The sequence below is a fragment of the Pullulanibacillus pueri genome (genome assembly GCF_014639255.1).
Taxonomy (GTDB): Bacteria; Bacillota; Bacilli; order Bacillales; family Sporolactobacillaceae; genus Pullulanibacillus; species Pullulanibacillus pueri.
In genome coordinates this window covers 1-57,671 of the sequence record NZ_BMFV01000017.1, presented here as the reverse complement: position 1 = coordinate 57,671, position 57,671 = coordinate 1, and the positions used below count along the sequence as shown (strand labels likewise).

The window sequence follows — 57,671 nt, the reverse complement described above, 5'->3', positions numbered from 1 at the left end:
ATTGTCGAAGGTGCTCCGGGAACAGGGAAAACAACTTTAGGCGTCCAATTTCTTAGGCATGGGGCATTAGAATGTGGAGAGCCTGGATTATATATTACCTTTGAGGAGTTCCCTCAGCAAATCTATCAGGACATGGAAGGCTTCGGTTGGGACCTTCGTCAACTTGAAAAACAAAATTTATTACGCGTTGTGAGTATTAAGCCTGAAATCCTTTTACAACAGATGAAAACGCCAGAGGGGCTGTTTGATCAGCTGATTCGTGAAATCAACTGTCAACGAGTTGTAGTGGATAGTATCAGTTTATTCCAATATATTTATAGCAATCAGAAGGAAAATAGAGAGGCATTGTATAATTTAAGAAATATTCTTAGAAAATTTGCGTTAACCTCTTTACTATTAAGCGAGCGTGCGGTCTCTAATGCTGAGGACACCTTTGAGCATTATGTGATGGATGGCGTTATTCGCTTATCTATAGAAGAACAAATGACGAAATTTCGTAAACGCATCCTTGAAGTGATCAAAATGAGAGGCAGAAAGATCATTGAGGGCGAACATATTTATAGAATAGGTGAACAAGGCATTCGGGTGATCCCGGCACTTTCTGTTGTGGAGGATGTGACAATCAGTGAACAGGATCAAGTGTCAACGGGGATAAGGGAACTCGATGGTTTACTTTCTGGGGGTATCCAAAGGGGCTCCACTTTCTTGTTTGATACCAACAGTAAAGCGAATTATAAGTATTTGATTGGTTCCATTATCACGAAGCGACTTTTAGAAGGCGATCGACTCGCTATCCTTCTTTCAAGCATCAATACGATGGAGGACCTTCAGCAATTGTATCAACTCTATGATGTTGATTTAGAAGAGAGATGCCAGAAGGAGCGGGTATATTTTATTGAGCATTTTAACCGTGCGATTCCTGAGGCATTTAAGAACGTCGTCCTAAATGTCAAAGGTCTCTCAAATGAGGATTATCGGAAGGTGTTAAGGGAAAGGCTAAATCCTATTATTACGAAAAGTCGTGAAAAAGGGGAGCACTGGGTGTTCTACTATGATTTAAGTACCATTTTTTCAATAAGAGGGGCTGAATTTGTCAAGCGCTTCTTTGCGGAGGAGGCTGCATGGGCAAGATCCAATGGAATTACCATTCTCGCCTTATGTAACTTTGCGGAAATTGGGCAGGAAACAGCCTCTTTTCTAGAACGGACATCAAATGGCGTGATTCGGACATGGGTGGATGGAAACTATCAGTACCTTCAATTAACAAAGTCACCTAATGGCAATGTATCAGTCCCCCATCTTGTAGAAACCATTTCAGATAAACCACTGATTCAGTTGGTTTAGGGAGGAGAAACCTATGAAAGATACAATGTTGTCGCTGCAGGTGGAGTGTACGTATTTTTTTGAGGAAAATCCTTATGCTATGGAAACGGTGCAAAGCTTGGCCAATCGCTTAGGGAGAGCCATTGAAACCCTTGAGCCCATCGTGAATCAATTAGTTTCTCTTTCAATTCTTTCAAAAATGGGATCAGGGGATGAAACCATTTATCGGTATAATCAACCCACTATGATGAACGAAAAGTTGGATGCGCCATGGGAAAATCTTTAAACCTTGTCCAGCAGATTCAAGATGTCTATGCCAATGATTGTCAATTAGGGATGGTCTTATTAGATCTCGAAGGTCAGCTAGTGACGCGCCCCTCGGGTAATAATCAATGGGTAAGAATGATTGAAGAAGTTAACCCACTGCTCCATGACTGGATGAAAAGAATGACTGAAACCGGTGTGGTCGATCTCTTTCCAGGTGCAAAGATTGTGCTCTCGCCTGTTAGCGTCTTGGGAGAGATCCGCTATTTTATTTGGGCGGGTTTTCTTATCGAAGAAGAATCGCGGACTATTTTTTACGACTATTTAGAGGGAAATGCGGATCAATGTGATTTATGGAAGGTGAGGCTAGAGGACATCCCTTCTGTTACAAATGAAACGAAGAAGCACGTGGTTGAAAAATTAAAAGGACTTTCTGAAGCTCTTAGCAAAATATTAGATGATGAACCCAAGCAAATGAAACAACAACAGAGGATCAACAGCGTGTATGAAATCTCCGAACTCATGAGCTCTGAACAGACACATACGCTTTCCCGTGTGCTTCAAGAATTTATGAAAGTGGATCAAGAGATTGATTTTGTTGGCTTTGCTCAGAAAACAGACAATGGAGATGGTGTTGTTTTACATTTTGATGGTCCTTCAGATCATAGTCCCTTAATAGGCGCGCGATTTTCAGTTGGAGAAGGGTTTTTGGGGCAAGTCATGGCCAGTGGCCTCTCTGGTTATTGGAAAAAAATTGCCCGTGATCCGAGAGGTACCATATTTATTAAAAATGATATCAAGCTTCGTTCATTAGTGTGTTACCCCGTCCAAAATGAAGAGACCTTATTAGGGGTCTTGTTCGCGGGCTCCTGCCGGAAGGATGACATCGATTCATTCACCCTAGACACAGGCAAGATTATAGCGAATTTGCTTCAGGTTTTCTTACTCCACCAATCGACAACACACACCTACCATCAACAATTACAAAAGTTAAATGCACTTATGGAAATCAGCCAGCTGATTACTCGGACGCAAGATGTTAAAAAAATCGCGTTTATGTTAGTTGATATGAGTGTGAATATCATGCAGGTGAAGTTTTCAGCGGTGACGCTATTTGATGAAGCACAGTCTGAAGAAGTTAGAATCGTGTCCAGAGGTCTCACAAAAGATCAAAGTGAGAAATACGGTAAACAGCTTTTGCAACAATTTCAAAAATGGAAGGTAGATAGGGAAGACTTCAAAAAAATGATGCCTATGTATCAGACGATAGAAGGCAGAGGTTCGGTTATAGAATGTCCGATGTATAGTCAAAAGCTTCATGGTGTCCTTAGTGTCGCTTTAGACCCTAAGAGTGAGGAGCAGGAGGCATTTCTCTATTCATTAGCGACGATTGGAGCGATTGCAATCAATCAGTCCAAACAAAGCCAAAATGGTATGAGAGAAAGTGTGACTCATCTTCATGACGCTATGGGCTTTTGGGATCCGCAATCCCATGCATTTACTCAAAAGTTAAGGGATTGGGTTCTGTTGTTTTCAGTGCACTTGAACCTACCAGATAGTGAAATGAAGATTATGGAATATGCGTGTTTACTTTCTCCCTACCCAGTCGATTTGATTGTCCGCACATTGCCACAAGAAGAACCGCTTCACCAAATGCTTCGAGATTTTGCCTTTTTGAAAGAATATAAGGCCAATAGTGATCCGAATCAGCCTCTCCTAGGAGTAGGAAGTCAAATTCTTTTTATTGTTTTTGATTATTTAAAGGGTGAAGAGAGAATATATGGTCATCCTTGTATTCAAGAGACCCTTACAAGGGATTTCCGCTCGTTTATTCTTAAGGAGCAAATCGTTGATCAAAAAGTGTCGGTGAAAGAGGAGCACTCCCTCCCGGTGGGAAAACTATCGAATCGAGAAAATGAGGTTTTGCTTTTATTAGTTCAAGGCTTGAATAATAAACAAATCGCAACCCATCTTTTTATTAGTGAACACACCGTAAAAAATCACATTACGAATATTTTTCAAAAGCTAGATGTAAAAGACCGAGCGGGCGTGATTGCATATTATTATAAATATAAAACGAAAAACTGATTGTAAATAGGACCTTTCTTTGCCATCGGGTGAAGGGGGTCTTTTTTAATAGGAAGATCATCCTATATTGGTTTGGGGCGAAAATAGGAGCGGTTGGGGATACTCCTTTAGGAAGTATACTGAGACAATACTTATAGAAACACCTATTGGGGGTGAAGTTTCCTATCATCAATATGGTTAAGTATCAACTGAAATGTGTCTGGTATTTTCAAGAAGCGCCTTTTGACTTTTTATGTCTTGAAGATTTGGGACAAAAGTTGGAGCTATGTGATCAAGAACTTCAAGCATGTATCCAACATTTAGTTAAATTATCAATTCTTAAACAAATAACGATTCAAGGTATACGGAAATATTATTACAATTGTCCAAATGACGTTCTTATTCAAGGGAGTTATTAATTAGGATACCCTTGAAGCTACATAGAGAAATGGAACAAGCGACTCATTGGTTTTTTATGCATACATATTAAGAGGATTTAAACACCAAGAGCATAGGAATTGGAGAGGAGCTATTTGACTTTCAAATCGAGAGAGTCGAGGCATTTATATAATGTTGTAAATCTTTGACCGGGGTGATTTAGTGATGAGAAGAATCAGTAGTTTATTTAATACCTCTTTTATCTTTTCTATAATGATTATCGCTATTGGTGCCGCTTATTCGGCACTTGTTCTTGGTGGGTTAGCGGTCAATCATTATCACCCTATCGTAAGTATTAACGTCGTTTTGACACTATTAACCATTGGTATCGGGATCGTGACATTAGGACTTATGATTTTTATTTTTGTTCTCTTTGGGTCCCACAGGCATAGGGAGACCTTCAGCTCATCTGTAAAACGCCAAAATGAGCAATATAGAACCTTGATCGATCAATCGAGCATGGGGATCTACGTCATTCAAGATGAAAACTATGTGTATGTTAACCGAAAAGTATTGGCGATGCTCGGTTATCAAAGAGAAGAATTGATTGGATCACGCTTTTTAGATTATGTTCATCCAGAGGATCAGCAATGGATGGTAGAAAAAAAAGATAACGCTGGTGCTTCAAAGAAAGCCCTTCGTCACTTTCGGATGATAAAAAAGGACCGGTCTCTTCTTTACGTCGAAAATTTTGGGTCAGATATAATGTATCAAGGCAAACGAGCAGCGATTGGAACGCTAGCCGATATCACAGAGAGAAAAAGGGCAGAAGATCAGATTCAACATCTGGCTTATCATGATAGTTTAACAGGGTTACCGAACCGCCAGTTTTTTTATACCTATTTTGTGAAGATGTTAGCTGAGGATGAGGTCAACTCGGTAGCGCTTCTTTCCATTGATCTAGATAAATTTAAATGGGTGAATGATGCGGTTGGACGTGAGGTAGGAGATCGTTTGCTTAAGGCGGCTTCAACAAGATTAAAGACTTGTGTATCAGAACAAGCGGTTGTTGGAAGGCATGGTGGGGATGAATTTTTAATCTCATTACCGCGAGTAGATAGAGAAGCAACAACCGTGATGGCTGAGGAGATTCTTCATCAATTTTCACGACCCTTTTACATCGACAATTACGAGCTTTACATCACACTGAGTATGGGGATTAGTCTTTATCCTAATGATGGTGAAAAGATTGATGATTTAATAAAAAAAGCAGATTCTGTCATGTACCAAGTGAAAAAGGCTGGGAGAAATAGCTATCAGTTTTATTGTTCAAAGCAAAAGGATCAAAGTTTTCGGCGTCTTGAATTAGAGACCCAGCTTCGGAAAGCCATAAGCCGAGATGAATTTGAACTTTATTATCAACCTAAACTAGAGCTTACGACAGGTAAAATCGTCGGTGCAGAGGCATTAATACGTTGGAATCACCCAGAGAAGGGTTTGGTTTCCCCAGGTGAATTTATATCGATAGCTGAGGAATCGGGACTTATCATCCCATTAGGGGAATGGGTATTACGGACAGCTTGTATGCAACTAAGGACTTGGCAAGAGAAGGGGATAGCGCCCTTTGAAGTCTCGGTCAATCTTTCTGTCAGGCAACTGTATCAACCGAATTTAGTGGAACGGGTGAGGATGATCTTAGAAGAAACCAGACTTGATCCGAAATATCTCGAGCTAGAAATTACTGAGAGTATGATGGCGGATAGTGACCATTGTCTAAAAGTACTCAATGAATTAAAGAGCCTCGGAGTGAAAATTAGCTTAGACGATTTTGGAACCGGGTTTAGTTCTCTTCATTATCTGAAGGAAGCGCCGATCGATACACTTAAAATTGATCAATCCTTTGTCCGGCATTGTACTGTGGATGGGAATGATGCCACTATTGTAAAAACGGTGATTGCTATGGCCCATCAATTAAATCTAGAGGTGATTGCTGAAGGGGTTGAAACGAAAGAACAACTGATTTTTCTCCAACGGCAATTATGCAATGTCGCTCAAGGCTTTTTATTTAGTCGGCCTCTACCTGTAAAGGTGTTTATAGAACAGTTCGATGAGATGGAAAAAGTCGTGTCCATTCATGGCCTGCCCGTGGGCATTCAAAATAATCAGTGGATGGAAAATGAGTTGGAGATGGTTCGCCAGGAGTTGTTGGATACGCTCAGGCTCCAACAAGGCATGACATTCAAGTTTATAAAAAAAGGGGATCGATTTATTTATACCCTTTGTGAGGGGACGCTCGTAAATAAATTAGGACTTGTTCAAGAGGAAGTGATTGGAAAGGAAATGGTCGATTTCCAGCCCTCAGAGGAAGCAGAAAGGAAAATGTGTTACTTTTGTCGGGCCTGGGCTGGTGAAAAAAATGTGTCTTATGAGGCGGAAATGAATGGAGTGACCTACTTGGCCTCTTTACAGCCCGTGATAAAGGGCGGGAAAGTGGTAGAGGTCATTGCATCATGTGTTGATATTACGGAACGAAAGAAGGCCGAAGAAGCCTTAAGAGAAAGTGAAGCTAGAAATCGACTGATTACGAACAATATCTCAGACCTTATCTTGATATTAAATCCAGACGGAAAGGTCACCTATGCCTCACCATCTAACCAGACAGTGTTAGGCTTTCCACCTACGACTTTTGAAGGTCAGTCATTTAAGGATATTATTATTTCGGAGGACAAGAGGAGGGTTCAAGAGACATTTGATCACATGATCCTAACTAAGACATCTGTCCAGGATGAGTTCCAATATCAATATGAGGGGGGCTGGCTGTATTTCGACTGTCGGTGGAATCCAGTTTTAGGAGATGATGGGGAAATCACTGCCATTGTTATGGTGGCGCGTGATATTACTGATAGAAAGAAGACAGCGGCCTTTGTGAGGAGAACAGAAAAGCTATTGGTTGTGGGACAATTGGCTGCCGGTGTTGCCCATGAAATTCGGAATCCCCTCACTTCCATTAAAGGTTTTGTTCAACTGCTTAGCAAGGAGCAGAAGCACACCCAATATACATCATTAATATTGTCGGAGATTATTAGGATTGAGGAGATCATCCGTGAGTTTATATTTCTTGCTCAACCACAGGTACCCAATATCAAACGCACAGACATTCAGGCGCTTTTACAACGTGTGGTTTTACTTTTTAGTTCCCAAGCCACATTAAAAAATGTCGAGATCATCCAAGAGTACAATTCGGATCAGATGTTTATTCAGTGTGACAGCCATCAAATCAAACAGGTTTTTATGAATATTTTACAGAACGCTTTGGAAGCTATGCCAGATGGTGGCATGATTAAAATTCAAGTGATGAGTACCGAAGCCAATACTCTCAAAATTAGATTTGTTGATCAAGGTTCAGGAATCTCAGATGAACGGTTAGAACGCATTGCAGTACCTTTTTATAGTACGAGGGAAAAAGGGACGGGCTTAGGATTGACGATGAGTCATAAAATTGTGCATGAGCATCGGGGCAGAATGAATATTGAAAGTAATCTTGATGAAGGGACGACTGTTGAAATTCTATTACCCATTGTTTCTGGAGAGGGTGACGGGCTAAAGAATAAAGAAAGTGGGACAGAAGTGGCATCACCTTCGAAAAGATGATGAATGAGGTGCAGTTGATATGTTTTTATCAGCAATTAAACAATATAAACATTTACAAGTAATCTTCGATAGTATTTCGGATATGATTTTTTTCGTTAATATTAGAAGTGACGGCATGTTTACTTATGCCAGTGCAAATGAAACAGCCGTTCGTGACCTCTGTCTTCCAAAGGATTTCATCGGTAAAACTGTCTATGACATTATGCCTGAACATAAGGCGCAAAAGATTGTAGCTCACTATCAAAACGCCATTGACGAAAGGAAGACGATATCCTATATTGACACTTTCATTACAGAGGGAAGCACACATTGGTATGAGTCTAAAGTCACACCTCTCTTCAATCAGAAGAATGAGTGTGAGCAGATCGTTGTGGTCACCCGTGATATTACGGAAAATAAAAGAAAGGAGCAGGCACTTCAGCGTGCGAAGAAAGAACTGGAACTTATTTTTATGCATGCAGCGGATGCTTTATTTACTTTCGATGAGATGGGTCGCTATTTAAATGTGAATCCAGGGTTCAGCATACTTTTCGGGTGGTCAAAAGAAGAAATAATGGAGCACCCGGATATTACGATTTTCACTGAAAAAAATCGAGAGGATTTCCAAACGATCGTAAAAACACTCAAAGAAGGAAATATCCTTAAAAACTTAGTGTGTGAGTGTATAACGAAGGAGGGCAATATGATATCGATTCTTGCCTCTTATTCGCCCATGATGGATAACGGGGTGATGGTTGGCGGGATCGCCATGTATAAGGATATTACTCAATATAAGATCATGGAAAAGCTTTTCAAAGAGAGTGAATTGCGTTTTAGACAGATTGCCGAACACTCTTCAGATCTTATTAGAGTGATTGATAAAGAAGGCAAGATTCAATATGCCTCACCCTCTCATGAAAAAATATTAGGTTTATCAGCTGACTTTTTCCTTAATAAATCAGCGCTCTCTTTTATTCATCCAGATGATATGAATATCGTGCAAGAAACCATCGAGATCATTAAAAGAACCAAGGCCAAGCGTTCAATTGAATTTCGACGGTTAAATAAAAAGGGGAAGCTCATTTGGATGGATTCAATTGGTACGCCGATCATCAATGCCAATGAAGAGGTCGATCAGATTTTGTTTATGTCTCGAGATATTGGCGCAAAAAAACGTCAGGAATCTAAATTAAAGCACTTGGCGTATTATGATTCATTGACCAATTTACCGAATCGACGCTTATTTGATATCCAATTGCAAGCGGCGATGAAGGCCTCACTACGACTCAAGACATTAATGGCTGTTTTTGTTCTTGATTGTGACCATTTTAAAGATGTGAATGATACATACGGTCATGGTGTAGGGGATCAAGTTATTCAGCACTTTGCAGAACGAATCAAAAACACTCTTCGTGAAGGTGATATGGTGTCACGCCTAGGTGGAGACGAGTTTCAAATGGTTCTGCCTGATCTAGAAAAAGAAGAAGATGCGGTTGCCATTGCTCAAGCAATCATTGATACGATGCAAATTCCTTTTCTTATTGATGAGCATCGCCTGAATCTAACGACAAGTATTGGTATAACGTTTTATCGTGGTGAAACAAGATCCAAGAAAGTGCTGATGGAAGAAGCGGATAAAGCCCTGTACCAAGCCAAAGCAGGTGGAAGGAATATGTTTTGTATCTACCAATTAAAAAAACAAGGGTCACGCTGGAAAAAATTCAAGAAAAAGTTCATAAGGGGGAGATGAACACGTCATAGGGAGGTTTTATCTCGGTGCAACCGTCCGTAAGACGCCCACTTCAAAGCCTGAAGTGACACAAAGCTGTTGATGTAGGAGTAACGGATGCTAACATCCGGATTGGTTCAACTAACCATTAGTGGGGAAGGGCAAAAACCCTCACTGATAGAAGTTTTACTTTACAGAGAAGGGGCAATGCTAATGAGATATAAAAGAGAAGAGGCCTTTCGCTATGCCTTCGACCCACCTCTAGAAGCCTATTTTTCTATCATTGAAGTGAATGGGCAAACGATTGACGTTCCGGAGGGTCCTGCGAGATTGCTTGATTTAAGCACTCATGGCTTGAAATTTTCAAGCGATTTAGATATACCCATGTCCGAAAACGATACGATCAGCGTTTCGGTCCGGTTCTCAATAAACGAGAGTGAATATAAGATCAATGGAGAAGTGGCCTGGAGAAAGCAAGAAAGTAAGCGGTGTTTTTTTTACGGCATTCATCTTTTTGCAGATGAAAGATTGCAACAAGCTTTGACACAGGAGCTCATTGTTTTTTCAAGGTCCGTAAATAGTTAAATGATAATTTCCAAAAATATTAATTTATATGGTAATAATATCATAGGTGTTTTTACTTAATTCCAGCGCAGAAAAGACGATATATAAATAGAAGATCATTTTATTTCCTTCGATAATGGCAAACTTACTGAAAGGTAAGGACGCAAAGCTACGGGTCTAAGGCTTTATTTTAAGCTATGATCGCCGGGTTACCGAAAAGGTTGGATACCATTATAGAGGTGCAACTGGCTTTTTGATGAGCTAGTGACTTTTATTTCCTTTGTCCACCAATCTTTTTGGTGGGCATTTTTATATGGAAAAAGAAAAAATGAGGGGGTCAAATCAATGACAGTAGAAATAAAGACAGGACAACTTGAAGAACATATTCGTGGAATTCTTAAATTAATAGGTGAAAATCCTGATCGTGAGGGATTACTGGATACACCTAAACGGGTGGCCAAAATGTATAATGAGGTCTTTTCGGGGGTTGGCGTCGATCCTGAAACAGCGTTAACCACCACTTTTGAGGAAAGCTATGATGGCTTAGTCGTTGTGAAGGATATTACTTACTATACTTTTTGTGAACACCATCTCATTCCTTTCTTTGGAAAAGCGCATATTGGCTATATTCCGAATGGTAGGGTTGTAGGATTAAGCAAATTTGCTCGTTTGGTTGAACTGGTTTCTAAGCGTCCACAAGTCCAAGAACGGATGACCCAGCACATTGCCGATGCCGTCATGAATGTTTTACAACCAGAAGGCGTGATCGTCAGTGTTGAGGGTCAACACCTTTGTATGTGTGCGAGAGGTGTAAAGAAGCCTGGAAGCTCTACGGTAACAACCGTTAAAAAAGGTGTCTTTAAAAATGATACAGCCTGGGTAGAAGAATTCGAGAATGCTTTGAAGAGGGACTAAGGGGGAACTTATATGCTTTATCTATCACGCAAAATGATGTTTTCCTCTGCACATTCTTATCGGATTGAGGCGTGGAGTGAAGAAAAGAATCAGGCCATCTTCGGACCATGTAGTAATCTTCATGGCCATGGTCATGACTATACATTGGAAGTGATGGTCAGGGGTGAATTAGATGCCGATTCAGGGATTGTCGTCAACATTACCGATATTGATAAAATCATGAAATCCTTTGTGAATGAAACCTTAGATGGGAAATTTTTAAACAAACAAGTCCCTTACTTTGAGACGCATATCCCCACCACCGAAAATTTAGTGTCCTATATTTGGGAGGGGCTAGAGCAACAATTCACTCATTGTGAGCTTTATAAAATTAGATTGCGAGAGAATGACTTTTTATTTTCAGAAAAGGAGAAAGATCAAATGGTTCAACTGACACGAAAATATCATTTCAGCACAGCTCATCGTTTGCATAGTCAGCAACTCAGTGAGGAAGAAAATTTAGCGATATTTGGCAAGTGTAATAATCCCTTTGGGCATGGTCACAATTATTATTTAGAAGTGACTGTTAGTGGCAAGGTAGATCCTATCACGGGGATGATTGCCGATCTAGCTGCTCTTGACAATGTGGTAGAGGAAGCTGTTTTGAAGAAATTTGATCACAAGCATTTAAACCTCGATACGGAGGAATTTAAGGCGTTAAACCCGACATCGGAAAATGTCACGGTTGTCATTTGGGACTTGCTTAAGGATAAGGTCGATCATCTGTATAAAATTGGTCTTTATGAGACAGAGAAAAATTACTTTGAGTACTACGGAGAATAAGGAGTCGTGAGCTATGAATATAGATGGAGCCACCATTGTCATCACAGGGGCAAGTAAGGGAATTGGAAAAGAAACGGCGGCCCTACTTCGGAAGGAAAACGTCAATCTTGTTTTAGGCAGTAGGAGTGGTCAAAAGAATGAGTTAGACCAGCTTCTTGAACTCCCTTTAGATGTTGCCAACGAGGATTCTGTAATTCAATTTTACACACGTGCCGTTCAAAAGTTCGGAAGTATTGATGTTTTAATTAACTGCGCCGGGACAGGAAGTTTTGAACATATTATCGAGTCGTCCACGCAAGCTTTTGATGAGATGCTTTCAGTCAATCTACGTGGGACTTACCTGATGTGTAAACATTTTGGCAAGCATATGGCAGGAGGCGGTAAAGGGCATATTTTGAACCTAATCTCTATTGCAGGAACGACAGCCCTTCCTGGCGGTGGCGGATACTCCGCTTCTAAATTTGGCGTATTAGGTTTAACAAGAGTACTACAGACAGAGCTTAGACAAAAAGGGGTACAGGTGACGGCAGTTCTTCCAGGAGCAGTGAGAAGCAGTTTTTGGGACCAAATCGAACCCAAACCGGATTTATCACAAATGATCCCCACGGAAACGCTCGCCCAACATCTTGTAAATATTATTCATCAACCCCCAGGAGCCTACGTTGATGAAGTGACGCTAATGCCACCACTTGGGATTCTTTAATTGCTGAGCATGCCGAGGGATATCCGCTCGGCCCCCCCAGGTGCATCACACTTGTAAGTAGGAGGAAGAGATATGAAGCCACTGCTTAATAAGTTTCTTGGTGGTAAAGAGGCTAAAGAACAGGTCAAGCCCCAATTTCCTACTCCTTTGACATTAAATTCATTAAGTGATCATCAGAGAGTATCAGTAGTCGGATGGATAGCGAATAAGTTAGGTCAACAACTTGCCGTTGAAGGGTGTCATGAGGGGTTACTTGTTTATCGTTCTTTATATAGCCAGTCAGATGGAGAAAGTCAGACAGATGAGGGCTACTTAATCTATTTAGCTGAACAGCTAGTGACATGGATTGAGTTAGAGGAAGATGTCTATTTCAAGATTAGACAAATGCCATTAGAGGATCAGTATCACAAGGGCTTATTGGAAGTATATGAGGGTATTAAAAATGATGCAAATCTCTATTTCAATAGAAAAAAGGGAGTTGAAGAGCAAATAAGTGAAGCAGACAAGGTATGGGAGGTCTATAGGGACGTGATCCATGCCGCAAGTCAGAGAAAGCTTCTTCTTATCAGAGAGTCTGAGCTTTCAAGTTATAAGGATGGGACCATCCTTTGCGATGAGCCAGTTGTCGAAAAGTCAGATATACCTAAAGCGCGGAACATAGCCAAAGCAGCTCTAGAGAAGGAAGGGTTATCAAGAAACAAAGTAGCCAGCTGCACGCTGCTTATTTCTGAGGCGATCACAAATACGCTTAAGCATGCAAAGGATGGCAGACTCCTTATTGTTAAAAGGAATCAAGCCTTGCACCTTTTGATCGAAGATGCGGGGTCAGGATTTCCTTTAAAAACGTTACCTTATACCCTTTTAACAGCAGGGTATTCGACTAAGAAATCATTGGGACAAGGTTTTACATTAATGGTGAAGTTAGCCAATCAGGTTTTATTAAAGACATCCTCAACAGGCTCAACACTTGTGTTAGTCATCCATAAAGAAAAGAGTGTGAGTAGTGAAGAAAGTGCTTAATTGGAATCAAGACATTGAAGACGAGTCGAAGATGAATAAGACCATTCAAAAGACTTTGCTCGCTTGTGTGTTGCAACAAGGATTTTGGGATCGATGGTTTTCTCACGGCATTGAGCCCAATGTTATTAACAAAAAGAAACAGCAATTAGCCACATTAGAAGGATGGGTCAGGACTTTAGAACATCGGGCTTCTGAGCTTTCTCAGCTTGCCATGACCCATGAACGAAATCAAGACCATTTAGAAGCCGCGCACCATTATGCCTTGTCTGGACTCTATTATTGCTTACTGCAATGGATTTTTCCTGTGCAGTGTGACGCGAAGGCAGAGTGGTATGGTCTGTGCGTTAGCCAGATGAATAAGGCTGATGCCGTATCCCCTTATAAGAAGACTCGGCACACCCTGAGACGGGGGGATGTACAGTATGTGGGTAAAGTCAGTGAACCGCTCGCGCCTTCAAAAGGGGTTGTCATTATTGTCACCCCTATTGATTCGGCGAAAGAAGAACTCTTTTCCTATGAACAGGATTTTCTTCGTGGAGGCTTTTCAGTCGTGATCTTTGATGGTCCTGGGCAAGGAGAGACTGTGCTGGAGACGGGTCACAAAGCGAGTCAACAGCATTGTCACTCATTCCTTGAAGCGGTCATCCGTTTTTCTCATCACGCCTTTCCGGACCTCCCGCTTCACCTGTTTGGGACAAGCTCGGGAGCGACATGGAGTTTAGAGGGAGGAAAAAACCCGCTTATCTCTAAAGTTATTGCGGTAAGTCCAGCAACAAAGCATGACATTCATATGCCTGATTTTTTTAAGGAAAGAATGGAGAACACTTTAGAGGATTTTAATCAGGGATTTTTACCTCCGTTAGCTGAAAGGGAAAAACTCAATCAGGTTGTGCTGTTTCATGGAAAAGAGGATGTCATGGTTGATAAAAGAGATTTGCTTGACCTTTATGAGAACCTGTCTGAACCTAAGCGTTTCATAGAATATGAGGGTGAGGGGCATTGTTGTAACTTCAAGTTATCAGAGATAAGGGCTAGGTCAATGAAATGGTTAAAGGGGGAGAAGATACATGGAATTTAATGCAATCACAAAATCAATCTTCGAGATCATCGATATGGAGCCGATTCCTGTGAATAAGACAACCAGTCTAAAAGAGGAATTGGATGTCGATTCACTACAGATGGTCAATCTTATGACGCGTTTAGCTGAAACGTTTGATGTCCCTTTCGCGCGGTTTATCGAACATGCAGATCTTATTGATACTATGGGCGGAATCTATCAGATTATTACAGGAGAAGTAAAATCATGAATCTAGAAGAAAAAGTCATTGATTTAACTCATACAAGGCCTGCGATAACAACGTTTAAGGGGAGTTCAACGCGACAGGATATCCTCAAAAAAGTTCAAAGCTATGTTGCTTTTCTGGACTCCCTAGAGATAGAAGGAAAAAGAGTAGGCTTACTAGTACCCGAGATTGAAGCGTATTTGCCTCTCATTTTAGCCATCAATAAATTAGGCGGGACGGTAATGCCTTTAAATCCCCAATTTAGGAAGGAAGATTTAAAAAGTATTCTTACCCTGCTCGATCCCCATATTATCTTTACAGTCAGCCATTACAATGGCTTTAATTTTAAAGAGGCTATAGAAGAGAGTCTTAAGGCGACTGGCAAAGCGACACTTTTATATACATCGGAAACTTGTAGTGAATGGGAAAAGCAGATCTATGAAGGGCCCTCAAGTCCCTTGGAGGGTCAGGTTAATAATTTTATCTGTTGCTCTTCGGGAAGTACGGGAACGCCGAAGGGATTAGTTTTTAATCTCAGTATATTTGATTATTCCTATCACTTAATCAGTCGGTTTACAAGATTGAAAGCAGAGGATACCGTCTTATTTTACACTTCGACAAGCACCGTTTTTGGGATCAAGTCCATGACTAATATCATCAAGACAGGAGCGCATGCTGTAATTCCAACGTCCTTTGATTTACCTGCGATTATTAAGATGATGCAGGAAACAAAGTGTAATAAGGTCATCACGACGCCGTCGGTCCTTAAAGCGATTTATACTTTTGCTAAGCATTTAGCACCAGAAGTTCTAAAAAATCTAGAATGGATCGCCTTAACAGGGGAAAAAATGCCCCAAGGTTTCCCTAATCAGTTTCCGTTATTAACCCATTGTTCCTTTATTTCCCAATATGGTGTGTCGGAAACAGGCGCTATTGCGGAAAGTGATTTGCGCCAAGGTGAGGCACATATTGTGTACGACGAAAATGATTTTAAGGTCGTCGATGGCGAACTGTTAGTGAAAACGGGCGCGCTTTTTACGGAATACTTTCATAATCCCGCACAAACAAAGGCAGCTTTTGATGATGAGGGCTGGTATTACACGGGTGATCTAGTGGAGGTCATGGCGCCTCGAACACTAAAAATTGTCGGTCGTAAAAAAGACATGATCAAAAAAGGCGGTCAACAGGTCAACCCCTCAGAGATTGAAAAGGTCATCGCCTCTTTAGAAGGTGTAAAAAATGTTGTCATTGTGGGAGCGCCTCATGCCATTTATGGTGAACATGTGGTGGCTTTTGTTGTAGCAAAAGGACTCAAATCAGCAGACATCCGTTCGTATTGTAAAGGGAAAATTTCAGCTTATAAGATCCCAGACCAGATTGTATTCTTAGATGAGCTACCGATTAGACAAGGTAAAGTCGATAAGCTTAAGTTAAAAACGCTCATTTAATGGCGTCAGCATTTATTCTCTAAACCGTTCAGGAGGATTAGTCATAGTGAACAAAAAGAAAAAGGATAGCACTTTAAGAAAGCAATTTATATTAAGGATGTTTTCGGTATTTATCATTATCGTGGTGATATCCGGGACCGTGCAATCCTTCTATTTAGCTCATAAAGTCAATAAAGATGTCAACGATGAGGCCCTATCTATTGGTCATAGTGTTGAACAAGGGATTGCTGAAACAGACCTGGCCTCAAAAGCGATTGAACATCAGCTTGATCTAAAATTAAAATTAATCGCTCAACGCATCAGTGATAGATTAACAGGGCGGCAAATAGGTGACATTTCCAATACTGACCTCAAACGCATCAGTAAAGAGTTTGGCATTGCCGGCATTACTCTATTTGCTAGGCAGGACGATGATATTGTTGGTGTGAAGTCAACAGAGAAGAATGACATCGGCTTTAGTTTTAAAAAGACAGTCGGTGCAGACGATTCAGGTTTTATTGGATTGAATCATTTATTAGACAATCAACAACCTACGAAAAATGATGAGAGTTATGTCGATCATGACACAATGATTCTTTATACCTCTCAATCAGGGTCACATGAAGGAAAACCCGTTTTCTATAAATATGCTTATTACCATAATAAAAATCAAGACTTTATTATTAATCCTTATATTGAGGCAAACGAGGTTTATCAGTTTACCGATGCTGTGGGTCCAGATTCTTGGGCAAAAAAAGTAGTGGAGACGAACCCTCTAGCTAAAGAAGTCGCCGTCCTCGATCCTAGCGTTTATGCGAATCCTAAACTCGCTAAGCAGATGTACCCTCCTTTACAGAAGGTTGTCTATGGGACTTTTAAGGAACAGACGAAAAAAGATACGAAGTTATTAAAAGAGATGGCTAAGCATCCGAAACAAGTTTCGTACATTGAAAAAAAACAGGGGACCAAGATTTACAAGATGTTTATCCCGATGAAAGATGGGAAAGTCATTTACGTCGCCTTGAATTACACAAAGATGAGTGCGCCTTTACATAACTTATCTTTTATTTTAATTGCATTTAGTGTGATTTCGTTACTGGCATTATTTATATTAACAGCGCGTTTCTTCAGCTCCATTTACAAAAATATTCAAGACATCATCAAACAGATTATGAGATTAGAAGGTGGAGATTTCACTGCAGAAAGTGAAGTGAAGGGGAAGGGAGAGCTAGCTGAGCTTTCAACAAGTACCAATCATATGGTAAGGACATTAAATCAGGTTTTAAAGGATACAACGAAACAAGCTGAAAAGGTACAAGCCTTATCTTTGGATTTACAGAAGGATGCCGATGAATCAGTTGAAAGAATGTATGCTTTGTCTTTGGATTTAACAACGAAGGCAAGGGACGATCACTTTGAAATTACTGATTTCTTGGACTCATTGGAAGCAAAGGTGTTGCCTCTAAAAGATCAAGAAGGTGTACAAGACATCTTAAGACGTATTGAAGATATTAGAAAGATATCTAATGATCGCTCATCATCAACAACAGATATCACACTGACACTTTCGGACTTGTTGAATTCATTGCAGGTGCAATCGGCAGAGCTATCTAACATTTCAAGTACACTTTTCAAAAACATGTACAAATTTAAACTTTAAAAAAGGGAGATACGCAAATGCTATTAACCGTGAAAAGTGAAAGAATAGGAGCATCCTTAAATATTGCAGTAAAGGGGGTTCTTGACTACTCCACTGTTGAATCCTTTGATTTCGTAAATGAAACACCTCAAGGAGTAACAGAGTTTAATGTTGATTTTGCTGAATTAGAATTTATTGACTCGACAGGTATAGGTTCAATCTTGACAGTTCTGCACAAGGCCAATGAGTTACAAGCCAAAGTAAACTTTAATAATATGTCTGAGGAAACCAAAGCGTTGTTTGAAACCATCGGTGTTTTTGACATTAAGAAGTCATTACTTGGAGAGGAGTAACTGCAATGTACAGACGAGAATTTAGCCAAGCCAATCAAAGTGTGATTACAGATAATAAAACACTTGAACGAGAGATAAATTTAGCCAAGGTTATTCAATCCAAGTTATTGAACGGTGAAAAGCCAAAACTGGATAAGGATGATATTTCAGGGGTGTCAATTCCGGCACGGTTAATTGGTGGTGATTACTTTGACTTTTATCCCTTACCCAATGGGAGACTTCGTGTTGTTATTGGTGATGTGATGGGAAAGGGAATTCCAGCAGCCATGCTTATGATTTTAACAAGAGGGGCTTTCCGAACGGCAGCAGAGTCCACTCAAGGGCCGGGGGAGACATTAACTGCAATGAACAATGCCTTGTATAAGGATTTAAGGAGTCTAAGCTCTTTTGTTACTGTCTTTTGTGCGGATTGGGAGCCAAGTACTGGCGCGTTCTATTACTCTAATGCTGGCCACTCTTTACCCATCGTCGTCAGAAAGACCTCTGAATTAATCGAGATCCCTAAAATTAAAGGCGTGATGCTCGGGGGATTACCGGACCAAGTCTATAAAGAGGAAAAAATAACATTACAAGAGGGAGACTTTATCTTCCTCTACACGGATGGGATCATCGAAGCCCGCAACCGTGAAGGTGACATGTATAAAGAGGGACGTTTGATTAAAGTATTAAAAGAAAATGTCTCCAAAACGGCAGTAGAGATTGAGACCGTTGTGATCGATAGTGTGACCCATTTTACTGAAGGGGTGGCACAGAGAGATGATATTACGATGGTATCCATGAAAGTTGGGAAGGACAAAACAGATATATCGAGTTTTAACTCTCCATTGGTTTAATTTAAGACCTTTAGTGGTGCTCCGAGAATTCTCAGTTAATCAGGAGGTGAAGTCATGCAATCTATTATTTCTAAAGGGAAGAACGTTAAAGAGGCCATTACACTTGGGCTAGAACTATTAAATGTTGGATCAAAGGATGTTAATGTTGAAATTATTCAACAGGAATCTAAAGGGATGTTCGGTATTGGGGCGCGAAAAGCCATTGTAAAGCTAACTGTTTTAGCACAACAAAATGATTCGGTATCTGTCGTCAATGCTGTCGATGTATTGGAAGAAACATTAACCAGAGAAGAAAAGCATCAGCAACCTCAAATGGATCCAGGTACAACGTTGACCCAAGAGAAACATGAAGGGAAGGTCTGGGTGAAAGCGGGACGGCTTTATTGTAAGTCCTCACCTACCCAATTTCCAACGGTAACATTAGGGAAAGGGGTCACATTACTTAAAAATGGTGAGCCTGTGGCTGGACCGACGGTTGTCCTTTCTGAACATGACTTATACAAAATAGTATTAAAGGAAGATAAACAGGAAACAAAATGGCATGTCAAAATGGATCAGTTAAAGTTAAAGGTGATCCTTCAAGTTGAGCCAGGGTATCAGATGACTCGTCAGATCCCGGATTATGCTCCGGATGAACATATTACATTAGAAGCTGAGGAAGTCAAACAAGTGGTTAACACACTCTCTTATGGAGATGTGATGGTTCAGCTTGAAAACTTACGGGTCAAGCAAGGCTTTATCCAAGATAATATCTTAAAAGCGATCGCCGCAACGGTGCCGAGTGAATTTGAGATTGCTGTCGGAACAAGGGCAAAAGACGGTAAGGATGGCTGGTTTGAGCTGAAAGTCGATGTTGATACGAAAAAGGGCTTGCAAGAAGATGATGATGGAAAAGTAGACTTTAGAGAAGTACAAACGATACCTACTGTACAAAAAGGACAAGTCATTGCAGTTATCCATCCGCCTATTCCAGGTGAGCCAGGGGTGACGGTAACCAATGAGCCACTGCCGCCGAAACAAACCTATCCCGTTGAGTTGAAATTGGGGAGAGGCGTTATGGTCGTTGATGATAAGGTTGTGGCGCTAGAATCCGGACGCCCTAAGGTTGAGCAAAGAGGGCAACTTGTTAGGATTTCAATTTTAGAAAAGCTTTTTCACCCCAAGGATGTCGACTTAGAATCTGGAAACCTGCGCTTTATGGGTGATATTGAAATTTTTGGTAATGTCAAAGAACACATGCGCGTTGAGGCAGATGGCGATGTTCTTGTTCATGCAGCTGTGAATTTTGCAACCATTACGTCAAAGAGTGCCATCATCGTTAAGAAAACGGTGAACAGTTCAGAGCTCTCAGCGGGAAAACATAATATATTGGTTGCCGAATGTGGGCATATGCTTGGTATTCTCCATGAGCAATTGCAGCAAATGAACGCCATAATAAACGATCTTCTGAAATCAGCGGCTTTCAAACATACAGACATTTCCCAAAGGGGATTACAACCACTGATTAAACTTCTCTTGGAGAAACGGTTTAAGAGTATTATTCCACTTTCTAAGCAATATGTGGATGTCGTCTTAAAGGGAAAAGACTATTTTGAATCGGATGATTGGCGAGAGATCGCCGTTACATTAAAGCAAATCTTTTTATCTTTATCTCAGCAAATGATAACCTTGGAGAGGTTGAAAGAGCTGTCTGAAAGGTCAAAAAGACTTCATGAATGGAGTAAAATTCCTGTGGAACCCGAAGCCTATATTACGCTTCACAGTGTGCAGAATAGTCACCTATATAGCAGCGGGGATATTACCATCATTGGCCAAGGATGTGTGAATACAAAAGTACATGCGGGCGGCCGTTTGAACATTGAGGGCATTGTACGTGGCGGTGAAATATATGGGAAGCTCGGTGTGGCCATTAACGAAGTTGGTTCTGAGATGGGGACAAGGACAATCGTTTCAGTTCCACAGGATCAAACCATCAGGATAAAAAAGGTGATGGAAGGCACGATCTTAAAGATTGGAACGATGAAATATACCATTAATGAAACCTGTTATCATATCAGTGCTTATTTAAACCGTGATGGCGAAATCGCCTTTAATTAAGAGAAGAGAAAGAGGGGATTGAAACATGCTCCAGTATAGTACAACTCAAGAGGATAGTCATCTCACGGTCACTTTCGATGGGGACTTTGATATTGAAGCGACTGAACTGATCCAAGACACCATTAAACCTATGCTTAGTGACTATTCAATTGTGACGATTAATCTTAGCAAGGTACCCTTTGTTGATTCCTCAGGAATGGGGCTTCTCATCGACTTGGTGCGATCGATGGAGTCAAGTGCGACAGTAGTTAGGATTGCAGAAGTTAGAGAGGAAGTCTTTGAAGTGTTTGAACTCCTACAGCTTCCGGAAATCTTAGGAGAAGGCACCTTTGTTTGACGTTAACACGCACAGGGATCCTCAATGAGAAAGGTTAAACAATCAAGACTAGGGTGGGCTCCGAAAAAAATTAAACGATCGTTTAATTTTTTTCTTTGCCCCAGTATAAGCCCTCATTTTCGCTTAAAACTTGCCCCTCGGCAAGTTTTTTTAAAAGAAGTAAGAAAGATAAGCCATCAAAGCAATAAAGAGATCGAGAAAAAAACTTGTCTTAATGCATCGGATGTGATCCCTCTAAATTGGGCATTCTAAGGGATAGAATGTTTGAAAGAGGAGTGAAACAATGGCGAAATTTCATGTTTCAGTATCATTAAGTAACGGAAAAGAGATTGGTTTTGATAAGGAAGCTGAAAATAAGCAGGAGATTTTCGACAGTGTCAGTGACTTGAATTCATGGTATGAGCACGAAGTCGGAGGAAGAACGTATTATTTTAAAACCAATGATGTTGTTTCTTTTACGGTTTCGGACAGAAATAGTACGAAGAAGTAATGTCCTGAGGTGAGAAAAAAGGAGATCTTAAATCCCTAGGGGGTTAGATCTCAAAATAAACCATAATAGTCCATACCCTGACAGATCTTGTCGGGGTTTCAGTTTATTGAAAAAACGATACTTTTTAAGCTGGACATGGCTGTATCCTCAGAAAAAGTGGGTATTCATAATGGAGGGCTGAAGAAAAGTGATAATCAGTGATGTTTTGTGTGACGATAAAGGAGGGGTAGGATTGCTTTAGGAAATCTGGCCCTTATGACTTTAAGGAGACCTCCATTCTATTAATATATTCTTAATAGAGAAAGGCTCTATTTTTTGCTATACTGTAAGAGAATGTATATTATCTTCGTTATTTAATAGCAAATAGTATCAGAATATTCAGCGCTTATCGAATAGATTGAGGAGGCAGAACATGGGAGCGAACGATGAAAAGGTGCATCCATCCATTGAACGGGTGATTCTCAATATTGAACGCGTCATGATAGGGAAACGACAAGCTACTATGTTAGCATTAACGGCATTATTCGCAGAGGGGCATGTGCTTTTAGAGGATGTTCCAGGTGTTGGGAAGACCATGCTTGTTCGTGCCATTGCAAAGTCGCTAGGAACAGAGTTTAAAAGAATTCAATTCACGCCTGATTTACTCCCGTCCGATTTAACGGGGCTTTCCGTATATAACCAGAAAGAAATGACTTTTGAATTTCGGCCAGGGCCATTAATGGGAAACGTCGTATTAGCGGATGAGATTAACCGGACATCGCCTAAAACGCAATCCGCGCTTTTAGAAGGGATGGAGGAAGGCAGTGTGACGGTTGATGGGCAAACCCGGGTGTTACCGAAGCCTTTCTTCGTTATGGCCACACAAAACCCCATTGAATATGAAGGGACTTATCCATTGCCAGAGGCTCAACTCGATCGCTTTTTGCTTAAGTTAAAGATGGGGTATCCGAGTCGTGCCGAAGAGCTGGAGGTCCTTAACCGCTTAGAAGCCTATCATCCTATTGAAACTATAGACTCCGTATTGTCCATTGAGGAAGTATTAGAATTACAAGCCGCTGCGCGTTCAGTGTATGTTGATGAAAGCATTAAGAATTATTTAATTGATATTGTCAGCCGTACACGTGGGCATCACCAGGTTTATCTTGGGGTAAGTCCTCGTGGCTCTTTAGCCCTGCTTAAAACCGCCCAGGCTTATGCGATGATGCATGATCGTAAATATGTGGTGCCAGATGATGTAAAAAGCTTAGCACCTTTTGTACTTGGCCATCGTCTTATTCTTAAACCAGATGCTAAATATTCGGGTGTAAAGCCAGAGGATATTGTAGCAGACATCATTAAGACCGTTCAAGTTCCGGTTCCGCGTGAGGGTAGTTTGAAATGATGGCGATGTTTCGTCGCCATCGCACACTCTTCGGCGTCGTCTGGGTTTTAATCCTTTTCTGTATTGCGTTTGCCTATGCCATGTTTCAAGGGGGGTTTGTCAGTTGGTTTGTCTTTTTTGGGTTCGTCCCTATTTTAGTGTATACGTTGATTGTTGCCCTCTATCCTCTCGGTGATATACGGATTGAAAGAGTCATGAGTAAACACGAACTTTATGCAGATGAGCCGTTAGAAGTGACCCTTAAGATGACCCGCCGGGTGCCTTTCCCTCTGTTTTACTTAATTATAGAAGACCACCAGCCTCATAATATTTTAAAAAAGCACCAAAATTGGAAACGGGAGAATGCCAAGAAGCTTCTTTCTCTTGGCTTTCAACTGGGAACAACATTGACTTATACCATAGAAGGGATGCCTCGTGGGGAGTATGTGTTTAAAAAACTGTCGATCCGGACAGGAGACATTTTTGGATTTATTCAAAGGCAAAAGGAAATAGAGATAGAGGATACCGTCCTTGTTTATCCGAAAATGACGCCCCCTGAATCTTGGAGCCCTCTAGATCTTGCCTATGGTGGACAACGGCGGTCAAGGAAAAGTTTTGAACATGATGTGACCTCTATCGCAAGTATTCGCGAGTATATCCCGGGAGATCGGTTAAGTTGGTTGGACTGGAAATCAACGGCTCGTACCAATCATCTGATGACAAAGCAGTTTGAATTTCCATTGAATAATGACGTCATTCTTATTCTTGACTGTACTGTCAATAGTGCGGATCGAGAGGGGGAGGCCTTTGAACGTTCTGTGGCACTTGCGGGTTCACTTATGGAAAAGGCCCTACGAACAGAATCATCCGTTGGTTTTGTCACTGTAGGGAAAGAAACCCAATGGTTGGAGTTGGAGAATCAGCCTTATCAAAAGTGGAAGATATTAAATCATCTCGCGCGTATCCATCAAGAGAGTTCGGCAGAGGTGTCAGTGGCCATAAATAAGTATATTCAACATCTCTCACATCACTCAACGGTCATTTTTGTAACAACAAAAGTCTCAAAGCACTTACTACTTCTGTTTAATGATTTAATGACAAGAGGTTTGGCGATTGAGTTTTTCCTTGTGACACAGAACGACAATCGAGAAGGGACCCGTGTTCTGGAACAATTACATGGGATGGGTGTTGTGACCCATCATGTCACGGATGACCATTTTAATCGGTTGACGAAGGGAAGTGGCTCTCTTGCAACAAGCTAAATCACATACCTTCTCTCTCCTTCTTTATCTCTTAGGTTTTCTCTTGTTATGGGAGTGGTTACGTCCCTTATCCGTCATTACGAATAATGGCAGTGTGAATTATTTTGTTGGCTTCGCCGCCTTCTCATTTCTATTAACCTACTTAAGGCTACCTTATTGGCTGACGTTTCCTGTTAAATTTATAGCAATAGTTTATGCCTTGCACTTGCTGTTTTTTTACAATACCTCGTTTTTTAGTGGGTTATGGGTGGACTATTTTTTTGAGGATTTACGAGAAAATCTGATTTTTGTTTTTGATGGCAATTGGGTCGGATTAACCGATTTATTTCGATCTTTTATCTTTTTTATTTTATTATGGATTATTAGCTATTTGATGCGCTATTGGTTGCTGCAAGCGCGTAGAATCTTTCTCTTTTTCTTTGTCACTATAATTTATTTGACCATCCTCGATACTTTTACGATGTATCACGCTGATTTAGCTATTGTGAGAACGATGATTATCGGCCTTGTCCTCTTAGGACTTTTACGTGTGATTAAGATACAGGAAAAAGAAAAGGTGAGCTTCAAACGGAAAAAGCTGCCGTTATCTTGGATGTTAGCGCTAGTCGTTATGGTCGCCTTGACGTCAGCAGTGGGCTATGCTGCGCCAAAATTTGGTCCGCAATGGCCGGATCCGGTTCCTTTTATTCAAAAGGCAGCCAATGGTTATGAAGAATATGGTTCAGGGCAAAAGGACGCCAAGACCGGCGGAGCGGTTCAGCAAAAGATTGGTTATGATAGTGATGATACGCATCTTGGTGGCGGCTTCTCCATGGATGATACACCGATTTTTTACACATCTGGTGAGTATACCCACTATTGGCGTGTCACTTCGAAAAACTTCTATACAGGGAAGGGCTGGATCAATAAGCCCGAAGGCAAGCCCCAAAAAGTTGATCTAAGTCACCTATCCGATTATCCTATTCTTAATCTTTATGAGTCAGGAACAGAGGTGAAGAAGTCTACCGATACGATCGAGTACTTAGGGAGGAACTTCCCGCAATTGATCTATGGGGGAAGTCTCACCGGGATTAAGGCTCTTAACCAAAAGAATGCGGATCTGCAGCTCAATGAAAACTCAGGGCTATTTGAACCGACTTATCATGGCCGCCATATTTCATTAAAGTCATATACGCTTGAGTATCAATATCCGACGTTTTCTATTCCAAAACTTTCACGTGTAAAGGGAACAGCAAATGATCCGGAAGTTATTAAATCGACGTACTTGCAATTACCGACCTCCTTGCCGGCAAGAGTGAGAAACCTGGCTCAAGAACTTACTGGGAATGAAACCAATCGTTATGATAAGGTCCAAGCGATCGTTAATTATTTACAAGGATCTGACTATACGTATCAAATTGATGATGTTGCAAAACCTTCTGGGAATACTGATTATGTGGATCAGTTTCTATTTGATACTAAAGTTGGGTATTGTGATAATTTCTCCTCTTCAATGGTGGTTCTATTGCGAACCGTGGGGATTCCAGCGCGATGGGTCAAGGGCTTTACCCAAGGTACCTATAAAGAAACCCTTTCGGATAGCAAGTATGAGTATGAAGTGAAGAATTCTGATGCCCATTCTTGGGTGGAAGTTTACTTTCCCGGCTCCGGTTGGGTGCCTTTTGAGCCGACGAAGAGCTTTGATAATATCAATAGCTTTAACTATGCTAGCGACACCGAGGACTCACAGACGACCTCTACACCTGAGAAAACCCAAGATCAGCAAGAGCAACAGGAGAAACAGCAACAGCCTGAAAAGCAGGAACAGAAAACAGCTGAGGCCAAGACGACCACTCCTAAGGATTTTCATTTATCATTAGGAACCGTTTGGAAGGTGCTTGCGCTTATTGTTCTTCTGCTCTTGATTGCGAGTTTTATTTTGTGGCGTTCCAGAAAAAAATGGCTCCCAGGTTACTTATTACGTCAATACAGTGGACGTACAGATGATCATGCTCTTGATCAGGCTTTTAGAAAGCTTCTTTATCTATTGCAACTTTATGGCTACAAAAAAAGGCCAGAGCAAACGTTAAGAGAGTATGCCGAAAGAGTGGATCGTCACTTGGGAACGAAGGATATGGGACGGCTGGTCACAAAATATGAAGAGAGAAGTTATTATAAGGCAGATCCTCATCAATGGTCTGATTGTAAAGAATCGTGGGAAAATATAATTAAAAAATTACGAGGTTGAAGCTCGGAGGATACATTGATAGAATAGATGAGGACAATGATGGAATGTCCTTCTAGACGCCCTGCCTGTGAGAGGCTATCGGATCATAGCGAGGGCACGATTGTGGCAATGTCATGAATAACATTAAAATAAATGTCCTTCGTATATGCTCGTGAATATGGCGCGAGTGTTTCTACCAGATCACCGTAAACGGTCTGACTATGAAGGTGGATTTCCTTTATGTACATTTTCTTACTGGATGTCTGCCTTCTTCAAAAGGTGCGACATCCAGTTTTTAATTACGTCAGAATTTATGTCTTAGTGGAAGACCTTATAAGTGCAACTAAGGTTTTCGCTATTAAAATTTAGCGAAAACCAAGTTTTCTAATATGTCTTTTGACCTCATAGAACCCATACAAAATAAGGATAGAAACGAGGAACGATAATGGATCAGGAAAAAATCATCGTCATCGACTTTGGGGGCCAATACAATCAGCTTATTGCTCGACGTGTACGGGATTTAGGTGTTTTCAGTGAACTTAAGCCGCATACGATTACAGCAGAAGAAATAAAAAAGGATCTGCCTAAAGGGATTATTTTTTCAGGAGGCCCCAACAGTGTTTATGCAGAGGGAGCGCCTAGCTGTGATCCTGCTATTTTCGAACTAGGCATACCGGTATTAGGCATTTGTTATGGCATGCAACTCATGAGTGAGCACTTTGGTGCGAAGGTATCCGGTGCAGAGCATCGTGAATATGGCAAAGCGACCATTAAAGTTGAAAAGGAAAATGGTCTTTTTAAAAACCAACCACAGGAACAAGTCGTTTGGATGAGCCACGGTGATCTTGTTGAAGCACCACCTCAGGATTTCGATGTGCTGGCTACCAGTTCCTCCTGCCCAGTTGCAGCCATGGCCAATATAGAACGTCAATTATATGGTGTGCAGTACCACCCAGAAGTGCGTCATAGTGAATATGGAAATGAGCTTCTTAAAAACTTTGTTTTCAGTATTTGTCAGTGTTCGGACTCATGGTCGATGGAACATTTTATCGATGAGCAAGTGGAAGAAATCCGGAAAAATGTCGGCACGAAAAATGTTCTTTGTGCCCTCAGTGGTGGGGTGGATTCCTCTGTGGCTGCTGCTCTCGTTCATCGTGCGATTGGCGATCAGTTGACGTGTGTCTTTGTTGATCACGGGTTATTAAGAAAAGGTGAGGCTGACGGTGTGGTGGAAACCTTTAGAGACCACTTTCATATGAACTTTATCAAAGTCGATGCCAAAGAACGTTTCCTTGGAAAACTTGAAGGGGTCTCCGATCCTGAGAAAAAGCGGAAAATCATTGGCAATGAGTTTATCTATGTTTTTGAAGAAGAAGCCAATAAGCTCACCGATATTTCCTATTTAGTTCAGGGCACGCTTTACACCGATATTGTTGAAAGTGGAACAGACTCGGCACAAACGATTAAATCTCACCACAATGTTGGAGGACTTCCTGAAAAAATGCAGTTTGATCTCATCGAACCTTTAAATACATTATTTAAAGACGAAGTCCGCAGATTAGGGACAGAGCTCGGCCTGCCTGATGAAATCGTCCATCGCCAACCATTCCCAGGACCTGGCCTTGGAATCCGTGTCCTTGGCGCGATTACTGAAGAAAAACTTGAGATCGTTCGCGAATCTGATGCTGTTTTAAGGGATGAAATTGCCAAAGCCGGCTTAGATCGCGATATATGGCAGTACTTTACGGTGCTTCCGGATATCCGCAGTGTCGGTGTTATGGGGGATGCCAGAACCTATGATTACTGCATCGCCATCCGTGCGGTCACTTCAATTGATGGCATGACCTCAGACTGGGCCCGCATCCCTTGGGATGTCCTTGAAAAAATCTCAACGCGGATTGTCAATGAAGTCGCCCATATCAATCGCGTCGTGTATGATATCACCTCTAAGCCACCAGCAACGATTGAGTGGGAGTAATAATAGAAAAGCGCTAAGCCTAGATATACCAAGGCTTAGCGCTTTTTTTCTGTGTGATTATGTATGAATGAGATGTGAGGATCAATAGAATAGATCATGTGAGATAAACGTAAATAATCTTTCAGGGGCTAAGGCGTTTTTCCTTGATTTAGGACGTGAAGGGCAAGTGGAATGGGAATTGAATGGTGAACAGTTGGGCAGAGGAGTTGGGCTTAATGATGTTAAAACGGCATGTGTAGGATTGGGGATGCCAAATGGTCAGGCATGGATAGAGTTAGTTAAATTTTATACGCTTCAGATGCAAAAAGGCTGTCGGTGACGCTTATCCAATGGTCAGTTAAATAAGAAAGAACCATGAATTTCGCTACACGGGGTAGTGTCAATTCAACCTTTGTTGTATTTTTCTTCTTAAAGACTCATCCAAAGTGTAATTTAAGGAAGGCAGCGCAAATTTTGGATTTCACTAGGTTGTGTTGACAATATTAATCTAATTTGTATAATAGTTTTATGATATTAAAACAATCAGATGACCAGCAGCGTATTAAGGTATTTAATGCGTTGGCAGATGAAAAAAGAATTTGTATGATTCGCTTACTATTTCGCGAGAAAAATCGTCCTATGTGTTCGGATATTGGAAGGAGTTTAGGGATCAGTAAGTCAAATGGTTCGTATCATTTAAAAATTTTATCCGACGCACAATTAGTGTCGATTGAACGTGAAGGGGTAACGAAGTATGTCACACTAAATAAAGAGATGTTTGATCGTTATTTACCAGGATTCTTGACTACACTCTGATGTGGTCACTTTTTTTAATAAATAGTTCTAATGTTTTATGACTATAAAACAAACAAGGGGAGAAAAAAGGATGAAAAGTAAAGATAATGGTCTGATCTTAACTTTGTGTTTCATCGTTTTATCAGGAGTGATGAACTCCATTTTGTTTAATGTTGCACTTGTCGATATGAAAGAAGAACTAAAGGTAACATCTTCTATGATTAGCTGGGTTGTGATTATATATACAATGACCATTGCCTGTGGTTCCATCACATACAGTAAATTGGCTTCATACTTCCAACTCAAGACCCTATTGGTCTTTGGTGTGTGTTTGTTCGTGTGTGGTTCCATCATTGGTTCCATAACCAATCAGTATATTTTTGTGATCATTGCACGGATTATACAATCCGCCGGGGGCAGTGCCTTCATTTCTTTGTCAATGATTACCGCCAATCAATATATGGTAGAATCTAAGAGAAATATGGCTTTAACGTTAATTGGTGGATGTTTATCACTAGGTTCTGGAATAGGCTTTTTGCTTGGTGGCAGTTTTACATATGCATTGGGCTGGCACTCTTTATTTCTATTGATGCTGTTGGTCGTTCTAACACTCGTCGGATTGTTTACGGTTATGCCTTCCGGGTATACCAATCGACAAAAAGAGACTCGGCCTTTTGACTTCATCGGATTATTATTATTATTGATTTTCGTTGTGTCTTTTATTTTAGGTGTTAAACTAAATGGCTATCTCCTTATCATAACGGTCATGTCAGTTGTTGGTTTAATGGCCCAGGGCAAACGAAAAGATTTGAATTTATTTATCGATTTATCTATTTTTAGACAATCCAATTATAACAGGTTGATCGTAATCAGCTTTGTCAATAACGCAACAATGGTTAGTATGGTATTCTTATTCCCACTATTATCAGCGCAGCTTTTTCATCTTTCTGCTATAAGCACAGGTCTTATTTTAGGCGTGATCTCAATCCTGGCCTTTTTGATAAGTTTCATTGCCAAAAAGAGCCTAAATGTTATCAACAGTAAGCAACTCATCGGATTTTCAGCGATCATACAACTCATTGGATTCCTCATATTGGCGAGCGTTGGTTTAACACAACTTGTATCCGCAATGCTTGGCGTGTTCGCCATCTATATAGGCTTCACGATGATGACAGTCGCCATCAATATTGAAATTCCGCGAACGATAGAAAAAGAGAAAAATGCGATGGGCTTAGGAATATTTAACCTTATCAACTTTCTGGGTATGTCGTTCGGACCGGCTATATCAAGCCGTATTTTGAACTCGTTCTCTCATTTTAGTTATACTTTTATCTTTTTTATTATCATTTTGATCTTATCGATTGTCTTATTATTAATAAATGGGCAAAAACGTCAGCTAGGAAGGCATCGGGCTCTTTAACAGAGCAACGAAAGAGTCAAATTTCTCCGCATTTATTTGGAAGAAGGAAGACAATGAAATCAAATTAAATCAAATTAAATATGATGATGGTTCAATGCAGATGAAAAATTAAAGTCCGATTAATTAAAATGGGTTATATTGTGAAGAATTGTACTTCAAAGTAACGCATGCTTAGTTGAATAAGATTTATCCTATTATAAAAAAGACTGTTATTGCGCAATATGACGATACTAGGTATGTCCAATTATTAAGAGGCGATTATCCTAAAAGTAATCGCCTCTTTCTTCTCTAAAGAATAAAATCAAAGGAAAAAAACTCCCCTTACGGTAGAACAGATTTTTATTTTTTAATCTGTCTACCGTAAGGGGAGCATATCGCGATCAAAAGTAGGTGGCTAATTCTTAACCATTGAACAATTGGTCAGCCGCAATCTCAACGGATGTAAGTTGCGACTGACTGAGCAAGCGTTCGTGACGCTCAGTCATCTTTTGAATATGTTCATTTCAACTCAGTTGCTCTCCTGCATTTTGGAAACGATTCACATCTGCGACCACTAATCTCCGCAATAAGACTTACCCTTTCCGACAAACAGCACCATAGTTGCATCTATTAAAACTTAAGTTTATAATCGTAATTATTACGATTTAGGAATAAGTTTAATCCAACTCATCGAAAGGGGTAAGTTCAGAATGGCTAAAAAGTCTAAAATTGCAAAAGCAAAAAAACGCCAGAAAATGGTTGAACAATATGCGGACTTAAGGAGAGAGTTAAAAGCGATAGGCGATTATGATGCACTTCGTAAACTGCCACGAGATTCTTCTCCAACGCGCTTAAAAAATCGTTGTGAGATTACAGGCAGACCACGTGGCTATATGCGGAAATTCAACATGTCGCGTATTGCCTTTAGAGAGTATGCTCATAAAGGGCAAATACCAGGTGTGAAAAAAGCCAGCTGGTAATCACAAATAATAATGATTAGATATACAGGAACATGATAGCTATTGTGTTCCTGTATTATTTTTGAAGTGAATTCTATGACAAGGAGGTCAAAACCGGTGTCACAAGAACAACCTATTCTTGTAACGATTTTAACAGGTTTTTTAGGGGCAGGAAAAACAACACTATTGAATAAAATGTTAAAGGACATGCCTGAAGAAAAGGTGGCAGTCATTATCAATGAATTCGGAGATACGTCCATTGATAGTCATTTGGTGGTATCGACGAGGGAAGAAATCATTGAAATTAACAAAGGTTGTATTTGCTGTAACGTACGCGGGGATTTAATTAGCATTTTAAATAACTTGATTATGCAAGAGGGAAGCATTGATCGCGTCGTGATCGAAACCACGGGCATGGCTAATCCTGCCCCCGTCATACAAACCTTCTTAATGGATGAACGAACAGAGGCATCTTTTAAAATTGATAGTGTGGTGACAATAGTGGATGCTAAGCATATCTGGCAACATCTAAAGGAAGAAGAACCACAACAACAAATTGCATTCGCAGATATTTTGCTTTTAAATAAGACAGATTTGATTACAGAAGATGAAAAGGACGAGCTAAAACAACAGCTGATAAAAATGAATCCACAAGCCAAGCGGATTTACACGAGTTATACAAATGTAGATATCCAAGAATTGATTGGAAAAAGAACGTTTGAATTAGATCACTTATTAAAAATAGAACCTAAATTACTAGATGAGGGGTATCACCATCATCATAATGATCTAGTTACTTCTGTTGTTTTTCAAGAGGATCGTCCCCTTGATTTAGATAAAGTTAATAAGTGGTTCGCCTATTTAGTTCAGTTTAAAGGAGAAAATTTGTACCGGTATAAAGGGGTACTGTATGTTAAGCAGTTGGAGAGAAGGATTGTCTTTCAAGGTGTTCATATGCTGTTTGCCGGTACAGAGGGTATTGAATGGGCAAATACCGAAAAAAGACAAAGTGAAATAGTATTTATTGGGAAACATCTTAATGATCAAGAACTAGCTAAGGGTGTACAATATTGTCTAGCTTAGTACGTCATGCTTCTTGTTCAAAGGGAGTATTGCTTGGTGGTTTGGCTTACCAATACCCATAACATATAAGCTAAAAGCAGGACCAAAGTATAAATAAAGTAGAAGGGGACCTTCAGTACGGTTTCTTTCTGCTAAATTGCAAGGTTATTTTAACTCATCGACATCGACATCGCGCTTCAAGCTTCTGGTGAGTAACTTCCAAAAGGCTTCTGCGTCTTTTTTCTTCATTAATGTTTGAGGTGCCTTTCGATCGATCGTGACGATTTGGCAACCAGAAGGGCTAACCGTGATATCTGTTTGTTTATGCTTGCCTTCAAAATTTAGTTTGTATTAGATTCTTTTATCTAATGGACAATTTATAGGACCTTTGGGCATTAGGTGAATGAATAAGAATACGATACATTTTTTGAACTTCTTTTTGATTTGTGATTTTAAAATGAGTCAATTTTGATGGTTGGTTTTGAGAGATGTGAGAAGCAGAGGTCACAAATACGACTTTAGGTTTTGGGTTTAGCTGGCTGTAATTGCTTAACATATATAGTCCTAAAAGGAGTAACAAAAGAGTGAGACAAATGATAGTCGCTTTTTTAAACGTCACGTGCTTCCCGCCTCCTTATCTGCCAACTATTTTACATGACTGGTCGAAGGTTTCTGCCGTGAGGTGTACAAACGTGATTTTCGTGGTATAATGTGCATAGAAAAAGGATTCAACCATATCATAATAAAGACCGCCGCACGCTGGAACGTGGGCGGCCACAATAGACCGAACCCCATCAAGAGGGGTTAGGCCAAGAGAGAAAATAATCCCTCAATGCCCAGCCAAAGCACATGAGGGATTATTTTTTGTGGTTCTTATCGGACATAATATAGGCCACTAAAAGCCCGAAGGAAATCATCAGGCCTAGAGCTGTTGGTATGTCCATTGGCAACACCTCCCTCCTGGGAAATCTCCAAAAGAGACAAACAGAAGGTTTACAGTGTGCCTAATCCCTCATGTGAAGCCGATCTATTGTTATTTCTATTATAACATACACCTTCCCTTAATAGAGTTTTTCGACAAGGTTTTTAGGCTTCGAATTTACAATGAGAATGCGAATCTATCGGCTTTTTCAACTTCATTACAAATGTGAGCGCATTTCAATCAATTGCTACTTTGAGTATAGGAGAAGTGTTTTCACATCCAAAATGGACCTCTGAACTCGAAGAGAAGCTAGTGAAGGAACAACGTATTCTTTCTAGACGTACCCAAGGTGGTTCAAGTTGGTGCAAACAGTGGATGAAGGTTGCAAAAATTCATGAACGTATTACTTGCGCACGAACGGACTACTTGCAAAAAACTCGACCAACATCATCAAGAACCACGAGTGAAAAGGATGTTGATAGAGTCCTCGACACACTTTGAAAGGTGATAGGAAGACCTTGCAGCCTTTTGAATGGAAGCCACAAGGCATTCCGGATCCGTAAACCGATTACGCCCCTTAACCCTTTTTAGGAATAATGGAGGGCTTTTATTTTTTTAGGAAGCGTTTCGTTTATATTTCGCTGGAGACGGTGGTGCTAAGTGGATCAGTTTTTTTTCTAGTCATCGAAAGCTGTAGGATTAATAAGATAAAGCCGATTAAAGATAATAGTGGTGCGATGAACACTAAATGTTTTAAGGGCAAGTAAGCGACAGAAAGGCCGCCAACAAATGCGCCTGTCGCATTTCCGACATTCATTGCTGACTGATTTAAGGTGCTTGAAAGAGTCGGTGCATCTTTAGACACCAGCATGCTGCGATATTGAAGACTTGGTAGCATGGCAAAGGCAATAACACCAAAAAGGAAGACACCAAGCACCATCCACAGTTTATTAAATTGCATAAAGTAGAGGAGCACAAAGAAAAGCTCAAACACAATGAGTGAACTGATAATGGCTTTATTTATATGCCAATCCGCTAACTTGCCGCCAACAACATTGCCGACGGTGACGCCAACACCAAAAATGACTAAAATCAAGGAAACGGCGGATTCGTGAAAACCTGTGACCTGCATTAGGATAGGTGAAATATAGGTAAATAAGGCGAAGACGCTGCTGATACTAAATAAAGAAATCAGCAAGGTGAGCCACAGTCTTCCGTTTTTAAGAACGGCGAGCTCGTTAACAAGTGAGGCTTTCTCAGAAGCCTCTTTTTTAGGAACGAGAAAATAAAGGCCTAAAAGTGCAACGATGCCAATCAAAGCAATAATGAAGAAACTTGCTCTCCAGCCCAGATGTTGACCAACGAATGTGCCAAAAGGTACACCAACAATATTACTCACGGTCAATCCGGAGAACATTAATGCCATGGCGCTGGCTTGGCGATTAGGCGCCACTAAACTCGCAGCCATAATAGCACCCATACCAAAGAATGAGCCATGGGCGAGTGCGGTCACCACTCGGCTCGTCATTAACAAGCCATAATTTGGGGCGATAGCACTTAAGAAATTACCTAAGACAAAAATAGCCATTAAGAGCATTAAAACATTTTTCTGTGAGAGCTTATATGTCACCATTACAATAATAGGACCACCGATCGCCACGCTGAGGGCATATCCGGTGATTAACTGTCCAGCTGAGGAAACGGAGACATCTAAGTCGGCAGCCACATTAGGGAGGAGTCCCATTATGACAAATTCAGTCATGCCGATGGCAAAGGCCCCTATTACGAGTGTCCAAAGTGGGAGTGGATATTTCTTCTTCATAGTCATCCTCCTTGTTACAACGTACAACGTCACATCATTATATACTAATTTGAAGCTTTTTTGTTTTACAATGCATTTTATCTATGACAAGATTCCTCCCTTTTATCATTTAAAAGAGGATTGGTGAAAAGGAGTAAATATAGAGGAAATTCTAATGGCGCGGAGCTAAGAAGCCAAGAGAATTTTGTCGTTTTTCAGTGAATACGAACATTAATGGGTATTATTAAAAAAGTGTTCGTTTTGTTATTGACGGTTGGTTTTTGCCTTGTTATAATTGGCAAGTACTTATATGAATTAAATCGTTTTATCCGTATAATCCTAGGGAATAGGGCCCGGGAGTCTCTACAAAACCACCGTAAATGGTTTTACTACAATCGGATATAGGAATGCATTGATTTCAGTCGGTCTTTCCTATGTGAAGATATGGTAATGAGAGGCTCTAGGAAAATTCCTAGAGCCTTTTAATATGCCAGAGATACTTAATATTTTATGGGGGAAAAAGGGGGAAAAAGTGATGAAAGATAGCAATCCTATCGCACGTTACTTTAGATTTTCTGAGTTAAATACGTCTTTCTCACAAGAGACAGTTGCTGGTTTAACGACATTTTTGGCTATGGCCTATATTTTATTTGTCAATCCGGTTGTTCTTGGCGATGCGAAGATGGATCAAGGGGCTGTTTATACGGCAACAGCCTTGTCAGCAGCTATTGGTACACTGATTATGGGGATACTCGCTCGTTATCCGATCGCGATTGCCCCGGGGATGGGCCTTAACGCCTTTTTCACATATTCAGTTGTTATTAAGCTCGGTATTCCTTGGGAGACAGCACTTGCAGGTGTTTTTATATCGGGTGTGATCTTCGTTATCATTACGGTTTTCAAAATTCGTGAAAAAATTATCAATGCCATTCCGGCGAACTTGAAGCACGCAACAGCCGCAGGAATCGGATTGTTTATTGCTTTTATTGGGCTACAAGGATCAGGCATTGTTGTCAATAATGATAGTACTTTGGTCGCTTTAGGGGATGTCACTGATCCTAAGGTGTTGCTTACATTCTTCGGGATTCTGGTAACGATCGTTTTACTCGTTAGAAACGTCAAGGCGGCCGTTTTCTACGGTATGATCGCAACCGCAATTGTGGGTCTTATTTTCGGGGTTATTCATGCACCACATGCCGTTCTTGCTAATGTGCAAAGTTTATCACCGACTTTTGGGGTCGCTGTTACACATATTCCGGATATCAATAGTTTACAACTTATTATTGTCGTTCTAACGTTTTTGTTTGTAGGATTCTTCGACACAGCCGGGACCTTAATGGCAGTAGCGAATCAGGCAGGTCTTTTAAAGGACAATAAGCTTCCGAGAGCCGGTCGTGCGTTGTTGGCCGATTCTTCTTCTATCGTTGTCGGGAGTGTGCTTGGGACCTCTTCTACAACGGCCTATGTAGAGTCTTCATCAGGGGTTGCTGCTGGTGGACGGACAGGGTTTGCCTCGGTGATTACAGGGATCTTATTCCTTATCGCACTATTTTTCTCGCCATTACTCGATGTGATTACGAATCAAGTGACGGCGCCTGCTTTGATTATTGTGGGTGTCCTCATGGCGACATCATTGAAAAATATCGAATGGAATAAAATTGAAATTGCTATTCCTGCTTTCTTAACCATTGCAGCAATGCCAATGACTTATAGTATAACGACAGGGATTGCCCTTGGATTTGTTGTATATCCTGTGACAATGGCTGTGAAAGGGAGAATAAAAGAGCTTCACCCATTAATGTACGTTCTGTTTGTCCTCTTCCTGATCTTCCTGCCATTTCTCTCTTAACGATAAAGGTCTCTGCATTGTGCAGAGGCCTTTTTTAAAGTATAAGAATGTATAAAATTTGGTCATCGGGATGGTGTGGATTTCCGCTCCAATCGACTTGGTACTGACGAAGCATTTTGGTAAAAAGCTTTTTAATGCCCAACTGAATGAGGACCGGGCATGCTTTACGCTCGGTTTTTCTCAAAAGGTAAGAAAGTATAAAATTATTGGCCAGCAGAACGGTGTGGATCTCCACTCCAGAGCGCTCGCTTTCCTCGGGCACGGCCTCAGCTAATTTTGGAATGGATGAATGGGTGTTCCAAAATGGATCTTCGGACCTGTGCTATTCCCGAAGGAGCCAGAGCGCCTTCCATTCCGATCAACTGGATTGCTGACGCTGCCTTTTGGGATTAAAATCTTATTCCGTGTTTTAATAAGTACTGGGCATGCTTTACGCTCGGTTTTTCTCATAACAAATTTTATAAGCTAAACCCTTAAGGTGTTCTTTTTTGTGCGGACGCAACGCCCATTTGAGAGTTTCACTCTTGATTGGTGCGCCATTTGTGAGTCTGCAAGGGCTTTTGGACATCCGCGGACAGTCCCAAGACACTTATCGGGTTGACTTTGTCAGGCTTTTCTCATCTTCTATAATAAATTTTAGTTGCACCGTACATACTTTTAGTATGAGCTAACTAAAGGTGTGGATAATATGGGACCTCTTATCATTTCGTTGGTATTCTGGCTGATTGGTATTATTGTGATTGTCAGTCACAGTATTCTGATCACTTTATTAAAACATAAGCAAAAAGAGTTTGATGAACGTGCGGAGCAAAAAATGTTCAATGATAATTCAGCGAGTATAGCCAATAGTATGGGGGAACAAGTATTAGATCTTATTCCATGGGGTTATATTCGATTGGTGACCGTGATTATCGGTATGATTATCATTGCTTTAGGCTTTGTGCCCCTTGGGTTTTTAGACGTTTAATCCTCATCGTTTTCCTGAACGATGATTTCACTCACTTCATGAGCGTCTATTTTACGTAGGGTGATCTTCATCATTCCTCTGGAAAAAGTGGCCTCAATCGGCTTGTTGTGGACAGGGGCAGGGAGGTCAATCATGCGTTCGAATTCTCCTTTTGGCAATTCTTCGTTTACGGTTTTAAAGCCTGGAAAAGAATAGGTGTTGTGGCCCTTAATGAGGATCGTTGAATGGTTAATGTAAATATGAATATGATCTAGTTTTTGGACACCGGGTAGTGCAATTAAACATAAAACAGATTGATCGGATTCGTAAAGATTGACTCTCGGCCATTCTTTGGCAAAGATGTTTTGGAATTCATTCCAAAAATCTTGCCCTAAAAATTGATTGACGGACTTTTTCCAATCTTTATATTTACTCTTTTCTTCCATGGTTTTCAGCCCCTTTTTTAATGAATAGAAAGTATTCGGGTCATCAAGAAGATGTTATTCTGAGCGCCTTCCGCTTCAATCCGAGGCCTTTTTGTTTTTGACATTAAAATCTTTTTTAGTGCTCTAAGCAGGAGTGGACGTGGTTTCTGCCCGGTTTTTCATAAAGCGACCGAAGGCATAAAAAGTTCGAGTAGAAAAACAGCCATCCCGGTTGGATCTTGGGAGAAACTTGGTTTTTCTTATATAAGTGATCAATGCGCTTAGCTTAGGATTGCCCTGTAATTAAAAGTATTTTTTTTAACATCCTCTTAACGTGTTGGTACTTGACGAAAGTGTTAAAATGGAGACACCTAATCAAAGAGTAACAGTCAACATAGTACGGGGGGATTTGATGCTTCATAATGCAGTTGTTATGGTTTTTATCATTCTAATCATTAATATTGTATATGTCTCCTTTTCTACAATGAGAATGATTTTAACATTAAAAGGGTTCAGGTACCTGGCCTCCTTTGTAAGTATATTTGAAATTCTGATTTATGTTCTGGGGCTGAGCCTGGTCCTCAACAACTTAGATCAAATCCAAAATCTCATCGCTTATGCACTTGGCTACGGCATTGGGGTCATGGTGGGTATAAAGATAGAGGAAAAACTGGCACTTGGCTATGTCACCGTAAATGTCATTACCAGTCGCGTGAAAGAAAATCTTGCCGATCGTATTCGTGGTAAAGGATATGGTGTCACGCATTGGGTCGCTCATGGTAAAGAAGGTGAGCGGATGATGATGGAAATCTTAGCGCCGCGCAAGAATGAATGGGATCTGATTAATGCCATTAAAGACCTTGACCCTTATGCCTTTATTGTTTCTCATGAGCCTAAAGCCTTTCATGGTGGTTTCTGGGTGAAAGCAATTAGGAAGGATATGAGACCATGAAGCGCGTAAAACCAAAAAAGAAACAATTTGATGTGAGTGACTATGGATCTATAGGGGCTTGTTTAGATGCCATGAAGGCTGAAGGCTATACACCGGTTAGACGTTTAGAGAAGCCCATTTTTAAAGAGGGCGAAAAAAGTCTTGAAATCCATCAACAGGTCATTATTTTTGAAGGTAAGTTGATTAAAACCGAACAATAAATATTTTACATAAATAATTATTCGATTTTGGTTGACTGTATAATAGGGGATTGTTATCATGAAGAAGGATGATGATCGACCTTTGATAAACCTCATATAAAGTTGGGAATATGGCCCAAAAGTTTCTACCCAGTAACCGTAAATTACTGGACTATGAGGGGAAGTTAAGAGCGTTCTGTATGCTTAGTTTAGTATGCCCAGAATGTTCGCTTTCTCACACTGTAGAGAAACGAACATTCTGGGCTTTTTTAATGGAATAAATAATGAAGATCATGAAAGGTGAGTCATAATGAGCCCTCAAGTTGGAATTATCATGGGAAGTGGGTCTGATTGGCCAACGATGAAGTTAGCATGTGATGTTCTTGATCTTCTGGAGATTCCCTATGAGAAAAAAGTTGTTTCTGCTCATCGGACTCCAGATTTAATGTTTGACTATGCAGAAAAGGCCCGGGAGCGGGGATTGAAAGTCATTATTGCTGGTGCTGGCGGCGCCGCGCATTTACCAGGTATGGTTGCTGCTAAAACGACATTGCCTGTCATTGGCGTTCCTGTTCAATCCAAAGCCTTAAATGGTCTTGATTCTTTATTGTCTATTGTTCAGATGCCAGGGGGCATACCTGTGGCAACGGTGGCGATTGGGACTTCAGGAGCAAAAAATGCTGGATTATTAGCAGCGCAGATATTATCGGCTTTCTCCACTGATATAGCGGAGCGCTTAGATACTTATAGAAAAGAAATGATGGAAACTGTGATTGAAAGTAGTGATCAATTATGACAGAGAGAAGCATGGCACCACTTATAGTACCTGGGAAAACCATTGGCATTCTTGGTGGTGGACAGCTTGGACGCATGATGGCGCTCTCGGCGAAAGCGATGGGGTTTCGAATCGCTGTCCTTGATCCTGGTAAGGATAATCCCCTCAGCCAAGTGGCCGACCTATCAATACAGACTGCTTATGATGATCTTGAAGGCGCGCGACAGTTAGCGCAAGCCTCGGATGTCATGACGTATGAATTTGAAAATGTCGATTTAACAGTTGCGAGGACATTGGAGTCGGATGCTTTTTTACCTCAAGGTAGCGAGTTATTAAAGATTACACAAGATCGTGTGAATGAAAAAGCCGCTCTAACAAAGGCGGGTGTAAAGGTTGCACCTTACAAGTGTGTTAAGACTGAAAGTGATCTATTGAGCGCACTTAAAGAAATAGGCAGACCCTCAGTGTTAAAAACAACGCGCGGAGGGTACGACGGTAAGGGGCAATTGGTGATCCGAACGGAAGAGGATGAAGCGACGGCCTTTTCGTGGATCGACGAGCAAACCGTATTTGTTTTAGAAAAATGGATTCCTTTTGAAAAGGAGCTTTCGGTAATAGTTGCAAGAAGCACTCATGGGGAGACTCAGACATTTCCGGTGGTTGAGAATATTCATGTTCATAATATTTTGCATCAAACGATTGCGCCCGCAAGGATTTCGGAAGCGGTAAAGGAAAAAGCAACACAAATGGCCTTAGAAATCTCAAAGTCTCTTAATCTTGTAGGGACGCTGGCAGTGGAGATGTTCATGACGGCAGATGAGGATGTTTTTATTAATGAATTGGCACCACGACCGCATAATTCTGGCCATTATACTATAGAGGCTTGTGAAACATCACAATTTGAACAGCACATTCGAGCCATTTGTGGTTGGCCGCTGGGATCAACAAAGCAATTAAAACCGGCTGTTATGGTCAACCTATTAGGGCAGCATGTGGAAAAAGCGCTAGAAGCCATTCCTCAGTATTCGAAGGTCCATTTTCATTTATATGGTAAGGACCAAGCGAAAAAGGATAGAAAGATGGGGCATGTTACCATCTTGGCTGAGACAACAAAGCAAGCCTTAGAACAGGCTGATAGACTTAATATATGGGAAAACGAAAGAGTGGAGGAAGTTAAATGATTGAACGCTATACAAGACCTGAAATGGGTGCCATTTGGACAGAAGAAAATAAGTATAAAGCATGGCTAGAGGTCGAGATTGTTGCCTGTGAAGCCTGGTCAGAGCTCGGTATCATTCCTAAAGAGGATGTCAAAGCCATCCGGGAAAATGCCCAATTCACCATAGAACGTATTCATGACATTGAACAGGAAACACGGCATGACGTCGTAGCCTTCACTCGCACGGTGTCAGAATCCTTAGGTGCAGAAAAGAAATGGGTCCATTATGGACTGACCTCAACAGATGTGGTCGATACCGCCCAATCTTATCTGTTAAAGCAAGCAAACGAAATCTTGCTTAAAGACATCGAGAACTTTATTGAAATCTTGAAGAACAAAGCGATCGAGCATAAGCACACCATCATGATGGGTCGGACGCACGGGGTGCATGCGGAGCCGACGACCTTTGGCTTGAAAATGGCCTTGTGGTATGAAGAAATGAAGCGCAATCTCGAACGCTTTAAAGCAGCTGCCGATGGCATTCAGTTCGGGAAACTCTCAGGTGCAGTCGGGACTTACGCGAACATCGATCCTTTTGTTGAACGCTATGTTTGCGAGAAGCTAGGTTTAAAGGCAGCGCCCGTTTCGACACAAACGTTACAACGTGATCGTCATGCTCATTACTTGGCGACTTTATCTCTGATAGCTACTTCTATTGAAAAATTTGCAGTGGAAGTTCGAGGTTTGCAAAAGTCGGAAACGCGAGAAGTTGAAGAGTACTTTGCCAAGGGTCAAAAGGGTTCTTCCGCAATGCCGCATAAACGTAATCCGATAGGTTCTGAAAATATGACCGGACTTGCTCGAGTGATTCGTGGGCATATGTTAACGGCTTATGAAAATGTGCCATTATGGCATGAACGCGATATCTCTCATTCCTCAGCAGAACGTATTATCTTGCCAGATACGACAATCCTTTTGAACTATATGCTCAATCGTTTCGGCAATATTATTAAAAATCTTACTGTTTTCCCTGAAAATATGAAGCGCAACATGGATAGAACTTTAGGTCTTATCTTCTCACAGCGTGTGCTTTTAAGTCTTGTGGATAAGGGGCTTAGCCGTGAGGATGCTTATGATCGCGTACAACCTTTAGCGATGGAAGCCTGGGAAAAGCAAGTGCCCTTTAAATCATTGGTCTCGCAGAGTGAAAACATTACAAATTACTTATCTGAGAGCGAAATTGAAGGATGCTTTGATGCGACTTATCATTTGAAAAATGTAGATGGGATTTTTGAGCGTTTAGGTCTTAGTACGACAACAACGACGAAGGTGGGGAAAGCGTAATGAAGCTGGCAATGCTCTATGAAGGGAAAGCGAAGAAGGTCTATAAAACAGATCAGCCTAATGAACTTCTGATCGATTACAAAGATGATGCGACGGCTTTTAACGCTGAAAAGAAAGCAGTCTTAGCGGGTAAGGGGCAGTTGAATAACGACATTAGTGCGTTGATTTTTGAAAAGTTGACGAAGGCCGGAGTCAAGAACCATTTTATTCGCAAGCTTTCCGATACGGAGCAACTCGTCAGTGCAGTCACGATTATTCCACTTGAAGTGATTGTAAGAAATGTGGCTGCTGGAAGTATGGCGAAGCGTTTAGGTATAGAAGAAGGAAAACCGCTAGAAAGAACCATCATAGAGTTTTGCTATAAGAGAGATGATCTTGGTGATCCCTTGGTCACCGAAGATCACATCTTCGAACTTGGTCTGGCCACAACTGAAGAATTACAAGCCATTCGTCAGCAGGCGTCTAAAGTAAATGACGTATTGTCGCAATACTTTGACGACCTTGGCATTCAGTTAATAGACTTTAAGCTTGAATTTGGTAGAAAGCAAGAAAACGGTGAGCTCATCCTTGCCGATGAAGTTTCTCCGGATACTTGCCGCCTTTGGGATAAAGTGACAGGTGAAAAGCTAGATAAAGATGTTTTTCGTCGCGATTTGGGGGATCTCCCGACAACATATCGTAAACTTCTTGAGCGACTGGGGGCAGCACAATGAAAAAGGTAAAGGTCTACATCACATTGAAGGAAAGTGTCTTAGATCCACAAGGGCAGGCTGTAGCAGGGGCTTTGCATAATCTAGGCTACAAAGAAGTACAGGACGTACGCATTGGCAAATATATTGAACTTGAAGTCGAGGCATCCGATGGTCCTATTGAGACGCAAATTGAAGCCATGTGTGAAAAGCTTCTAGCCAATACCGTGATTGAGAATTATCGCTATGAGATCGAGGAAGGTGTTACCCAGTGAAGACAGCAGTCATTGCCTTTCCGGGATCTAATTGTGATAGAGACATGTACTATGCGATCCGTGATGGTATTGGTCAAAATGTGGAATATGTTTGGCATCATGAAACCTCGCTTGAGGGGTTTGACGCTGTGATGATCCCAGGAGGCTTCTCCTACGGGGACTATCTTCGCACCGGAGCGATTGCTCGTTTTTCCAACATCATGCCGGCGGTGATTCAACATGCTGAGGAGGGCAAGCCAGTCCTAGGGGTGTGTAATGGTTTCCAAGTGCTTCTCGAAGCCGGCCTCCTGCCAGGAGCGATGATGCGTAATCGGGCCTTGAAATTTATTTGTAAGCATGTAGATCTTGAAGTGGTGAACAACCAAACGCTTTTTTCTAGCCTTTATGAACAAGGTGAAGTCCTTTCCATTCCCGTCGCCCATGGTGAAGGAAACTATTACTGTGACGAAGAGACTTTAAGACAGCTAGAATCAGAGCAGCGTATTGTTTTTAGATATAAGGATAATCCCAATGGATCTGTCGCAGATATCGCGGGCATTATCAATGAAAAAGGCAATGTATTAGGGATGATGCCACACCCTGAAAGGGCAACAGAAGCACTCTTGGGCAGTCATCATGGTTTAAAACTCTTTCAATCGATCTTAGAACACTGGAGGGAATCTCATGCCGCTCTTGCAAAGTGAACCATCACCATTAGAGATTAAGGAGCAAGCCCTTTATAAGGAAATGGGGCTATCAGACTCTGAATACGCACACATCTTAAGTATTTTGGGGCGTGAGCCGAATTATACCGAAACGGGTCTTTTCTCTGTCATGTGGTCTGAACATTGTAGTTATAAAACATCAAAGCCTGTGCTGAAGAAGTTTCCTTCTGAGGGTCCTTTAGTCCTTCAAGGACCAGGTGAAGGGGCTGGAATTGTGGATATTGGAGACAATCAGGCCGTCGTTTTTAAGATTGAGAGCCACAATCACCCTTCAGCTATTGAGCCCTACCAAGGCGCGGCTACCGGTGTCGGTGGTATTATCCGCGATGTGTTTTCCATGGGCGCTCGTCCCATTGCGCTTTTAAACTCCTTGCGTTTTGGTCCACTGAGTTCTGAACGGGTGCGCTACTTATTCGAGGAAGTGGTTGCAGGTATCGCAGGGTATGGCAATTGTATTGGTATTCCTACCGTCGGTGGTGAAGTCCAGTTTGATCAAACTTATGAGGGCAACCCATTGGTGAACGCGATGTGTGTCGGACTCATTAACCATGATGAAATTCAAGTCGGGCGGGCGACTGGGATCGGTAATACAGTGATGTATGTTGGGGCTGCAACCGGACGTGATGGGATTCATGGCGCGACCTTTGCCTCGGATGAATTATCAGAGCAGTCCGACGAAAAGCGTTCCGCTGTCCAAGTTGGAGATCCTTTTATGGAAAAACTTTTGCTTGAAGCCTGTCTTGAAATTATTAAGTGTGAGGCTTTAGTGGGCATGCAGGATATGGGAGCCGCTGGTTTGACATCCTCTGCTAGTGAAATGGCGTCTAAAGCGGGTGTTGGGATTGAAATGGATTTAGATAAGGTCCCTCAAAGGGAAACCGGCATGACCCCTTATGAAATGATGTTATCAGAATCCCAAGAGCGGATGTTGATCGTTGTGAAAAAGGGCCAGGAACAAGAGATTCAGGACATCTTTGAAAAGTGGGATTTACATGCAGTCGCTGTTGGGACTGTCATTGAAGACAAACGTTTTCGCCTGCTGCATCAAGGGCGGATCGTTGCCGATGTCCCCGTGGATTCACTTGCAGATGATGCGCCGGTTTACCATATGCCTTCGCAAGAGCCAGAAAGCTTCCGTATAAATCAAGCCCAAACACCGTGGCAGCCTGAAATCAAAGATTATGAGGAAACCCTTATTCAGCTTTTGAAGGAACCAACGATTGCCAGTAAAGAATGGGTCTATAATCAATACGATTCTATGGTGCAAACGAACACCGTTGTTTTACCCGGAAGCGATGCGGCTGTCGTGCGTGTCCGTGGCACACGCAAAGCACTAGCAATGACGACAGATTGTAATGGAAAATTCCTAAGGTTAGATCCAGAAATGGGCGGTCAAATTGCTGTTGCTGAAGCGGCGCGTAATATTGTCAGTTCAGGCGCTAACCCACTCGCGATTACCGATTGTCTGAATTTTGGTAACCCTGAGAAACCAGAAGCCTTTTGGCAGCTTGAAAAAGCGGTTGATGGAATGAGTGAGGCTTGTCGGAGATTAGAAACCCCTGTTATAAGCGGAAATGTTTCCCTTTATAATGAGTCACGCGGTCAAGCGATTGATCCGACTCCAGTTGTTGGTATGGTGGGTTTAGTTGAGGATGTCGCTCACATTACGACCACATCATTTAAAAACGCGGGTGATCAAGTGTATGTGATTGGAGCGGCAACCCCTGAATTTGGAGGGAGTGCTGTGCAACAGTTACTTACTGGGCAGGTTTCCGGGAAGCCTCCGCAGCTTGATTTGCAAGTCGAAGTGAACCGTCAGCATCAGCTTTTACAGGCCATTCGTCAAGGACTTGTCGCCAGTAGCCATGATATTTCTGATGGCGGATTAGCAGTGGCTCTGGCAGAAGGACTTATGGGCACGGATTTTGGCTGTGTACTCACTTTACATTCTCAAGCGGGAGCAGAGGCCGAGTTGTTCGCTGAGACACAATCGCGTTTTCTTGTCACTGTGAAGCCGGAAGATAGTCAGGCGTTTGAAGGTCTAGTAAAGGATGCAGTCAAGCTTGGTTCTGTGACTCGTGATGGCGTTTTATCAATAAAGCATAAGGAAGAAGAGATTATTCATTCTGAAGTTTCAGCGCTGGAACAAGCGTGGAAAGGGGTCCTACCGTGCTACATGCAATCAAAGACCGTGAACTAAATGAAGAATGTGGTGTTTTTGGGATTTGGGGTCATGATAATGCGGCTCAGCTTACCTATTATGGCTTGCACAGTCTTCAGCATCGAGGACAAGAAGGGGCTGGCATTAGTGTCACAGATGGCGAGCGGGTGCGTTTTCACAAAGGAACCGGGCTTGTCAACGAAGTGTTTTCAGAAGAAGCTTTACAAGGGCTAACCGGACACGCAGCAATCGGACATGTGCGCTATTCAACACAAGGTGACAGTGATTATGCCAATGTCCAACCACTCGTCTTTCGCTCACAAACAGATTCGTTATCCCTTGCCCACAATGGTAATTTAGTCAATGCTAATGCCCTGAAGTACCAATTGGAAGCTCAAGGCAGTATCTTTCAAACCACATCGGATACGGAAGTATTGGCGCATTTGATTAAACGTGGGGGCTCGCTTCGCTTTACTGATCGAGTGAAAAATGCCTTATCCATGATCAAGGGGGCCTATGCCTTTGTCATTCTCACAGAGGACCAATTGGTGGTTGCTCTTGATCCTAATGGTCTGCGCCCTTTGTCTTTAGGGCAGCTCGGTGAAGCTTATGTTGTCGCTTCTGAGACCTGTGCCTTTGATCTCATTGGTGCCACCTATTTGCGGGATGTAGAGCCAGGCGAACTTTTAGTGATTGATAATAACGGCTTGTCGGTGGAACGCTTTTCCTCATCCGTAGAACGGGCCATTTGTAGTATGGAATATATTTATTTTTCCAGACCAGATAGTAATATTGAAGGCATTAATGTGCACTCCGCTCGGAAACGCTTAGGGATTGAATTAGCGAAGGAAGCCTTTGTAGAAGCAGATGTTGTCACAGGGGTTCCTGATTCTAGTATTTCAGCAGCGATTGGTTTTGCGGAGGCTTCAGGTATTCCTTATGAACTCGGTTTAATTAAAAATCGCTACGTTGGACGCACCTTCATTCAGCCTTCTCAGGAATTACGAGAACAAGGAGTAAAGATGAAACTTTCCCCTGTGCGTGGCATTGTTGAGGGGAAACGTGTGGTGATGGTAGACGATTCGATTGTTCGGGGCACAACCAGTCGCCGCATTGTCAATATGCTTCGGGAAGCTGGGGCCGCTGAAGTCCATGTGCGCATTAGTTCTCCACCGATCAAATACCCTTGTTTTTATGGCATTGATACATCTTCTGAGAGTGAGCTCATTGCCTCATCCTATTCAATTGAAGAAATTCGAGACATGATTGGTGCCGATACCCTTGAATATTTAAGTGTTGAAGGAATGAAGCAAGCCATTGGTCGTAATCCAGAAATGAATCAATGTGGTCAATGCTTGGCTTGCTTTACAGGGAAATATCCCACCGAGATTTATCCCGATACCCTTTTACCACATGAGAAAGTCCAGCCAGTATAAGGAGGCAATCATGGCAGAAGCATATAAACAATCTGGCGTAAATATCGAAGCCGGTTATTCAGCTGTTGAAAAAATTAAAGGGCATGCTAAGCGCACGATGCGTCCAGGTGTTTTAGGGGGCATCGGTGCCTTTGGTGCGGCTTTTGATCTCTCTGAACTTAATATGAAAGCCCCTGTACTCATTTCGGGAACAGATGGTGTCGGCACAAAGCTTATGCTTGCTCAAGCCTTTGATCAACATGACACCATCGGAATTGATGTTGTGGCGATGTGTGTCAATGACATTGTCACTCAAGGGGCAACCCCGCTTTATTTCCTTGATTATATTGCGTGTGGCACATTAGACCCGGATAAAATTGAACGTATTGTCAAGGGTGTAGCGGATGGTTGTGAACAAGCAGGGTGTGCGCTTGTCGGTGGTGAAACGGCAGAAATGCCGGGTATGTATGACCCACATGAATATGATATTGCTGGCTTTGCGGTCGGGGCCGTTGAGAAGGATGAACAGATTACTGGAGAACATATTGCTGAAGGCGATGTGTTAATTGGCCTTGCCTCTAACGGCATTCATAGTAATGGCTATTCGCTTGTCCGTAAAATTATGGAGGATGCAGCTCTTGACCCTGAACTTAGGCTGAAAACGACAGGGAAACTTCTAAAGGAAGAATTACTAGCCCCGACGCGGATTTATGTCAAACCGATTGTTCGCGCCCTAGAGCAAGTCAACATCAAAGGCATGGCTCATATCACTGGTGGTGGATTCTATGAAAATATTCCGCGGATGCTCCCTGAGGGCTTAGGAGTAGACATTGCCAGAGGGAGTTGGCCAATTCCTCCTATTTTTCCTTTCTTACAGGAGCATGGAGGATTAACAGAGGCGGATCTCTTTTCCACCTTTAATATGGGGATTGGCATGGTGCTTGTCGTCAATCGCACCGACCAGGAAGCCCTCATTCATTTACTAGAATCGCTAGGTGAATCCGCTTATGCCATCGGTACTGTGGTTAAAGGCTCGGGAGTGAGTCTATGAAACGTCTCGCTATTTTTGCTTCGGGAACGGGCAGTAATTTTCAAGTGATTGCTGAAGCCATCCGATCTGGTAGTATTCGTGCCGAATTGGTTTTGCTTGTATGTGATAAGCCTGATGCGGCGGTGATTGAGAAGGCTGAGTGGCTTCATATTCCGGCTTTTGTTGCTGAGCCTAAACGCTTTGAAACAAAACAAGTCTATGAAAAAGCCGTGCTTGCCGCTCTTGAAGAGGCTCAGGTAGATTTTGTTGTCCTGGCAGGTTATATGCGGTTAATCGGTCCGACTTTACTTCAAGCCTATGGCGGACGTATCATCAATATTCATCCTTCGCTGTTACCGTCATTTCCTGGACTACATGCGATTGAACAAGCCTTTGCCGCGGGTGTGAAGGTGACGGGGATTACGATTCATTTTGTCGATGACGGGATGGACACGGGGCCAATTATTGCACAAGAGGCTGTGAAGCTATCACGTGGTGAGACAATAGAAAGTCTGACAGATAAAATACATCACCTTGAGCATACGCTTTATCCAAGAGTGATTGCTGAATTATTAAATGAGGAGTGAAATCGGACATGACAAAACGTGCACTCATAAGTGTTTTTGATAAAGAAGGCTTAATTCCTTTTGTAAACTCTTTAACGAAGCTTGGTTATGAAATTTTATCTACGGGTGGAACGAAGAAGGCCATTGAAGCAGCAGGGCTTCCCGTTGTTTCCGTTTCTGATGTGACAGGCTTCCCGGAAATTTTGGAGGGACGTGTCAAGACGCTTCATCCCGCTCTTCATGGTGGATTTCTTGCCGATCGATCTAAGGAAAGTCATCTTGAGCAAATCAAAGAACAAGGGATTGAACCGATTGATCTTGTGGCTGTGAATTTATATCCCTTTAAGCAAACCGTGGCCAATCCTGATGTGACTTATGAGGATGCGGTGGAAAATATCGATATTGGTGGCCCATCAATGTTACGGGCGGCAGCAAAAAATCATGCTTCAGTGACGGTTGTGTGTGACGCTGCCGATTATGATACGGTCATCGAAGCCCTAGAGACCCATGGAGAAACGGATTTTGAATTGCGCCAGCGTCTTGCAGCCAAGGTTTTCCGTTATACAGCGGCTTATGATGCCTTAATTGCTGACTACCTCACGAAGAAAACGGGTGAAGCCTTCCCTGAATCCTTTACGGTAACCTTCGAGAAAAATCAAGATTTACGTTATGGCGAAAACCCCCATCAAAAGGCAGCCTTCTATAAAGAAGCCTTTGAGGATGCCTCCTCGATTGCAGGAGCTAAACAACTTCATGGCAAGGCCCTTTCTTATAACAATATTCGTGATGCTGATGCGGCACTTTCTATTGTTCAAGAATTCGATAAGCCTGCGGTTGTAGCGGTTAAACATATGAACCCTTGTGGCATTGGCATTGGCGAAACGATTGAGGCGGCTTTTCAAAAAGCCTATGAAGCAGATCCCGTCTCAATTTTTGGAGGCATTGTGGCTTCAAATCAAGAGATCGATGTCGCGACGGCCGAGCACCTTCGTCAAATATTCTTAGAGATTATTATTGCACCATCATATACACCAGAGGCATTTGAAATCTTATCTAAAAAGAAAAATATCCGTTTGTTAACTGTTTCTTTTGAGCAAAAGGCGAAAGAAGAGAGCCAGCAATTAACCTCGGTTCATGGCGGCTTATTGATCCAAGATAGTGATCGCCTCGGACTTGAGGAAGCTGAATTAACTTATCCGACAAAGCGTAAACCAACAGAGGATGAGATGCGTGCTTTGGCATTAGGTTGGAAGGCTGTTAAACATGTTAAATCCAATGCGATTGTACTTGCTAAGGATGATTGTACGATTGGTATCGGGGCTGGTCAGATGAATCGTGTGGGCGCCGCGAAAATTGCGATTGAACAAGCAGGAGAAAAGGCGAAGGGTTCGGTTCTCGCTTCGGATGCCTTCTTCCCGATGAATGATACCGTTGAAGAGGCAGCGAAGGCAGGCGTGACGGCGATTATTCAACCTGGTGGGTCAATTAAAGATCAAGATTCGATTGATATGGCTGACCAATACGGCATCGCCATGGTCTTTACGGGCATCCGCCATTTCAAACACTAGGAGGAAAAGCTATGAAGGTTCTCGTTATAGGAAAAGGCGGCCGTGAGCATGCGATGGTCTGGAAGCTTAGCCAAAGTCCACAAGTCACTGACGTTTTTGTGGCGCCTGGAAGTGATGGGATGCAAGGTCTAGCAACATGTGTCGCTATCGCTGAAACGGATTTTGCGAGTCTCATCGCCTTTGTAAAAAAGGAAGGGATAGATCTCACCGTTGTTGGACCGGAACAGCCTCTCGTTGGCGGTATTGTTGATCGTTTTAAAGAAGCAGGACTCACAATCTTCGGACCGTCACAACAGGCTGCGATGATTGAGGGCAGTAAAGCCTTTGCTAAAAAGCTGATGGCGGATTATCAAATCCCGACGGCGGCTTATGAGGTGTTTACGGACTACGAGGCCGCTGCGCGATATGTGGAAAAGGTTGGTGTCCCCATTGTAATTAAAGCGGATGGCTTGGCAGCCGGCAAAGGGGTTACGGTTGCGCTGACAATGGAAGAGGCGCTTCATGCTTTAGATGATGCTTTAAATGATCATCGTTTTGGAGAAGCAGGAGCCTCCGTTGTTATCGAAGAGTTTTTAACCGGCGAAGAATTTTCATTAATGGCTTTTGTGAATGGTGACAAAGTCTATCCGATGGTACTTTCCCAAGATCACAAACGCGCTTTTGAAGGAGATCAAGGCCCGAACACAGGGGGTATGGGCGCTTATTCCCCGGTACCGCAATTGCCAGATTATGCTATTGATATTGCGATGGAACAAGTGATGCAGCCTACGGTTGAAGCCATGATAAAGGAAGCGAGACCTTTTCAAGGCATTTTATATGCGGGCCTGATGTGGACAGAGGCAGGGCCGAAGGTGATTGAATTCAATTGTCGTTTTGGTGATCCCGAGACACAAGTGGTTCTGCCACGGCTCACATCCGATCTTTTCGATGTGTTTTGGTCACTCGTCCATGATAAAGAACCAAAGCTTATGTGGTCTGAGGAAGCGACCTGTGGTTTTGTCCTTGCTTCTAAAGGCTATCCTGGGGACTATGAAAAAGGGGCTGCCCTAAATGACCTCAATCAAGTGTCAGAAGAAACGCTCGTGTTTCATGCTGGAACGAAACGGAATGAAGAGAAGTGGCTCACTAACGGTGGCCGCGTCTTGCTTGTTGCTCGTATGGCACCCAGCTTAGAAGAAGCGATTGAACAAGCATGCACTGAAGTGGCTAAACTCGCCAATGAACAGACCTTTTATCGCAAGGATATTGGCCATCGTGCACTAAATGTAATCAAAAGCCAAATCTAATAACCTTGACTTAAATTAGAGATATACACAGGAGCATTTTATGAGCTCCTGTGTATTTAACTTTAAGTACTTAAACTGCAAGTGTAAGGCAGTACTCCAAAAAAGGATCCCCCCAACGCTATATCAGTAAGATTTGTAAGTCATGTTCAAGACCTCATGGCTTCTTCTCCTTCCAATAGGTCTAGCCTCTCTTAAAATTTGTCAGGGAATCTGACCTTTCACTTTCACAATTCACTGCGTTAATGTATGATGATAAAAGAAACTTTTGATTTTTTTATAGTAAGGCGGCGATAAGGATGACGTTTTACCATCCTTGGGAAAAAGAAAACCTTCGTGAACAAGCTTCTGTCATTAGAGGAGACTTGCAACCGACGAAGATATTACGTGAAGGAATAGTTTTGAATGCGCATACAAAACTATGGGAGCAGGCTCATGTTTGGATTTATAAGGATAGAATTGTTTATGTGGGGGATAGCTTACCTACCCAAATGGATACAATTGAAAAGGTAGATTGTCGCGGGAAATTTCTTGTCCCAGGCTATATTGAACCCCATGCTCATCCTTTTCAGCTTTATAATCCTTATACGATGGCTGCCTATGCGGCCGAGCGCGGAACGACAACCTTGGTGAGTGATAATCTGGTCTTTTATCTATTGCTTTCAGACGAGCGTTCCTTTGATATCATTGAGCGTTTAAATGCTTTACCGACAAGCTTTTTTTGGTGGTGTCGATACGATGCTCAAACTTTATTGCGGGAAAACCCCTATCAAGATGAAAGAATACGCCGATGGCTCGAACATCCACAAGTGATTCAGGGCGGCGAGCTGACGGCTTGGCCACAGGTGCTCCATGGCGATGATCGTCTATTAGAATGGATGCAGATGACAAAGAGACAGGGAAAAAGAATTGAAGGACATCTCCCTGGCGCTTCTGAAAAGACGCTGTTACAGCTCCAACTTTTAGGCGTGGATTGTGACCATGAAGCGATGACGACTGAAGAAGCGTGGGCGCGTTTACGGATGGGATTGACAACCTCACTACGATATTCGTCTATTCGTCCTGATCTCCCAGAGATTTTAAGGGGCCTCGTAGAAAAGGGGCTTCAGCATTATGATGGGCTTTATATGACCACGGATGGCGCCACACCGCATTTTTATGAGCAAGGGATAATGGACAGAACCATTGAAATTGCTTTAGAACAGGGGGTGCCAACCACGGAGGCTTATCTAATGGCGTCGCAAAATATTGCAAGACATTATGGATTGGATCATCTCCTTGGATCACTTGAACCGGGAAGAATGGCCAATATTAACATTCTGTCTGCTCAAAATCAGCCCACACCTATTTCTGTTTTAGCCAAAGGAGAATGGGTGAAGCGAAATGATGAGGTCTCGTATCCTGTCTCAACAATCGACTTTAAAGAAGTCTTTGGTCCCCTTGATATTCCGTGGGAATTGACTCCAGATATGCTTGAGCCTCCATCAGATTTAGGGCTTGATATGGCCAATGCCGTGATCACCAAACCCTTTACATTAGAGACACCGCCAGTGGAAGAGGAACTGCCAGAAGGCATTTCTTATTTAACACTGATCGATGTTGAAGGGCATTGGAAAGTAAGTACATATGTTAAAGGCTTTGCTGAATTAGAAGGGTTTGCCAGCAGCTTTTCCTCAACAGGAGATCTTTTGCTGATTGGAAAACATAAAAAGGCTATTGTACAAGCTTTTGAAAGAGTTAAGACAATAAAGGGTGGCATTGTTCTTATTGAACAAGGAGAATCGATAGCAGAATTAAGACTTCCAATTAGAGGGTGGCTTTCTGATAAGCCGATGAAGACACTAGCGCAAGAAGAACAATCCTTTGTCAACACATTGAGGGAGAAAGGGTACGATTTTGCTGACCCAATCTATAGTCTGTTATTCTTCTCTTCAACGCACTTACCTTATATAAGAATCACGCCACTAGGCTTAGTGGATGTGATGAAAAATAAAATTTTACAGCCAGTTGAAGAGTTATCAACAATATAGGAGGATTCTATTAAGCCTATGCGGAAATCTTTGCATGTCTTAGGGCTAGTTTTGGCTTTCTTGTTTTTACTAACAGCTTGCGCAAAGGACAATGAAGCTTCTACAAAAGAACAAGAAAAATCAAAGGCGTCTGAAAAGACAACGACTGAAAAAGGAGAGCCAACGACCAAGGTCTATCCTTTAACAGGGTTACCCGCGGGTGATGATGACATCAATCGTCGGGTTCTTGCGGTGATGGTGAATAATCATGCATTAGCCCGGCCGCAATCGGGTCTGCATAAAGCCGATATCGTTTATGAAGCCCTCACCGAAGCGCGCATCACCCGTTTTTTAGCGATTTTTCAAAGCCAAAAACCTGAAGTAATAGGTCCGGTACGTAGTGCGCGTCATTATTTTGTCGATCTTTCTCAAGGGTATGGTGCGATTTATATTGCCCATGGCTGGAGTCCACAGGCGGAGAAGAAGCTTAAATCGGGTGGTATTGATTATATTCAAGGGCTCTATCATGATGGGACATGGTTTAAAAGGGCTTCTTTTCGTCAAGCCCCTCATAATTCCTATCTTCCCTATGACAATGCGATTGAAGGAGCCAAGACCAAGGGCTATGATCTCACCCAGGATGTTAAGCCATTACCTTTCTTAGAGAAGGCTGAAGTCAGTAAGATCCCTGGAAATGATGTGGGGATAGCGACGATCACCTATAGCTCTGATAATGTTGTTAGCTATGTGTACCATTCAGAGGATGGCTTGTTTTATCGACACATTAATGGTGAACAGGCAGAAGATCGTGAAACAAAGACCCCTTTAACAGCGGCTAATGTTTTCATTGTGAGTAGTGACCATTCTTTTATTAATAACAATAATTATCGACGTGATATTGACTTAACAAAAGGTGGACCTGCCTACCTACTTCAACATGGTAAAGTTCAAAAGCTCGAATGGAAAAATGTTGATGGCCGCTTGTTACCTTATAAAGATGGCACTGCCGTCAAATTTGTCCCAGGCCAAACATGGATTAATATCGTTGAATCTGACCCTGGCCTAGATAAACTTGTGACGTTAACAGACTAGAAAACAGTGAAAGATAAAAGGAGGAAGAAACCATGCAAATTGATAAATTAAGAGGAGATTCATTAAATCAACTATTCGAAGCCATTCTTTCCTTGAAGGATATAGAGGAATGCTATAGATTCTTTGATGATCTTTGCACGATGGGGGAAATTCAAACACTTGGCCAACGCTTTCAAGTCGCTCGGATGCTCATTGATGGCTATAAATATCATCAAATTGAAGAAGGATCAGGAGCGAGTGCGGCTACCATTTCAAGAGTGAAGCGCTGCATTAATTATGGGAATGACGGTTATCAAATGACTTACGAAAGAATTAAGGGAAAAGAATAGAACTTCAAAGGCGCCTTAGGGCGTCTTTTTTTTAAAATATAAGAATGTATAAAATTCTGGTCATCAGGAAGGTGTGGATTTACGCTTCAGAACGCTCGCTTTCCTCATGCCCACACGATGTGGGTAGGGTCGGCGTTGTCACAGGACGTGACGTTTTTAGCCGATCGTCCTTAGTGGCCTCAGCTAACTTGGGATGATAATCGAGTTTCCCAAGTGGATCTTCGGACACGTGCTGTCCCCGAAGGACTCTAGTTTAGGCATCTGTGAGTCAGCGGCGCTGAGGAACACACTCAGTATAAGTGTTCCGAATCTCGCGTCTTCCGCTCCAATCCACTTGATACTGACGAAGCATTTTGGTAAAAAAGCTTTTTAATGCCCAACTGAATGAGGACCGGGCATGCATTTCGCCCGGTTTTTCTAATAATATCAGACAAATTTATAAGTTGAACGCTTATCGGCATATTTCTTGAAAGATCAGAAAAATTAAGGTCATCAGTAAGATGTGGATTTCCGCTTCAGAACGCTCGCTTTCCTCATGCCCACAAACTAAGGAAAGCATCTAAGAGAATAATCCTCGCAGAAAAATCGTCTTTTTTACGATTTTTTGACGTGGATAGGGTCGGCGTTCGAAGCACCATCGGGGTCCCCGAAAAGTGTTCTTTACTTTTTGGGGTGGTAATCGGGGTCCCCGAAAAGTGTTCTTTACTTTTTGGGGTGGTAATCGGGGTCCCCGAAAAGTGTTCTTTACTTTTTGGGGTGGTAATCGGGGTCCCGAAAAGTGTTCTTTACTTTTTGGGGTGGTTGAGGTGCTAGCTTCGACGTTGTCACACGGATGTGATGGTTTTAGTCGAAGTTCCTTAATGACGTGACGGCTTTTAGCCGAGCATCCTTAGTTGCCTCAGCTCATTTTGGAATGTTTAATCTGTGCATTCCAAAATATTTGTGATTAAAAGTCACCTGTTCCTGCGTCTACTCGTATCGCTTCGATGTCAGCTTTCTCGGACAACTCGAAGTTTACTCGTGAAGTCACGCTGGTTGCTGTTCCCGAAGGACTCTAGTTTAGGCATCCGTGAGTCAGCGGCGCTGAGGAACACACTCAGTATAAGTGTTCCGAATCTCGCGTCTTCCGCTCCAATCCACTTGGTACTGACGAAGCATTTTGGAAAAAAACTTTTTAACACAGGTTACAGACAAGGTGAGTCGTGTCACCACACCTAAGTTGCTTAGATACCGATTTGTTCTCTTCGTTCTGAAAACGGTCACCAAGGCGCCTTTCTGAAGCCCGTTTTCTGGATTCTAAGTCAAAACGGTCACCAAAGCGCCT

Annotated in this window: 51 protein-coding genes and 4 riboswitches (1 of these 55 running past the window's edge); of the genes, 48 read left to right on the top strand and 3 right to left on the bottom strand. The window is 42.0% G+C overall.

What is annotated here, in order from left to right:
• From IEV91_RS11750 to IEV91_RS11610, 29 genes are all read left to right on the top strand, one after another.
• A protein-coding gene (locus IEV91_RS11750; RefSeq protein ID WP_188497598.1) for an ATPase domain-containing protein crosses the window boundary here: on the top strand, window positions 1–1,344 show its 3' portion. The gene continues 78 nt to the left of window position 1, outside the view; the window shows 1,344 of its 1,422 coding nt (coding positions 79–1,422); its start codon lies beyond the left edge, outside the window; the stop codon is at window positions 1,342–1,344.
• A gap of 13 nt (window positions 1,345–1,357) precedes the next feature.
• Window positions 1,358–1,609, top strand: a complete 252-nt coding sequence (locus IEV91_RS11745; protein WP_229745564.1) for a hypothetical protein — start codon at window positions 1,358–1,360, stop codon at window positions 1,607–1,609.
• Window positions 1,594–3,675: a LuxR C-terminal-related transcriptional regulator gene (locus tag IEV91_RS21980; protein ID WP_275584392.1), complete on the top strand. Its 2,082-nt coding sequence runs from the start codon at window positions 1,594–1,596 to the stop codon at window positions 3,673–3,675. Before IEV91_RS11745 ends, IEV91_RS21980 begins: the two co-directional genes overlap by 16 nt.
• Before the next feature lie 582 nt (window positions 3,676–4,257).
• Window positions 4,258–7,683: an EAL domain-containing protein gene (locus IEV91_RS11735; RefSeq protein ID WP_188497597.1), complete on the top strand. Its 3,426-nt coding sequence runs from the start codon at window positions 4,258–4,260 to the stop codon at window positions 7,681–7,683.
• Between the two features lie 19 nt (window positions 7,684–7,702).
• Window positions 7,703–9,412, top strand: coding sequence for a PAS domain S-box protein (locus IEV91_RS11730; RefSeq protein WP_188497596.1), 1,710 nt, complete (start codon window positions 7,703–7,705; stop codon window positions 9,410–9,412).
• Between the two features lie 192 nt (window positions 9,413–9,604).
• Window positions 9,605–9,976 (top strand): PilZ domain-containing protein, encoded by a 372-nt coding sequence (locus IEV91_RS11725; protein WP_188497595.1) that lies wholly within the window; start codon window positions 9,605–9,607, stop codon window positions 9,974–9,976.
• 107 nt (window positions 9,977–10,083) lie between these two features.
• Window positions 10,084–10,172: riboswitch (cyclic di-GMP riboswitch) on the top strand.
• Window positions 10,173–10,300: 128 nt separating this feature from the next.
• Window positions 10,301–10,870: a GTP cyclohydrolase I FolE gene (gene folE, locus IEV91_RS11720; RefSeq protein WP_188497594.1), complete on the top strand. Its 570-nt coding sequence runs from the start codon at window positions 10,301–10,303 to the stop codon at window positions 10,868–10,870.
• A 12-nt stretch (window positions 10,871–10,882) separates the two neighbouring features.
• The gene (locus tag IEV91_RS11715) at window positions 10,883–11,692 is read left to right on the top strand and encodes a 6-carboxytetrahydropterin synthase (protein ID WP_188497593.1); all 810 of its coding nucleotides are present in this window, start codon (window positions 10,883–10,885) and stop codon (window positions 11,690–11,692) included.
• A 13-nt stretch (window positions 11,693–11,705) separates the two neighbouring features.
• Complete coding sequence (locus IEV91_RS11710) at window positions 11,706–12,395, top strand: SDR family oxidoreductase (RefSeq protein ID WP_188497592.1); 690 nt, start codon at window positions 11,706–11,708, stop codon at window positions 12,393–12,395.
• A 72-nt stretch (window positions 12,396–12,467) separates the two neighbouring features.
• Window positions 12,468–13,415: an ATP-binding protein gene (locus tag IEV91_RS11705; protein WP_188497591.1), complete on the top strand. Its 948-nt coding sequence runs from the start codon at window positions 12,468–12,470 to the stop codon at window positions 13,413–13,415.
• Complete coding sequence (locus IEV91_RS11700; protein WP_188497590.1) at window positions 13,399–14,493, top strand: alpha/beta hydrolase; 1,095 nt, start codon at window positions 13,399–13,401, stop codon at window positions 14,491–14,493. Before IEV91_RS11705 ends, IEV91_RS11700 begins: the two co-directional genes overlap by 17 nt.
• Window positions 14,483–14,722, top strand: coding sequence for an acyl carrier protein (locus IEV91_RS11695; protein ID WP_188497589.1), 240 nt, complete (start codon window positions 14,483–14,485; stop codon window positions 14,720–14,722). The genes IEV91_RS11700 and IEV91_RS11695 overlap by 11 nt, the downstream gene beginning before the upstream one ends.
• The gene (locus IEV91_RS11690; RefSeq protein WP_188497588.1) at window positions 14,719–16,146 is read left to right on the top strand and encodes a class I adenylate-forming enzyme family protein; all 1,428 of its coding nucleotides are present in this window, start codon (window positions 14,719–14,721) and stop codon (window positions 16,144–16,146) included. The genes IEV91_RS11695 and IEV91_RS11690 overlap by 4 nt, the downstream gene beginning before the upstream one ends.
• Before the next feature lie 46 nt (window positions 16,147–16,192).
• Window positions 16,193–17,785 carry a methyl-accepting chemotaxis protein gene (locus IEV91_RS11685; protein ID WP_188497587.1) on the top strand — a complete coding sequence of 531 codons (1,593 nt, stop codon included), beginning with the start codon at window positions 16,193–16,195 and terminating at the stop codon, window positions 17,783–17,785.
• 17 nt (window positions 17,786–17,802) lie between these two features.
• Window positions 17,803–18,117, top strand: a complete 315-nt coding sequence (locus IEV91_RS11680) for an STAS domain-containing protein (protein ID WP_188497586.1) — start codon at window positions 17,803–17,805, stop codon at window positions 18,115–18,117.
• Between the two features lie 5 nt (window positions 18,118–18,122).
• Window positions 18,123–18,950: a PP2C family protein-serine/threonine phosphatase gene (locus IEV91_RS11675; protein WP_188497585.1), complete on the top strand. Its 828-nt coding sequence runs from the start codon at window positions 18,123–18,125 to the stop codon at window positions 18,948–18,950.
• Window positions 18,951–19,004: 54 nt separating this feature from the next.
• Window positions 19,005–21,047 (top strand): flagellar assembly protein A, encoded by a 2,043-nt coding sequence (locus IEV91_RS11670; RefSeq protein WP_188497584.1) that lies wholly within the window; start codon window positions 19,005–19,007, stop codon window positions 21,045–21,047.
• 25 nt (window positions 21,048–21,072) lie between these two features.
• A complete protein-coding gene (locus IEV91_RS11665; RefSeq protein ID WP_188497583.1) occupies window positions 21,073–21,384 on the top strand; it encodes an STAS domain-containing protein in 312 nt (103 codons plus the stop codon).
• 283 nt (window positions 21,385–21,667) lie between these two features.
• On the top strand, window positions 21,668–21,874 hold the full coding sequence (locus IEV91_RS11660) for a hypothetical protein (RefSeq protein WP_188497582.1): 207 nt from the start codon (window positions 21,668–21,670) through the stop codon (window positions 21,872–21,874).
• A 412-nt stretch (window positions 21,875–22,286) separates the two neighbouring features.
• Window positions 22,287–23,255 carry an AAA family ATPase gene (locus IEV91_RS11655; RefSeq protein WP_188497581.1) on the top strand — a complete coding sequence of 323 codons (969 nt, stop codon included), beginning with the start codon at window positions 22,287–22,289 and terminating at the stop codon, window positions 23,253–23,255.
• A complete protein-coding gene (locus IEV91_RS11650; protein WP_188497580.1) occupies window positions 23,252–24,496 on the top strand; it encodes a DUF58 domain-containing protein in 1,245 nt (414 codons plus the stop codon). The genes IEV91_RS11655 and IEV91_RS11650 overlap by 4 nt, the downstream gene beginning before the upstream one ends.
• Window positions 24,483–26,723: a transglutaminase-like domain-containing protein gene (locus IEV91_RS11645; protein ID WP_188497579.1), complete on the top strand. Its 2,241-nt coding sequence runs from the start codon at window positions 24,483–24,485 to the stop codon at window positions 26,721–26,723. The genes IEV91_RS11650 and IEV91_RS11645 overlap by 14 nt, the downstream gene beginning before the upstream one ends.
• A 119-nt stretch (window positions 26,724–26,842) precedes the next feature.
• A riboswitch (purine riboswitch) is annotated at window positions 26,843–26,944 on the top strand.
• Window positions 26,945–27,147: 203 nt separating this feature from the next.
• Window positions 27,148–28,680, top strand: a complete 1,533-nt coding sequence (gene guaA / locus IEV91_RS11640; protein WP_188497578.1) for a glutamine-hydrolyzing GMP synthase — start codon at window positions 27,148–27,150, stop codon at window positions 28,678–28,680.
• Between the two features lie 166 nt (window positions 28,681–28,846).
• Window positions 28,847–28,999 carry a VOC family protein gene (locus IEV91_RS21710; RefSeq protein ID WP_229745562.1) on the top strand — a complete coding sequence of 51 codons (153 nt, stop codon included), beginning with the start codon at window positions 28,847–28,849 and terminating at the stop codon, window positions 28,997–28,999.
• Between the two features lie 188 nt (window positions 29,000–29,187).
• The gene (locus IEV91_RS11630) at window positions 29,188–29,475 is read left to right on the top strand and encodes an ArsR/SmtB family transcription factor (protein ID WP_188497577.1); all 288 of its coding nucleotides are present in this window, start codon (window positions 29,188–29,190) and stop codon (window positions 29,473–29,475) included.
• Between the two features lie 70 nt (window positions 29,476–29,545).
• Window positions 29,546–30,874: an MFS transporter gene (locus IEV91_RS11625; protein WP_188497576.1), complete on the top strand. Its 1,329-nt coding sequence runs from the start codon at window positions 29,546–29,548 to the stop codon at window positions 30,872–30,874.
• A gap of 689 nt (window positions 30,875–31,563) precedes the next feature.
• Complete coding sequence (rpsN, locus tag IEV91_RS11620; protein ID WP_188497575.1) at window positions 31,564–31,833, top strand: 30S ribosomal protein S14; 270 nt, start codon at window positions 31,564–31,566, stop codon at window positions 31,831–31,833.
• A 96-nt stretch (window positions 31,834–31,929) separates the two neighbouring features.
• Complete coding sequence (locus IEV91_RS11615; RefSeq protein WP_229745561.1) at window positions 31,930–32,895, top strand: CobW family GTP-binding protein; 966 nt, start codon at window positions 31,930–31,932, stop codon at window positions 32,893–32,895.
• A 1,126-nt stretch (window positions 32,896–34,021) separates the two neighbouring features.
• Complete coding sequence (locus IEV91_RS11610) at window positions 34,022–34,297, top strand: transposase (RefSeq protein ID WP_373284434.1); 276 nt, start codon at window positions 34,022–34,024, stop codon at window positions 34,295–34,297.
• Between the two features lie 130 nt (window positions 34,298–34,427).
• Here the strand turns inward: IEV91_RS11610 and IEV91_RS11605 are convergent, their stop codons facing one another.
• Window positions 34,428–35,618: an MFS transporter gene (locus IEV91_RS11605; protein ID WP_188497572.1), complete on the bottom strand. Its 1,191-nt coding sequence runs from the start codon at window positions 35,616–35,618 to the stop codon at window positions 34,428–34,430.
• 288 nt (window positions 35,619–35,906) lie between these two features.
• A riboswitch (purine riboswitch) is annotated at window positions 35,907–36,013 on the top strand.
• Between the two features lie 137 nt (window positions 36,014–36,150).
• Here IEV91_RS11605 and IEV91_RS11600 point away from each other — a divergent pair.
• Complete coding sequence (locus IEV91_RS11600) at window positions 36,151–37,446, top strand: NCS2 family permease (protein ID WP_188497628.1); 1,296 nt, start codon at window positions 36,151–36,153, stop codon at window positions 37,444–37,446.
• 688 nt (window positions 37,447–38,134) lie between these two features.
• Window positions 38,135–38,413, top strand: coding sequence for a hypothetical protein (locus IEV91_RS11595; protein ID WP_188497571.1), 279 nt, complete (start codon window positions 38,135–38,137; stop codon window positions 38,411–38,413).
• On the opposite strand, the gene IEV91_RS11590 is transcribed toward IEV91_RS11595, so the two are convergent.
• The gene (locus IEV91_RS11590) at window positions 38,410–38,838 is read right to left on the bottom strand and encodes an Hsp20/alpha crystallin family protein (protein WP_188497570.1); all 429 of its coding nucleotides are present in this window, start codon (window positions 38,836–38,838) and stop codon (window positions 38,410–38,412) included. The two genes, IEV91_RS11595 and IEV91_RS11590, sit on opposite strands and share 4 nt — an antisense overlap.
• A gap of 391 nt (window positions 38,839–39,229) precedes the next feature.
• On the opposite strand from IEV91_RS11590, the gene IEV91_RS11585 reads away from it, so the two are divergent.
• From IEV91_RS11585 to IEV91_RS11505, 17 genes are all read left to right on the top strand, one after another.
• Window positions 39,230–39,769: a DUF2179 domain-containing protein gene (locus IEV91_RS11585; RefSeq protein ID WP_188497569.1), complete on the top strand. Its 540-nt coding sequence runs from the start codon at window positions 39,230–39,232 to the stop codon at window positions 39,767–39,769.
• A complete protein-coding gene (locus IEV91_RS11580) occupies window positions 39,766–39,969 on the top strand; it encodes an NETI motif-containing protein (protein ID WP_188497568.1) in 204 nt (67 codons plus the stop codon). Before IEV91_RS11585 ends, IEV91_RS11580 begins: the two co-directional genes overlap by 4 nt.
• Before the next feature lie 72 nt (window positions 39,970–40,041).
• Window positions 40,042–40,143, top strand: a riboswitch (purine riboswitch).
• A gap of 115 nt (window positions 40,144–40,258) precedes the next feature.
• Window positions 40,259–40,744, top strand: coding sequence for a 5-(carboxyamino)imidazole ribonucleotide mutase (gene purE / locus IEV91_RS11575; RefSeq protein WP_188497567.1), 486 nt, complete (start codon window positions 40,259–40,261; stop codon window positions 40,742–40,744).
• The gene (gene purK / locus IEV91_RS11570; RefSeq protein ID WP_229745559.1) at window positions 40,741–41,904 is read left to right on the top strand and encodes a 5-(carboxyamino)imidazole ribonucleotide synthase; all 1,164 of its coding nucleotides are present in this window, start codon (window positions 40,741–40,743) and stop codon (window positions 41,902–41,904) included. Before purE ends, purK begins: the two co-directional genes overlap by 4 nt.
• Entirely contained in the window at window positions 41,901–43,226 is a 1,326-nt protein-coding gene (gene purB, locus IEV91_RS11565) for an adenylosuccinate lyase (protein ID WP_188497566.1), read from the top strand. Before purK ends, purB begins: the two co-directional genes overlap by 4 nt.
• Entirely contained in the window at window positions 43,226–43,939 is a 714-nt protein-coding gene (gene purC / locus IEV91_RS11560; protein ID WP_188497565.1) for a phosphoribosylaminoimidazolesuccinocarboxamide synthase, read from the top strand. Before purB ends, purC begins: the two co-directional genes overlap by 1 nt.
• A complete protein-coding gene (gene purS, locus IEV91_RS11555; protein WP_188497564.1) occupies window positions 43,936–44,190 on the top strand; it encodes a phosphoribosylformylglycinamidine synthase subunit PurS in 255 nt (84 codons plus the stop codon). The genes purC and purS overlap by 4 nt, the downstream gene beginning before the upstream one ends.
• Window positions 44,187–44,873 (top strand): phosphoribosylformylglycinamidine synthase subunit PurQ, encoded by a 687-nt coding sequence (gene purQ / locus IEV91_RS11550; RefSeq protein ID WP_188497563.1) that lies wholly within the window; start codon window positions 44,187–44,189, stop codon window positions 44,871–44,873. Before purS ends, purQ begins: the two co-directional genes overlap by 4 nt.
• Window positions 44,854–47,094, top strand: coding sequence for a phosphoribosylformylglycinamidine synthase subunit PurL (gene purL, locus IEV91_RS11545; protein WP_188497562.1), 2,241 nt, complete (start codon window positions 44,854–44,856; stop codon window positions 47,092–47,094). Before purQ ends, purL begins: the two co-directional genes overlap by 20 nt.
• Entirely contained in the window at window positions 47,064–48,491 is a 1,428-nt protein-coding gene (purF, locus tag IEV91_RS11540; protein ID WP_373284433.1) for an amidophosphoribosyltransferase, read from the top strand. Before purL ends, purF begins: the two co-directional genes overlap by 31 nt.
• A gap of 10 nt (window positions 48,492–48,501) precedes the next feature.
• Entirely contained in the window at window positions 48,502–49,521 is a 1,020-nt protein-coding gene (purM, locus tag IEV91_RS11535) for a phosphoribosylformylglycinamidine cyclo-ligase (RefSeq protein ID WP_188497560.1), read from the top strand.
• The gene (gene purN, locus IEV91_RS11530) at window positions 49,518–50,087 is read left to right on the top strand and encodes a phosphoribosylglycinamide formyltransferase (RefSeq protein WP_188497559.1); all 570 of its coding nucleotides are present in this window, start codon (window positions 49,518–49,520) and stop codon (window positions 50,085–50,087) included. Before purM ends, purN begins: the two co-directional genes overlap by 4 nt.
• An 8-nt stretch (window positions 50,088–50,095) precedes the next feature.
• The gene (gene purH / locus IEV91_RS11525; RefSeq protein WP_188497558.1) at window positions 50,096–51,634 is read left to right on the top strand and encodes a bifunctional phosphoribosylaminoimidazolecarboxamide formyltransferase/IMP cyclohydrolase; all 1,539 of its coding nucleotides are present in this window, start codon (window positions 50,096–50,098) and stop codon (window positions 51,632–51,634) included.
• 11 nt (window positions 51,635–51,645) lie between these two features.
• Window positions 51,646–52,920 carry a phosphoribosylamine--glycine ligase gene (gene purD / locus IEV91_RS11520; protein ID WP_188497557.1) on the top strand — a complete coding sequence of 425 codons (1,275 nt, stop codon included), beginning with the start codon at window positions 51,646–51,648 and terminating at the stop codon, window positions 52,918–52,920.
• Window positions 52,921–53,216: 296 nt separating this feature from the next.
• Window positions 53,217–54,947 carry an adenine deaminase C-terminal domain-containing protein gene (locus IEV91_RS11515; protein WP_188497556.1) on the top strand — a complete coding sequence of 577 codons (1,731 nt, stop codon included), beginning with the start codon at window positions 53,217–53,219 and terminating at the stop codon, window positions 54,945–54,947.
• A gap of 18 nt (window positions 54,948–54,965) precedes the next feature.
• Window positions 54,966–56,018, top strand: a complete 1,053-nt coding sequence (locus IEV91_RS11510; RefSeq protein ID WP_188497555.1) for a DUF3048 domain-containing protein — start codon at window positions 54,966–54,968, stop codon at window positions 56,016–56,018.
• Between the two features lie 32 nt (window positions 56,019–56,050).
• Window positions 56,051–56,347 (top strand): YerC/YecD family TrpR-related protein, encoded by a 297-nt coding sequence (locus IEV91_RS11505; protein WP_188497554.1) that lies wholly within the window; start codon window positions 56,051–56,053, stop codon window positions 56,345–56,347.
• A gap of 79 nt (window positions 56,348–56,426) precedes the next feature.
• Here the strand turns inward: IEV91_RS11505 and IEV91_RS11500 are convergent, their stop codons facing one another.
• Entirely contained in the window at window positions 56,427–56,576 is a 150-nt protein-coding gene (locus tag IEV91_RS11500; RefSeq protein ID WP_188495209.1) for a hypothetical protein, read from the bottom strand.
• Window positions 56,577–57,671: the final 1,095 nt, after the last annotated feature.

Coding starts and splice junctions, on each gene's coding strand:
- IEV91_RS11745 (WP_229745564.1), top strand. CDS start 1,358: ATGAAAGATACAATGTTGTCGCTGCAGGTGGAGTGTACGTATTTTTTT.
- IEV91_RS21980 (WP_275584392.1), top strand. CDS start 1,594: ATGGGAAAATCTTTAAACCTTGTCCAGCAGATTCAAGATGTCTATGCC.
- IEV91_RS11735 (WP_188497597.1), top strand. CDS start 4,258: ATGAGAAGAATCAGTAGTTTATTTAATACCTCTTTTATCTTTTCTATA.
- IEV91_RS11730 (WP_188497596.1), top strand. CDS start 7,703: ATGTTTTTATCAGCAATTAAACAATATAAACATTTACAAGTAATCTTC.
- IEV91_RS11725 (WP_188497595.1), top strand. CDS start 9,605: ATGAGATATAAAAGAGAAGAGGCCTTTCGCTATGCCTTCGACCCACCT.
- folE (WP_188497594.1), top strand. CDS start 10,301: ATGACAGTAGAAATAAAGACAGGACAACTTGAAGAACATATTCGTGGA.
- IEV91_RS11715 (WP_188497593.1), top strand. CDS start 10,883: ATGCTTTATCTATCACGCAAAATGATGTTTTCCTCTGCACATTCTTAT.
- IEV91_RS11710 (WP_188497592.1), top strand. CDS start 11,706: ATGAATATAGATGGAGCCACCATTGTCATCACAGGGGCAAGTAAGGGA.
- IEV91_RS11705 (WP_188497591.1), top strand. CDS start 12,468: ATGAAGCCACTGCTTAATAAGTTTCTTGGTGGTAAAGAGGCTAAAGAA.
- IEV91_RS11695 (WP_188497589.1), top strand. CDS start 14,483: ATGGAATTTAATGCAATCACAAAATCAATCTTCGAGATCATCGATATG.
- IEV91_RS11690 (WP_188497588.1), top strand. CDS start 14,719: ATGAATCTAGAAGAAAAAGTCATTGATTTAACTCATACAAGGCCTGCG.
- IEV91_RS11680 (WP_188497586.1), top strand. CDS start 17,803: ATGCTATTAACCGTGAAAAGTGAAAGAATAGGAGCATCCTTAAATATT.
- IEV91_RS11675 (WP_188497585.1), top strand. CDS start 18,123: ATGTACAGACGAGAATTTAGCCAAGCCAATCAAAGTGTGATTACAGAT.
- IEV91_RS11670 (WP_188497584.1), top strand. CDS start 19,005: ATGCAATCTATTATTTCTAAAGGGAAGAACGTTAAAGAGGCCATTACA.
- IEV91_RS11665 (WP_188497583.1), top strand. CDS start 21,073: ATGCTCCAGTATAGTACAACTCAAGAGGATAGTCATCTCACGGTCACT.
- IEV91_RS11660 (WP_188497582.1), top strand. CDS start 21,668: ATGGCGAAATTTCATGTTTCAGTATCATTAAGTAACGGAAAAGAGATT.
- IEV91_RS11655 (WP_188497581.1), top strand. CDS start 22,287: ATGGGAGCGAACGATGAAAAGGTGCATCCATCCATTGAACGGGTGATT.
- IEV91_RS11650 (WP_188497580.1), top strand. CDS start 23,252: ATGATGGCGATGTTTCGTCGCCATCGCACACTCTTCGGCGTCGTCTGG.
- guaA (WP_188497578.1), top strand. CDS start 27,148: ATGGATCAGGAAAAAATCATCGTCATCGACTTTGGGGGCCAATACAAT.
- IEV91_RS11630 (WP_188497577.1), top strand. CDS start 29,188: ATGATATTAAAACAATCAGATGACCAGCAGCGTATTAAGGTATTTAAT.
- IEV91_RS11625 (WP_188497576.1), top strand. CDS start 29,546: ATGAAAAGTAAAGATAATGGTCTGATCTTAACTTTGTGTTTCATCGTT.
- rpsN (WP_188497575.1), top strand. CDS start 31,564: ATGGCTAAAAAGTCTAAAATTGCAAAAGCAAAAAAACGCCAGAAAATG.
- IEV91_RS11605 (WP_188497572.1), bottom strand. CDS start 35,618: ATGAAGAAGAAATATCCACTCCCACTTTGGACACTCGTAATAGGGGCC.
- IEV91_RS11595 (WP_188497571.1), top strand. CDS start 38,135: ATGGGACCTCTTATCATTTCGTTGGTATTCTGGCTGATTGGTATTATT.
- IEV91_RS11590 (WP_188497570.1), bottom strand. CDS start 38,838: ATGGAAGAAAAGAGTAAATATAAAGATTGGAAAAAGTCCGTCAATCAA.
- IEV91_RS11585 (WP_188497569.1), top strand. CDS start 39,230: ATGCTTCATAATGCAGTTGTTATGGTTTTTATCATTCTAATCATTAAT.
- IEV91_RS11580 (WP_188497568.1), top strand. CDS start 39,766: ATGAAGCGCGTAAAACCAAAAAAGAAACAATTTGATGTGAGTGACTAT.
- purE (WP_188497567.1), top strand. CDS start 40,259: ATGAGCCCTCAAGTTGGAATTATCATGGGAAGTGGGTCTGATTGGCCA.
- purK (WP_229745559.1), top strand. CDS start 40,741: ATGACAGAGAGAAGCATGGCACCACTTATAGTACCTGGGAAAACCATT.
- purB (WP_188497566.1), top strand. CDS start 41,901: ATGATTGAACGCTATACAAGACCTGAAATGGGTGCCATTTGGACAGAA.
- purC (WP_188497565.1), top strand. CDS start 43,226: ATGAAGCTGGCAATGCTCTATGAAGGGAAAGCGAAGAAGGTCTATAAA.
- purS (WP_188497564.1), top strand. CDS start 43,936: ATGAAAAAGGTAAAGGTCTACATCACATTGAAGGAAAGTGTCTTAGAT.
- purL (WP_188497562.1), top strand. CDS start 44,854: ATGCCGCTCTTGCAAAGTGAACCATCACCATTAGAGATTAAGGAGCAA.
- purM (WP_188497560.1), top strand. CDS start 48,502: ATGGCAGAAGCATATAAACAATCTGGCGTAAATATCGAAGCCGGTTAT.
- purN (WP_188497559.1), top strand. CDS start 49,518: ATGAAACGTCTCGCTATTTTTGCTTCGGGAACGGGCAGTAATTTTCAA.
- purH (WP_188497558.1), top strand. CDS start 50,096: ATGACAAAACGTGCACTCATAAGTGTTTTTGATAAAGAAGGCTTAATT.
- purD (WP_188497557.1), top strand. CDS start 51,646: ATGAAGGTTCTCGTTATAGGAAAAGGCGGCCGTGAGCATGCGATGGTC.
- IEV91_RS11515 (WP_188497556.1), top strand. CDS start 53,217: ATGACGTTTTACCATCCTTGGGAAAAAGAAAACCTTCGTGAACAAGCT.
- IEV91_RS11510 (WP_188497555.1), top strand. CDS start 54,966: ATGCGGAAATCTTTGCATGTCTTAGGGCTAGTTTTGGCTTTCTTGTTT.
- IEV91_RS11505 (WP_188497554.1), top strand. CDS start 56,051: ATGCAAATTGATAAATTAAGAGGAGATTCATTAAATCAACTATTCGAA.